This window comes from Sphingobacterium bovisgrunnientis, assembly GCF_009829085.1.
Taxonomy (GTDB): domain Bacteria; phylum Bacteroidota; class Bacteroidia; order Sphingobacteriales; family Sphingobacteriaceae; genus Sphingobacterium; species Sphingobacterium bovisgrunnientis.
In genome coordinates, this window is record NZ_WUQY01000007.1 from 57672 (window position 1) to 115342 (window position 57671).

The following is a 57671-nucleotide window of genomic DNA, read 5'->3' on the forward strand; positions in this document are numbered from 1 at the left end:
ATATTTAAGGTAATTATGTGTTTTAAATCAATAAAATGAATAATTATTAAAGTTTTTAATTAGTTTTTTATTTAAAAATCACAATTATTCTTGTTTTGTATTTAAATATTTCCATTATTTGTCTTATAATTTTATTGAAAACTAAAAATCATAATATAATAAGTGCAAATAATGTAATATTTGAAGTGATTTTTGTTAAATATGGAATTATTTTTATTGAAAATGATTAATTAACCTATTAACACAAATTAAAAACAAGTTTATGAGAAAAAAATCTTTACTATTGTCGTTATTTATGATGGGTGCATTCACTTATGCGCAAGAAAACACTAGTGGAATTGAAATTTCTGGCTCTGCTGATGCTTATTACAAATATGATTTTGCAAAAGGTGAAAATATCGGGACATATTTTGCTAACGATCATAATTCTATTTCTATAGGAATGATTAGTTTAGGCTTAAAGAAATCAACTGGTAAAGCTTCATTCGTAGGCGAATTATCTTTTGGTCCTCGTGGACAATACCAATCACTTCTAAATGGAGATGGAGAGAGCGCTAATGAAAGCAATACATTTCATATTCAAAATCTCTATATGGATTATGCTTTCACAGAAAAATTTTCAATGACAGCAGGTTTTATGGGAACATTCATTGGATATGAAGTAATTTCACCAGCTGCAAATTTTCACTATAGTACTTCGTATTTATTCGGAGCTGGACCATTTCAAAATGCAGGTATTAAAGGTACTTTTGCGTTCTCTGACAAAGTGTCTTTAATGGCTGGATTATTTAATGATTGGAATGAATACAAAGATTTAAACGGTGTCTCGCATTTTGGTGCTCAATTGAGTTTAGCTCCAGTGGATGGATTAAGTGTATATGCTAATTTCTTGACAGGTTCTTCTGCAGGAGGAAAAGATGAATATTCTTCTGGTACTATTTATGATTTAGTGGCTAGTTACGATTTTACAGAAAAATTCTCATTAGGTCTTAATGCTGCTGATTATTCATTCAAGACAGATGGAGGGTATCAAGGAGTTGCATTGTATCCAAAATATAGTATTACAGAGAATGTTCAAATAGGGGCGAGAGGTGAATACTTTAAATTTAAAGATGTGGGGGCGGTTGATGGAGCATCTGTAACCTCATTGACATTGTCAGGAAAATTAACTCATGGAGGATTGTCTTTGATTCCTGAGTTCAGATTTGATTCAAATGATTCAAAACCTTTCTTGAAAAGTGATTTCACTACAGCAACAAAATCAGCTTCACAAGTATCATTAGCATTGGTATATGCTTTCTAAAAAGAGTTCTACAATTAGTCAAATTGGTTTATAAATGGTAAAGGGGATTTTGCTCATCAAAATCCCCTTATTCTTTCGTTATTCAGCTGCTTTTTTCAAATTTTCTAATTCTTTGCGAAGAGCTGTAATCTCGGCTTGTTGTTCTTTGATGGCAGCTACTAAAACAGGAATTAAGTTTTCGTTGTTTACTTCGTCATATTTCATTGCTTTAGTCGCATTTTTACCAGTTTTATAAATTTTGGATTGCGTCTTAACAACTTCTGGTGACGCATTTTCTGCAGTAAATCCAAACTGTTTTGTTTTCGGTAATTCGAGTGTTTTATATTTATCCGTATTGTAATTAAATGTTACGGGCTCTAAACTGTTTAAAACAGCAAATGGTTTAGAAATAGTTTGAACATTTACTTTTAATTCTTTCTCGTTTATTTGTTGAGCACTTGCTGTGTTAGCGATACCCAAAATAGCACTTATAATGACGATAGTTTTGATAGTCATAGTTATATGATTTTAAATGTAAATTAGTATTAATATATAAAAGATATAGTTTTTACGCTATATTATTTGGAGGCGGGTAATGCAAATGGAAATGTCGGAAAGGAAGCATTTTCTTGGGATCAAAAAAATCCAGTTCGCGACTATTTGAACTAAAGAAAAAACCAGTGTGCGACTGAAAAAAGACTTCTATCTCGTATAATTTTTCAACCTCTTTCGTTTCCTTTTCTCCAACAAAATGCTCTAAAAATTCAATTTCGTGGGAAACGGCATGCAGCAAAGTAGAAGATGTCTTGTAAGTCAAACAAGACAATAGAATAACTGAAAGTATATACTTAACAAGTCTTATGCGCATGTATAGCTGTCTAATCTTTTGATATAATGTGAATTATTCCGTAAAAATAAATAAATCTTAGTTTCAACAAAATATTAATTCTGTTACATTTTTGTCATTTAAGAAAAATACTAATCTTTTAATCTTTGAAAAATTAAATCACTCTCGTAGCCTTTCGATTGAATATAGCGAACCAATTTAGCTTTATCTGTGTATGATAATCTTTGGATATCATCACCTGCTTTCATTTTGATAAGATGATCAAGCTTCTCTATATATTCGTCATAATCGATTTCTTTTAGTGCGATTTTAATCAATGGTGGCGTAATTCGCTTTGATTTTAGGTGTTGTATAATTTTAACTTTTCCCCAATCTTTCATTCGAAATTTACCGCGCACATAAGCTCTTGCGAAACGTTCTTCATTTAGGAAATTTTCAGAAATTAAATTTGCAATAATATTTTCTACATCATTCTCATACAACCCCATATCATATAATTTGTCACGAACTTCTTGTTGTGCGCGCTCCTGATATGCACAATAATTTTCCATCTTTAATTTTGCTTGATGCGGAGTATATTTCTTTTTATTTCTTTCGAGATCTTCCATAGTACAAATCTTGAAAAAATAGAAGACATATTAAAAAATTATGGTCAAATTTGTATTAACAACAAAGCTATGTACGTAATATCTGATTTCCTCGAAAGTTTAAAACTATTAAAAAAGACACTTCCAAATCCAGATTTGACATTTGATAAGCTGGCGTACGATACACGTAAAATACATACAGGAGAACAAAGTGTGTTTTTTGCCTTGAAGGGTCATCAAGATGGACATAAGTATATAAAAGATGCTTATCAGAAAGGCATTCGAAATTTTGTTGTATCCGATTTAAATCTGAATATTAATTCTTATACTGCTGCGAATTTTATTTGGGTAGAAAATACGTTGCGCGCTTTGCAAGCCATGGCTACACGGCATCGGAATACACTTAATATACCGATTGTTGGCATTACCGGAAGTAACGGTAAAACTATAGTAAAGGATTGGTTGGTGCAACTTCTCAAGGAGGATAAAAAAGTGTATCAAAGTCCCAAAAGCTATAATTCACAGCTTGGTGTGGCGTTGTCTCTATGGAATTTAGCGAATAATTTTGAATTGGCTTTTATTGAGGCAGGAATAAGTAAGCGCGATGAAATGCACTATTTGCAGAAAATGATTCAGCCAAATTGGGGGATTTTTACCTCATTGGGTACAGCGCATAGGGAAGGTTTTTCTTCGAAAGATGAAAAACTACAAGAGAAATGGAAGTTGTTTACTCACGCTGAAAAAATTATTGCGCCTTCTGCACAACTTTCTGAGGAGTTTTTATCCGACTCCCGCGTAGTTAGTTGGGGGATTTTACCGACAGATAAGCTACTAGTAAAATCAATATTAAATTTAAATTTGTCTTCTCAGCTGTCGCTCGCCTACGAGCATTTGGAATTTCAAATTGAAATTCCATTTACGGACAAAGCTTCAATTGATAATGCGCTTACCTGCGTACTGTTCATGCTGGAGATGGAATATGACGTCAATGTTATCCAGGAGAGAATTCGCACATTAAAGTCTTTGGATATGCGTCTAAAGCTTAAGAAGGGAAAGAACCACAGTAGTATTATTGACGATACGTATTCAAATGATTTAGCTTCACTCAATATTGCTTTGGATTTTTTGAATCAACAAAATCAATTTGAAAGAAAGATCCTGGTTTTAAGTGACTTTGAGGGTGAAGAGTGGACCGAAAAATTTCAGATTAAATTACATAATTTACTTAGTTCAGTCTCTTTGGAAGAAATTGTTTTGATTGGTAGTCGATTTAAATCATTTGTTCCAACTTCGAAAGCAAACATTCACTATTTCGATCGTACCGAAGAATTGTTGGCAAGTTTGTCGCAATTGGATTTTTCGAATGCAGTCGTTTTAATTAAAGGAGCACGAAAATTCAAATTAGAATCACTAAGTCGTCGGTTAACAGAAAAATCGCACGAAACAGTTTTGCAAATTAATTTGAAAGCGTTGGAGCATAATCTTAAACAATACCGTTCTAAAATAGATTCTTCTGTGAAAATGATGGCAATGGTTAAGGCTTTCTCATATGGCAGTGGTTCGTTTGAGGTGGCGAACGTATTGCAATTTAATAATGTGGATTATTTGACTGTAGCATTTGTAGATGAAGGTAGTGAATTGCGACGTGCAGGAGTCAGATTGCCCATTATGGTTCTAAGTCCACATGAAAGCGCATTTGATGATATTATCGAATATAATATTGAACCTGAGATATATTCTTTGCGGATACTTAAAGCATTTGTTGAATATTTGAGAGATCAGAATATACAGAATTATCCGATACATTTGAAATTGGATACAGGCATGCATAGACTTGGATTTATGGAAAGCGAAATCGAAGATTTGCTTGATATTTTAATAAATAATAAAGAGGTGAAAGTTGTTTCTGCTTTCTCTCATTTGGTAGGAGCAGGATCAAAAGATTTGATTGATTTCACAGCACATCAAATTACTGTTTATAATACTATAGTCAATAAAATCAAAAATGCCTTGCGCTATGATTTTATTCGACATATTTGCAATACTTCGGGTATCACTCAGTATCCAGAAGCCCATATGGATATGGTTCGTTTGGGAATAGGTCTTTATGGTTATGACATGAGTTCACAAGATTTAGATTTGGAAGAAGTTGGAATATTGAAAACTACAATAACTCAAATCAAACATATTCCAAAAACAGAGACTGTCGGCTACGATAGAAAAGGTGTTTTGACGCGAGATTCCATTATTGCTACTGTGAAAATTGGCTATGCCGATGGTTATAATAGACGCTTTGGAAATGGAGTTGGAGAAATGCTAGTGAATGGTCAAATGGTTCGGACGGTAGGTAATATTTGTATGGATATGTGTATGCTTGATATGACTGATGTATATGCAAAAGAGGGAGACGAAGTAATTGTATTTCCAGATGTGACTGAGGCATCTCGACGAATTGGTACTATTTCATATGAATTGCTAACGGGCATTTCGGCACGAGTCAAACGGGTTTATTATTACGAATAATCTAGATTAATATGTTTAAGAAGTTGTTTCAAAGGGTTTTATATTATTTAATTAAAGGTGTACTTGTTGTTGTGCCTGTTGCTGGTGCTGTATTTCTTATTATTTGGATTTTCGCATCACTCGATAATGCACTTAATATTTCGCAGCATTTTCTGGAAGATGAAAATGGGCATCCGTTATACATTCCTGGAGGAGGTTTGTTAATGGTAATTTGTATTCTAATATTGGTTGGTTTTATATTTACTACTTTCGTAACAGAGCCTATCCGTAATTGGCTGAGTCGTACAGTAAATAGAATTCCATTATTTAATACACTATATTCTTCGATTAAGGATTTTACCGAGGCTTTTGTTGGTGATGCTAAAAAATTCAACGAACCTGTATTAGTAAAAGTGAATGATATGGGTTTAAAAAAAATTGGTTTTTTAACGCAACGAGACTTAGCAAAAATTGGTTTGGAAGGTGAAGTAATTGTTTACTTTCCATTTTCTTATTCACTAGCAGGACAGGTAGTTGTGGTGGAAAGCAAATATGTGTCAAAATTGAATATGTCTGCTACAGATGCGATGAAATTGGTTGTATCGGGAGGTGTGTCAGGTTTAGAATAACATGAAAAATTTCCTCACAAACTTATTTAATAAAGAGCAAGAAGTTGATATTGAGAAAATGCAATTGGCAGCTGCATTAAGTGTTAATTCAGCTATGTTTGATAAGCATCTAATTAAATTGGCTATCAAACAAAATCAGTTAAATTCTCTCCAAGCATATCTCTCTAAGATGACTGCTGTAAATTTAGAGAAGGATTTAGAATTATCGAAAGAAATTGAAAACATAGAATGTTATATTTCTGCATATCAAACTCTCGCTGAATCTAATTTCTATGTGAAATTGCAGAATAATATTGCAGTTAATTCTTCGTGTGTTATAGCACCATTTATACTTTTCCCATTGATTCAAAATGCACTTATATATGGATATAATTCTTTGGAAAAATACCCTATACGTATAAAATTGAATAGTGTAGGGGATAAGATAAAATTAGAGGTGAGCAATCATGTAAATCATCATTTGAATAATCAAGAGTCGACAAGTATAATTTCCAAATTTAAGGCTCGCTTGTCATTACTTTATCCTGATAAGCATGAACTTATAATCAATAGCAACACTATGTTGTTTAAAGCTACATTGATCATCGGCTAAATCTATTAATTTGCGTATTTCTTTTGTTGCATTCTTTCATTTATTTCTGCATTTATTTATATTTACTTATCTAATAATTAAATGTCGGATTTAAATCTAAATAAACATGATAGGAACAATAATCGAGAAAGAAGATATCTTAAATCATAAATTTATAGCCGCTGAGACAAATAGATCCGAAGAATTGAGAAGTAAATTGGTAGATGCCCAGCGTCTTGGCAACGAATTCAAATCAAAAGCTTCCATTGTTTTTAATACGATAGATGGACCATTGCGTGTGGAAACAACAGTTTGGTCTGTTACGGATAAATATGTGCAAATCAAAAGCGGGGTGTTAATACCTTTAGCAGCCCTTATCGAGGTAGAAATTTAGAAGTTCAAGACTTAATAAATACAAATAAAGCCTTCAAAATTGAAGGCTTTACTTGTAAGAATAATATTCGAAATCCTTTTTACTCAACAGGTTGTACTGATTTTTTAGAATGATTGACATCCAAGACAGGTACTAGACCTTCCGATGGCATGTATATAATTTGTGGCAAATCACCTTTGTCAGCTAATTTCTCTAGGGTGCGAATAAATAGATACTGATTATACGTACTATTCAGTGTGCCAATTTCTAATTTCATAGCCTCAGCCATACCTTTAGCACGCTCAACCTCTGCCTGTGCATTTAGTTTTTCTGCCTCCAACCGCGCACGTGCCTCTTCGATTAATATTTTACGGTTTTGTTCGGCTTTAGCCATTTCAGCCTTTCCAGCCATTTCTTGCTGCCAAACATTATAAGTAGGTAATCCAAACATCAGGATTATTATTATAAAAACTACAGCTACTAAAATTATCCCAATGGGTTTTGTACTATTCATATTTACTTATTATACATTTTAAAATTACTATTCTGCTCCGACAATTTTATTTTTTGGCAAACTCATTTTATACATATCAAATCCTTCAGCCCAATAATCTTTATGTCGCTCGAGCAATTTGAAGCCATTTTTTTCATAGAAGGCATACGCATGTTGTGAAGTACGTACGATGATGGATTTGATATTTTTACGATTTGCAATGATTTCCAAACGATGATTTAATAACAAAGAGCCGATTCCTTGTTTATGAAAGCCAATATCTACAATATCCCAACTTATCTTAGCGATTTGTTTGTCTCTATCGTAATTTATTCCTGCTCCAGCAATTATTTTATCATCCAGTTCAGCAACAAAATAGTCTTGAATTTCTTCTTCTAGATACGTTTTATAATCTTCAATTTCGGTTTCTGCAAAATATTTTGGTGTATTGTTTTTTATGATTTGCAGTAATGCTGTACGATCTTCTGGTTTGTATTTTCTTATCACAATTGCACTATCCATATTTCATTTTACTTTGTCAGAAGATAATAAAATTATTCAACAAAATAAAATTGGAGGAAAATTACCAAAAAAAAGGAGTTCAATACATAATTAAACTCCTTTACTGTTAGACGTTAGGTTTGTCTAATTCTTTCCCGAAATTATAGCTAGCAAAGCGACCAGCATCTTTTGGGTGTACAACATCGATCTCTTCATGTCCCCAAGGCCATCCACCGAATTGTGTTTTGCGATAATCAGCAAATGCCTGATCCAATTCTTCTTTTGTATTCATGACAAATGGTCCATAAGCTGCCACAGGTTCATTTATCGGTTCACCTTCTAAGATTAATAACTTAGCGCGTTCATTGCTGTTTTTTATGAGGATTTCCTCACCGCCATTAAGGTCTGCGATATAATTTTGTTGCAAAGTATTGTTTTCAATATTAATACTTCCTGAACCATCATAAAAGAAAACAAATCTATTCATAGTTTCCGAAACAGCATCTAAAGTGTAGGTTGCATTTGGAGCTAAATCTACTAAAGCTACGCCGACATGATGGCTTGGATCTTTAGCCCATGAGTATGGTAAAGCATCAATAGACTTTATACCGTTGTATTCACCCAAAATAACTTTGACTTTAACATCCTCACCAATTTTAGCTATTGGAATGTTCTCATGCCACAACATTTTATATTGTGGTTCGGTCATCTTACTAGTTCCTGGAAGATTCAACCAAATTTGAAATAGACGCAACGGATTATCTTTATCTTCGTGTATCAGAGGGAACATCTCACCATGCAATACGCCTGACCCTGCGCTCATTAATTGCACATCGCCTTCACCATAACGACCTTTTGATCCTTTGGAATCAAAATGATCAGCAAATCCTTCTTCAGCTATGGTGATTATCTCAAATCCTCGATGTGGATGGAACGGAAATCCTGGTATTTCTTTACCGTGATACATTCGCCAATCCGCATTTCTGTCAAAATCGTTACCTAAATTTTTACCTTCTAAATGAGCTTTAGGCCCGAAATTACCATTGCCTTCTGGATATTTGTCATAATGGTAAGCGCCTAAAATAAAAGGATCGCCTATTGGCATTGGACCTACAACTTTTTGGATATTTTTAATTTTCATTTTGCAACCTTTCTTTTGCATTATTATCATCAAATGGTATGCCGTATTGTGCCAAAACTAGACGGGGTTGGGGGTAAGTGGTAAAAACAATAAGGTTCTTTCAGTAGTTAGAAAGAACCTTATTTTATATTCGGTATTGATGCGTTTTATTTAGCTAACAAAGGATATATTTCACTTTCAGTATGTGCTTCATCTATGAACTTAGCAAGTTGTTTAACTTTTTTAGGATTTGAAGTCGCTAAATTATTTTGTTCGAATGGATCTTTGTCAATATTATAAAGTTCGAAATAAGAATCTTTAGGTGATTTGACATTTTGTTTAATTAATTTCCAACCTTTGGATAGAACTGCTTGTCTTCCTCCATCTTCATGAAATTCCCAATACAAATATGTATGTTTCTTTTGTTTTCCATTTTTTACGAGTGTCGGCAAAAACGATAGTCCATCACTTTGAGTAGATGCTGTTAAATTAGCGATTTCTAACATTGTGTTGTACACATCCCAAAATGCTCCAACATGTTTAATATCTTGGTTGGGAGCAATTTTGTTTTTCCAATTTACGATTAGTGGAGTACGTACACCACCTTCATATAGCGATCTTTTGACACCTTTAAAACCTGCTGTACTGTTGAAAAAATCAGGATCAGCTCCACCTTCACGATGTGCACCATTGTCACTTGTAAATAGGATGATTGTATTTTCGCGCAACCCCAATTCATCAAGTTTATTAATTATTTGACCCACGTAAGCATCCATACGCGTGACCATTGCAGCAAATGTGGCGCGTGGCTTGTCCACAGAAGCATATCCACCTATGGTTGCATTTGCCCCGTAATCTTGACCTTTGTGCGGAGTCTCCACAAAAGCATTTTCATACATTTTGAAATATTCATCATCAGGGCCAGCTAATTCAGCATGAGGCAATACTGTAGGCACAAAAAGGAAGAAAGGCTTTTCTTTATTGTCATCAATAAATTTCAATGTCTGTTCTTGGATAAGAGTAGGCGCATAATGAACTTTGTCTGTTAGATTGTTTCCAGCAAGGATTACGCGGTTGTCATTGTGCCACAAATGCGTAGGGTAGTAGCGGTGTGATTGTCGCTGACAATTATATCCGTAAAAGGTGTCGAATCCTTTAAGGTTTGGATCTCCGCTCGTTCCGACCATTCCAAGTCCCCATTTCCCAAATGCTCCAGTTACATATCCATTTTGTTGTAAATCCATCGCAAAAGTTCGTATAGAGTCAGCTAAGGGTTCTTGACCTTCGGGCTCAATTTCTTTGTTTCCACGTACATAAGTGTGTCCGGTATGCATTCCTGTCATTAGGGATGCGCGTGATGGCGCGCACACAGATGTACCTGCATAGAATTGTGTAAATTTTGCTCCCTGCTGAGCCAATTTATCTAGATTGGGAGTTTTGATTTTAGTCTGGCCATACGCACCAAGATCACCAATACCCAAATCATCAGCCATTATAAATACAATATTTGGCTTTTTTGATTGCGCATTTGCAGATAAGGCTAAAAATAGGATAAAGTATAGTATGTGTTTTATCTTAAGCATATTTAAAGTATTTTGATTAAATAGAAATATAATGTCTAGTAAGTAAATTTACTAGACATTAATTTGTGTACCTATTGCCATCCAGCATTTTGTGTTATATTATTGTTTAATACAATTTCTGCTGAAGGAATCGGGTATAAATAATAATGATCAGAGAATGCCGGAGGTACATCTTCGTAAGCGATATATCCCGCTGATGCACCATTCAAAATAGGTATAATCGAATTTTGCGGTACATCAATTCCTTTTGTAATATATCTTCCAATTTTACGTTTTGCAGCATAATCCATTTTTTTCCAACGTCGAAGATCATCAAATCTAAATCCTTCTCCCATAAGTTCTACCGCACGTTCTCTACGGATTTCCCAAAGTATTGGAGATACATTAGGGTCTCTGGTTGGATCATTTGCAATAGTAGTAATTTGTAGGGAAGAAACTTGACCTCTAGCACGTAACTTATTGATCGTACTATTAGCTATACTTTGATCAAATTCTCCTAATTCATATTTTGCTTCAGCATAATTTAATAGTACTTCGCCCATTCGGAAAATTGGAGCGTCATTGATGTCCTCATTTTGTAACATCTTTATTTTATTACTGAATTTGTAGAATCTATATCCTGTATAAGTTACATTAAATGGCTGTCCAAGATTATAATCAACAAAATGGGGCTCTTGTGCTAATACTAAACCCTGCCAATTCACAGCTGGTAATGTTTTGCGTGTAGGAATGGATAACGTGTTCATCAAATCAATGTATTCACGATCAGCAGGATTCGTAGTATGTGTCCAAGTGTAACTTGGGTGATTCACTACAGTTTTATATGGAGGAGGAACTGTGAAATATAAACGCGTATCTCTATTTCTGAATTCTTTGTAAGGATCAGTATCTCCATCAAACATAGGGCTTGTGTATCTCGTTTGACCATCTTTCAATAAATATAAATCTACTGCCGCCTTTGTCAAATCCCAACGTCCTGAAGAGTTACGTGCTAAAGAAGCCAAGGTGTGTGTGATTTGATTTACCTCATATTGTTTATACAATAACACTTCTTTATTGCTTGCTAAAGATTCACTATTAAAAAGTTCATCATAATCAGAATGTAAATCAGGAATAGTAGTAATTAATTTTTTAGAAGCTTCAGCGCTAGCTCGTAAATATACTTCTGCTTGTTGCAATCCGTGATATTTTCTCCATGTTCCTTCGCGCAAGCCAAATCGAGAGAGTAAAGCGCGCACTACATTCGTGTTAATTGAATTTGCGCCGTCGCCAGTTGGTTTAATATTTTCTTCCGCATAGTTGAGCATTTCTAAAATTTTAGTAGCGATCTCTTCTCTTGATGAGGTATTTCCATAGAGAATATCATCATCGCCATCGGTAAGTGCATTCTCTACCCATATTGCTTTGCCATATTTATTTAACAAATCCATATAATGATAAGCCTTAAAGAAATAGCCGAGACTACGCATATGTTTTTTTTCCGTATCTGTCAATTGATTCGGCTTATCAATATTATCCAGCATAATATTAATAATGCGAATATTATTGTAAGGTGTGTTGTAATCTCCAGAGCTACTTGGTGTTACTACACGATTCCAAAGCCAGTCTGAAGTCGCATTTGCATTTGCTAATGCAAATAAATCGGTATTTACTTCTGAATTAGGTACAGAATTACTATAACCAGGGAATGTCCCATAAAATTGCCATGAATAGGCAACAAAATTTGAATAAGATGTAAATGTCGTATTTTCTGTAAGTGTACCTTCGGGTGATAATTCCAAAAGATTACTACAACTTGTTGTTGATAGTCCTAAAGCGATTACTAGACCTATATGTAAAATTGATTTTTTCATTGTAAGATTCACCGTTTAAAAGTTAACATTCAAACCAAAACTATATTTCTTCAGGAATGGATAAATACCCCCTGAGCCCAAATCAGCACCATCAGCTTCAAAGCCTGTTGGTAGATTGTCAAATGTGAATAGGTTTTCACCTGTCGCGAATAAACGGACTGATTTGATAAATTTGGTGCGTAGAAGCTCTTGTGGCAAATTATAACCCAAAGTGATGTTACGGATACGCAAGTACGATCCATCCTGTAAGAATCTGGTTTGCACTCTTTTATTCGCAGAAGTATTTAAGCCTGCATTTGCATACACGCGACCATAGTGTGATTCTGTGTTTTCTGGCGTCCAATAATCCATGTTATGCTTGAATACAGTATTGAATTCATTGTTAAATGGCCAAAAAATATGATTACTCATCCAGATATCTCTCTTTCCAACACCTTGTAGGAAGATGGAAAGATCTATGTTTTTGTAATTAAAGTTACCATTTATTCCATATTGATATCTTCTCGTATTATTTCCAATGACTTTCATGTCTCCTGGATTAGACAGTGTCCCATTACCTGAGAAAATTACACCATCACCATCTAAATCGGCATACTTGATATCGCCTGGATTCTGTGCAACGCCCGTAAAACCTGCAATTCCTTGTTTTAATGTTCCTCCTGTCAGATTTGCATTTAGTGAGCCTTCTACAAAGTCCTCAACTGTATAAAGGCGTTCTGAAACATAACCCCAAATTTCGCCTATTTGCTTTCCTTCATAATATGAGTTGATTAATCCAGTGCTGTTTTCAAGTTTGGTAATATATCCTTGGTTATCGGACAAATTAAATCCTAATGAATAATTAAATTTATTGATATTATCTTTCCAAGTCAATTCCCATTCCCAACCTTTAGATTCTAAGTTTGTACTGTTTTGGAATGGAGGAGTCGCACCTAATACTGCTGGCAAATCAGCTCCTTGATACAGCATTCCAATTGTTTTTCTTTTGAACCAATCGAAGCTAGTGTTAAGTCGGCCTTGAAGAATGCCTAAATCCACACCTAAATTTAATGTACGCACATTTTCCCAAGTAAATGTTGAAGAAACAAGACTAGGAGGCGCGATTGTTAATTGTCTAATACCTGTTATTGGATTAATCCAGTTGGCATTAGAAGTATTCATATTCGGTGTAACTGGGAAATACACTTGACTTCCTGAACTATTTAATACAACCTGGTTTCCAATTTCTCCAAATGACCCTCTTAACTTCAATAGGTTTACTTGATTTTTTATGTCAGACATAAAGTTTTCTTCTGCGATATTCCAACCAGCGGAAACAGATGGGAAAAATCCAAATTTAGAACCTTCTAAAAAGCGTGAAGAACCATCAAATCGACCGTTTATTTCTAACAAATACTTATTGTTATAATCGTAGTTGATACGCCCAAAATATCCTAAGACTGCGTATTGACCGAAACCATCACCTACACTCTGATTACCAGTACTTGTGCCTAAAGAAGGTGAGCTTGGACTTAATAAATCAGCACGATTAGCCCAAAAGCTTTGGTTATGACTTTTTTCATAGTTAGTACCTATCAAGTACTTGAAATTATGATTTTCTAGTGCATGGTTATAACTAGCATATAAATTCAAAGCGTTGTACTGCGTTGTATAATTCGTGCGTTGATAGTATTCGTTGTTAAAAAGATATTCTTCAGTATAATTATTAGGATTCATGTATTTATGACGCACTTGATAGTAAGTGTCGTTATCGTGGTTTTTATTAAAAGTGTATTCACCAGTTACATTTAATCCTTTAATAGGAGAGTACTCCAATTTTCCGAATAATCGTAAATCATCTCTTTTTAAGACACTTGGTTCTTCATATTTCAAGTAATTATTTGGTGTGCCATAAGGAACTTCAGTTCCATCCATTCCGATATCAAATCCTGTATTGATGAAGGAGCCATGTGAGATTGCTCTATAAAACATTTCACCCATATTCATTGGTGTTCTTCTTGCATCATTCCTATACAAGATATTACCTGAAATATTAAGATTTCGAGCGATCTCCGCACTCACATACGAATTCAAATTGTATTTTTTGTACGAATCTTTATCACTAGCCATGATGCCATCTTCGTTCGTAAACATACCCGATAGACGATAGGCAATTTTTTCACTACCTCCACTTACTGATAGATTATGTAGTTGTTCAAAGCCTTTTTCAAAAACTTCATTGTACATATCGTATTCTTTTAAGGCATAGCGAGTCCCGTTTACAGTAGTAATTCCTTCTGGATATTTAGTTGGATTGCTCTGATATTCTTGTAATAATCCTAACCATGTATCCACATTCTGTCCTGTCCAATATGTTGTATTTCCAAAATCTTTAAGTGCTTGGATAAATTCCAGCGGTGAAGCTTTTTCTGGTAGACTTGTGGCACTCGATGAAGTTAGATTTGTAGAATAATTGAATTGTGTAGGTTGGTTTTTAGCTCCTTTTTTGGTTGTGATCAAGACAACACCGAAGGCTGCTCTTGCACCATATATTGAAGCTGCTGCTGCATCTTTCAATACCGTGACATTTTGAATGTCTTTGGGATTAACATTATCCAAAGACATAGGAACATTATCAACTAAAATTAATGGGGATCCTCCGTTAATTGACGTGATTCCTCTGATATTTAAATCAGTACTTTGGCCTGGTCTTCCGCTACCAAATGTAACCTGCATCCCTGGTACAGCTCCTTGCAAAGCTTGAGAAGCAGAACTTACAGGTCTATCTCCAAGTACTTTCTCCATATCAACAGATGATACAGCTCCTGTTAAGTTAGCCTTTTTCTGAGTACCAAAACCAACAACTACGATTTCATTTAAAGCTGTCAAATCTTCATCTAATACAACTTTTAAATTAGCCGAGGAATATGGAATCGTCTGTGTGATATAACCAACGTAACTAATTATTAATGTCGGCTCTTTGACTGTAGTTTTTATTTCAAACTTACCATCAATATCCGTACTACCTCCTGTATTGTTTTCCTTCACAACAACACTAACACCAGTAACTGGTGAACCTTGTTTGTCTGTAATGATACCCTTGATAATAGCTCCTTCTTGAGTAGGTTTGATAGGAGATAAGACAATGCGATTATCATTAATAGATTGAAGAGATAAACCTACATTTTGTAAAATGGGTCCTAATACTTGATTCCAAGGTTGATTAGAAATGTTTAGCTGTTCTATTTCTTTATTTTCAACCAATTTATCTAAGTAGACAAATTTCAAGTTTGTTTGTTTTTCAATAGCATTCAATACAGTTTTTAGATTACTATTATGCAATCTAAGACTTATTTTTTCTTGCCCTTTTAAATTGTTTGCTGCGACTTGAAGTGTGCTCGTAATAATAAAACAAATGATGAGTTTTACCATCATAAAAGTTTTTAATAGCAGTGATTGTTCACTGCAATAGAGTGAATTAATTTTCATAAATTTGATTGAATTGGTTAAAGTACATTACTTTCTCAGGGCATTGTACTTAAAAATTGATTCATTACATAAGTGGGGGATGGATTCTGTCCCCTTTTTTAATTGATTTCCTTATCTTATTTCATAGTTAGTAAAGTGTTATTTGGTTATTATTATCTTTTTTATAATTAATAGTAAGTCCTGACAATTTTAAGATCTGAATTAATTCTTCAATACTTTGTTCTTGGAACGGTCCAGTAATTTTTACTGTATCTAAGACTGGATTTTGAATCGTTAATTTTGAACCAAACCATCTTTCAAGTTTTGGTAATGCTTCTTTTAAACTTTCGCCTTCCATAATGAGAACATTTTCTTTCCAAGCTGTTTCTTGGAGAGATGTGTTATTTTCTAGAGGTGTGATTTGTGTTTTTGAAATATTTAAAGGTGTATTATTACTTTCTGTTTCTTTATATTTTAGATTAGTCGATAGTAATTGTTGATTCTCGCTAAGTACTTTTATTTTCTCACCAGGACTCATTACAGTTTGTTGAATTATTTTATTATCAGATTTTATTTGAAGTTCAATCTTACCCGATATTAAACTTGCTTCGCTTAAACGTTCATCTTTATAAGCGCGAATATTAAAAGATGTGCCTATTACTTTTATTTCCAATTCTTTAGCCGATATTATCATCGGAAATTCTTTATTATGTGCTACATCAAAAAATCCTTCTCCATCTAATGTAACTGCTCGTGTTTTTTTCGATTCGTCTAATTTATAGTGTATCGAAGAGCCGGCGTTAAGCCATACTTTCGTTCCGTCAGGTAATATAAATTCTTTTCGTTCACCATATTTGGTTGAAATATTATAAGTATTTCTGGAATTTGAGTTTGAAAAAATTGTTTGAAAGGAGAAATAGCCTATGATAAGAATTAAAGCCGCTGCAATATATGTAGATATATTTTTGTAAAGTTTTATTTTAGATGATGAAAGATCGCTGAATTCTTTGCTTTCAACATTATTTAATATTTTTTGAAATTTTATATCAAGGATCTCAGCACTATCTTTTTTTACGGTGCTTTTTGTTAGATAGATAAATACCGATTTGTGATCAGCATTTCGTTCTAATTCCTTAGTTAAAAGTTCCAATTCATCATTCGAAATTGAACCTGCAATATATTTATGTAGTAGATTATAAAATTGATCTTCAGTCATTATGTCTTGGTTATATAAATAAGACAAACTACCTGATCATTATCACCAATACAAAATTGAATATTTTTGTATAACTATGGTTATTAGCTCTTTAAAATGGATAAAGTTGATTTTATTTTTTGAAATGCGATTTGAATATGCCTATCAACCGTGTTTTTACTTATGTTCATAATATCAGCAACCTCTTGATAGGTGAGTAAATTGTCTTTAACAAGTACAAAAGCCATTTTAGTCTTTTCAGGTAGATTATTTATGGCATTATCCAATAGATCTTTTAATTCTTTATCAATTAGTAATTGTTCTGGGCTACTAGCATATTCTGTTATAACTTTTGAATGCACATACTTGAGATGGATCTTATCTCTATTAATGGTATTTAAGCTGCGGTTTTTTGTAGCCTTGAAAAGGTATGTTTTTACATTTTTAATTGACTTATAATCAATTTTGCCATTCCAAATAGCTAGCATGATGTCGGAAACAATATCTTCGGCTAATCCAAGATCTCCTACTATAGCATTAGAAAAGTGTACTAAATCATTATAAAAATGAAGAAATAATTTTTGAAAAGCCTTTTCATCTTTATTTATAAAGATTTTTGCCCAGACCTCATTCCAATTAATTTCCACAGATTTATATATTAGTTATCTGTCGCTAAAATATTATTTATTTATGAATACGCCTTCAATAGATTTAAAAAAAATAATAAGGTTCTTTCCATCGCTGAAAAGAACCTTGTGAAAGGAGAATTATTAAATCTTATCCCTCTGTTTTATTTAAAAATACAAACTTACCATCAAACACATCCAACTGAATAGCTGAATCTGATGTAACTTTGCCAGCTAGTATTTCTTTGGACAATTCGTTCAAAATACGTTTTTGAATCACACGTTTCAATGGACGTGCACCATAAATAGGATCGTATCCCAATTGTGCCAACCAATCTAAAGCTTCTTCTGTCACTGTCAATTGAATATTTTGTTCTGCCAATTGACGTGTCACATGATTGAACTGCATACGTACAATATCACCAATTTCATTTCTGCTCAACGGCGTGAACATAATGATCTCATCTATACGGTTCAAAAACTCTGGACGAATTGATTTTTGCAACAATTCAAATACTTCGTCTTTTGTTTTCGCTATGATTTCATCACGATTCACATCTGTCAACGAAGAGAAGTTCTCTTGGATGATATGTGAGCCTGTATTTGAAGTCATAATGATAATCGTATTTTTAAAGTTCACCACGCGACCTTTGTTATCTGTCAAATGTCCATCATCCAATACTTGCAGCAAAATATTGAATACGTCTGGATGCGCTTTTTCAATCTCATCCAATAAGACAACTGAATACGGACGACGACGTACTGCTTCTGTCAATTGACCACCTTCATCATAACCGACATATCCTGGAGGCGCACCAATTAAACGCGATACGGAATGACGCTCTTGGTATTCAGACATGTCGATACGAACTAAAGCTTGTTCATCATCAAACAAGAATTCAGCTAAAGCTTTTGCTAACTCCGTCTTGCCTACACCCGTGGTTCCTAAGAAGATAAAAGAACCAATTGGACGTTTTGCATCACTTAGTCCAGCGCGTGAACGGCGAATTGCATCCGAAATTGCTTCAATAGCCTCTTCTTGTCCAGCCACACGTTTGTGCAATTCATCCTCAAGGTTTAATAGCTTTTCGCGTTCTGATTGTACCATTTTGCTAACAGGAATACCTGTCCAACGTGATAGCACATCTGCAATATCTTCTGCCGTAACTTCTTCTTTTAGCATGCGCGAACTTTTTTGTTTTTCGTTCAGTTCTGCTTTAAGTTTTTCAACGGTATCTTGTGCTTCCTTTATTTTACCATAACGTAATTCGGCTACTTTTCCATAATCGCCTTGGCGTTCTGCTTGGTCGGCTTCCAATTTGTAGTTCTCAATATTTTGAACTTCTTGGTTCACACGATCGACCAAAGTCTTTTCAGATTGCCATGCTGCTTTCAGTGAATCACGTTCAGAAGATAGATTTGCTATAGTTTCAGATAATTCACCTACTTTTTTCTCATCTTTCTCACGTTTTATCGCTTCACGCTCAATTTCTAATTGCATGATACGACGATCCAATTCATCTACCGCTTCTGGCACAGAATCCATTTCCAGACGTAGTTTGGAAGCTGCTTCATCCACCAAGTCAATCGCTTTATCTGGTAAGAAACGATCTGTGATATATCGTTGAGATAATTCCACAGCCGCAATAATCGATTCGTCGAGAATGCGCACTTTGTGGTGCGTTTCGTAACGCTCTTTCAAACCACGAAGGATAGATATTGCATCTTGTGTATCCGGTTCTTCGACCATCACCTTTTGGAAGCGACGCTCAAGGGCTTTGTCTTTTTCAAAATATTTTTGATACTCATTCAATGTGGTTGCACCTATAGCACGTAATTCACCACGTGCTAAAGCAGGTTTCAAGATATTAGCGGCATCCATTGCGCCTTCGCCACCACCTGCGCCAACTAATGTATGAATCTCATCGATGAATAAAATGATTTCTCCATCAGAATCCGAAACCTCTTTAACCACAGCTTTTAAGCGCTCTTCAAATTCACCTTTATATTTCGCGCCGGCAATCAAAGCTCCCATATCTAGGGAGAATACAGTTTTAGATTTCAAGTTTTCTGGTGCGTCACCTTTGATGATACGGTGCGCAATACCTTCAGCAATCGCAGTTTTACCTACACCTGGCTCACCAACTAATATTGGATTATTCTTCGTTCTACGCGATAGAATCTGCATCACACGACGAATTTCTTCATCACGTCCGATTACAGGATCCAATTTTCCTGATTCCGCGAACTCATTCAAGTTGCGTGCGTATTTGCCCAATGCATTATACGTAGCTTCTGCATTTGGGTCTGTAACTCTATTATTTCCTCTCAATTCTTTTATAGCTAATTTTAAATCTTTTTCATTTATTCCTTGATCTTTTAAGAGACTTCCCACTTTGTCTGAAGAGGAGAGAAGTGCTAATAAAAGATGTTCAATAGACACATACTCATCGTTAAATTCTTTCAAGTAACTAGTTGCCTTCTGCAAAACAGATGCTGCATTATTACTTAAATAAATATTACTACCTGAAACTTTTGGCAAAGAATCAACTAATTTATCAGCTTCCGTACTGATGTAGTTTATATTTGTATTTAGTTTCTTCAATAAGTGAGAAATAATATTCTCATCTACAGTTAGTAATGCTTTGAGTATATGTGCTGGCTCAATTGCCTGTTGCTGATTGCCAGCTGCAATTTCCGATGCTTTTTGAATAGCTTCTTGCGCTTTGATTGTATAGTTATTAAAATTCATGTGTTATGTTCCTTTCACTTACATCAGTATTTTAACAAATGAAATGCCTTTGAGTTTTTTGAGCTTATACTCGGAATTTTTGTCTGATTTGAATAATTTTAGCTGTCAAATTTTCATATTTATATTATTTTACAATGAAATTTTGACAAAAAATAAAGCGCAAGATACTATCTTGCGCTTTCCAAATTTTTATGAGCTAATAAATTAGCCTAAATAAGATTTTAAAATTTTGCTACGAGAAGTGTGACGAAGACGTTGCAAAGCTTTGTCTTTAATTTGGCGTACACGCTCTCTCGTTAAGTTAAATTTTTCACCGATCTCTTCAAGTGATAGTGGGTGGTTTGATCCTAATCCGAAGAATAATACGATAATCTCTCTTTCTCTTTCTGTTAAAGTAGATAGTGAACGTTTGATTTCTTCTGATAATGACTCGTCAATCAATGAACTATCTGTATCTGGGTCAGAATTTTCCAATACATCTAATAGTGTATTTTCTTCACCTTGTACAAATGGTGCATCCATTGATACGTGTCTACCTGAATTACTCAACGTATCTGAAACCTTATCTACTGTAGTTTCTAAGATATCCGCTAATTCTTCTGGAGAAGGCTCGCGTTCGTACTCTTGTTCTAATTTGGAGAAAGCCTTGCTGATTTTACTTAAAGATCCCACTTGGTTTAGGGGAAGACGTACGATACGTGATTGTTCAGCGATAGCTTGCAAAATAGACTGACGAATCCACCACACAGCATAGGAGATAAATTTAAAACCTTTTGTTTCGTCAAAACGTTTTGCTGCTTTAATAAGGCCTAAGTTACCTTCATTAATCAAGTCACCTAATGTAAGGCCTTGATTCTGATATTGTTTAGCAACAGAAACGACGAAACGTAAGTTGGTTTTTGTTAATTTCTCTAATGCCACTTGATCACCCTCGCGAATACGTTGCGCCAAAATTACCTCTTCTTCAGCAGTAATTAAGTCAACTTTACCAATTTCATGTAAATACTTGTCAAGAGATTGAGATTCACGATTCGTGATCGATTGTGTAATTTTGAGCTGTCTCATTAATTTTTATACCTTTTTTCTGGATGTTGCAAAAATACTAAATTTTTACGTCATTTTGTGTAATAATTTTGTAATTTATCGCTTCATTATTAAGGAGTTACAAATACTTTGGAAGTTGTTTCTTAACTTCAAAAATCATTCCAAAATTTATTAAAATATGTTAATAACTCAATCTAATGCAATAAATTATTTTTAGTTTCATAATCTAAAACCTTTTTGTAGCTAAAATGTTTTTCTTTTATAAACTTTATTAAAATGAAAAAGTTAGTAATTCGTTTGGATCAAGTGATGGCAAAAAGACGTATGTCGCTTAATGAATTGAGTGAACATGTCGGTATAACATTATCCAACCTATCGATATTAAAGAACAATAAAGCGAAAGCTATCCGTCTATCTACTTTAGCAGCTATCTGCAAAGCTTTAGACTGTCAGCCAGGGGATATTATAGTTTACGAAGAAGAATAAAGTTAAATGCAAAAACAATTATTTCTCAAACCGATATCCTTTTAAAAATTCGTTAATTTCCATGCGCTTTTTGCCTTCAATTTGAATGGTACTCAAATGAAGATATCCATCTTTTGTTGCAAACTTTAAAAATGTCTTGCCGTCCGATTGAAAAGTACCTGGCTGATTGTTGTGTTCAACAATTTCTTTTTTTGTCTCAAATATCTTAAGCACTTTATCGTTCAGAAATGTAAATGCCGCTGGATATGGACTTAGACCGCGAATTTGATTATAAATTTTCTCCGTTGAATTCTCCCAATCGATTAGGCAATCTTCTTTAAAAATTTTTGGTGCGTGCTTTAAATCTTCTTGATTAAGGTCTTCTTGCGGTATAGGAGTTATGGTCTTATTTCGAAGTCCATTTACCGTTTTGATCAAAGTTTCAGCACCTGCATGCATTAACTTGTCGTGAACAATTCCAGCATTGTCTGTATCGGCAATTTCAACCTTGGTCGCAAGCAATATATTTCCAGTATCTATTTGATGTTGTAGTAGAAATGTAGTTACACCTGTTTCTTTCTCACCGTTAATTACTGCATGATTTATAGGGGCGGCACCACGGTATTGAGGCAATAAAGAGGCGTGAACATTGATAGTACCCAAAGGGGGCATATTCCAAACAATTTCTGGGAGCATTCGGAATGCGACAACAACTTGTAGGTCTGCATTATAAGATCTAAGGTCTTCAATAAATTGCGGATCTCTAAGTTTTTCGGGTTGGAGAACGGGCATATTGTTAGCTTCAGCAAAAACTTTAACAGCAGATTTATTTAATTTTTGTCCTCTTCCGGCTGGTTTGTCTGGAGCGGTTATTACGGCAACTACATTTTCTCCAGCATCAAGCAAGGCTTTCAATGAAGCCACCGCGAAATCTGGAGTTCCCATAAAAACTATACGCATATTTTCTTAATATTTTTATTTTAAAACAGTATGGCAAAATTTGTCAAGTGCCAAAAATTATTAACTTTGCGAAGTTACAAAATAATATTGCAGGTTGAATTTTCCTTTATTTTTAGCGAATAGAATAAATATAAAAGGTCAGCGAACTTTTTCAAAACTTATAGTACGTGTCACTATAGGTGCATTGTCTATAGCTATCATAGCAATATTATTATCTGTTGCAATTCTTCGAGGATTCAAAGAGGAAATTACTACCAAACAACGCGGTTTTTTTGGGGATATCGTTGTGACAAAACAGACATTAGCGGACTATGAGTTAAGACCTGTTTTCCTTAGTGATTCACAAACTACTCAAATTTTAAATATTCCTAATATTGAGTCGGTAAACGGTTTTGCCACCAAAGTTGGAATCATCAATGTGAATTCGGAAGTCGAGGGAGTGATGTTAAAGGGAGTTGAGCCGGATTATGATCAGCGCTTTTTGAAGAAGAGTCTAGTCGTAGGAAATGCCCTGGATTTGTCAGCAGAAAATGCTGATCAACAGCTTTTAATATCGCATTACTTGGCGAATAGATTAAACTTAAAAGTCGGTGATGATTTGATTATGTCTTTCGTTCAAGAAAATAGAACCCGAAAGCGTAAGTTTTTGATACAAGGAATTTATCGTACCAATTCAGATGACTGGGACAAAAATTATGTAGTAGGTTCAATTGAAGTTATTCGAAGATTAAATCAGCTGCTTGTAAATGAAACTGGAGCATATGAGATTCGAGTAAAGGATTTTGCACTATTAGAGCAATCGACAGATGCTGTAAACGAAGTTTTACCCGTGTCATTGAAAGCAACACACGTAATTGATTATTGGGCTGATGTATTTAATTGGCTCGAAATGCTCGATATGAACGATGATATTATCTTCGTGCTGATGGTTATTGTTGCAGTTATAAATATGATTTCATCATTATTAATCACTATTCTCGAAAGAACCAATATGATCGGTATTCTTAAAGCGTTGGGAATGAACAATAGCGCTTTACGTAAGGTTTTTATGATGAATTCCTTATATATAATCGGTTATGGATTATTTATTGGAAATTTAGTTGCCATTTCAGCCTATTTCTTTCAGCGAGCAACACATTTCTTTAAGCTTGATCCAAGTATATATTATTTGGAATACGTACCTATGCACATTGATGTTTTGACGGTCGTAGTGCTCAATATTTCGGTTATTGTATTGGTTTTCATCACTACAATAATACCTTCTATGCTAATTACAAAGATTTCTCCAATAAAAACGATACAGTTTAAGTAACTAATCAAAATTCCTGATTGCTATCTTTTTTTCGTATTTTAACTGCGAATATTTTATTCATTCAGATAAAATTAGAACAGATATAGCAGAATACGATGAATAATAAAGTTATAGATCACATTTTACATGCTTTTCAAGCGCCACTTACGAATCCTGTCTTAATTTTCTCCTTAGTTTTACTTATTATTCTTTTAGCTCCAATACTGTTGCGCTCAATCCGCGTACCTGGGATTATAGGTTTGATTTTAGCGGGGGTTGTTATAGGTCCTCATGGTCTTAATTGGCTGGAGAATAATTCAGCAGTTAATTTATTCTCCACTATAGGTTTGCTTTATATCATGTTTATAGCTGGTCTTGAGTTGGATATGAATGAGTTTAAGAAGACGAGACATAAAAGTGGTCTTTTTGGATTTTTTACGTTTATTATACCAATAGCTATTGGCTTTCCTGTTTGCTTTTATATTCTAGAATACAGTTTTCTGCCAAGTATATTGATTGCAAGTATGTTTGCGACACATACTTTGGTTTCTTATCCTATCGTAAGTAGGTATGGGATATCTAAAAATGAGGCTGTAGCCATTACTATCGGAGGAACTATATTAACTGATACGGCCGTCCTGATTATTTTGGCAGTAATAACAGGTGCTTCGCAAGGAAATATCACGCAAGAATTTTGGGTCACGCTAGGTGTTTCTTTTGCAGTATTTTTACTCATCATGTTTGGAATTATTCCACGCATAGCGAAATGGTTTTTTCAAAAAATTGATGCCGAGAAAACAGGCCATTATATTTTTGTCTTGACGGTCGTATTTTTTGCAGCATTCATGGCAGAGATAGCAGGATTAGAACCTATTATCGGTGCCTTCGTGGCAGGACTGGCATTAAATAAATTGATACCGCATTCTTCTGCGTTAATGAATCGCATAGAGTTTATTGGAAATGCAATATTTATTCCTTTCTTTTTGATATCGGTAGGTATGATTGTAGATTTTAGCGTGCTGACGAAAGGCCCTACTGCATTAATTGTAGCTGGAACATTAACTATAGTTGCTGTATTAGGAAAATTTTTAGCTGCTACAGCCACTCAATTGACATTTAAATATTCAACTAGTCAACGTAATTTAATTTTTGGATTAAGCAATGCGCATGCCGCCGCTACATTGGCTGTCATTATGGTCGGATACAATAATAATATTATTGATGAAAATGTCCTTAATGGTACTATTGTTTTGATTCTAGTGACGTGTATAATTGCTACAATGGTAACTGAAAGTGCTTCGAAAAAAGTAGTGCGTGAAGGACACCAAGATAATGAACATATTGAGCATGTAATTGAATCAGAAGAACAGATTATGATTCCTATTGCAAACATGAATAATATTGAACCTATTTTGGATTTTGCAACGTTAATCAAATCAAAGAAATCACCGTATCCACTAAATATCATAAGTGTTGTACCTGACGACGAGCAAGCGGAAAAGAATATAATAGAAGCAAGGCGTAATCTGGAAAATACTGCAAAATATGCTTCTGGAGCAGAGACGGAAGTAGAATTGTTGACTACTGTTGATATTAATATTCCACTAGGTATTGCTCGCATGTCAGATAAAATTATGGCAGATTTGATTCTGATGGGATGGCCAAGCGTAACATCTATAGTTGATAAAATTGTTGGCGAGAAGTCCGAAAGTATTTTGAATAAAACTGATACTACGCTTTTCATGTGTAGAATTGACAAACCTTTGATTTCTCATCGTTCAATAAATGTTTTTGTGCCGCCCTTAGCCGAATCAGAAATCGGTTTTGAATATTGGTTAGAAAAAATATTAAAATTGGCTCAAGAATTGTCATTACCTATATGTTTTGTTTGTGATACACGTACAGAAGAAAAATTGAACGAAGTACGCAAGAAGTTGAAATCTAGCGTAGAAGTCAGCTTCGGTAATTACGAAGATTGGGACAATATTTACGGATTAGCTACTTTCAGTAATTCTGATTCTTTACTTGTTTTTGTTTCGGCAAGGAGCGGAGAGGTGTCTTACCGAGATTCTTTGGATGGACTAGCAAAACGCGTGGGACGCTATTATAAAAATCAAAATTTGGTTATTATTTTCCCAAGTCGTCAAGAAAATCAGCATATAGATGAGTATGAATCTGTGCAAACTTCTCCAATATTCAGAAAAATATCACGCGAAATTGGGAATATATTTAATAAGGATAAGACCAACTAAAACTATTTATCATGGGCGAAAAAATCACAATGGGAGCAAATGGGAAGTTAAACGTTCCTAACAAAACAATTATACCATTCATTATTGGCGATGGAATTGGACCTGATATTTGGAATGCTTCGGTACGAGTGTTTGACGCTGCTGTCAATAAAGCGTATGCAGGTAATCGTTCGATTATTTGGAAAGAAGTTTTAGCAGGAGAGAAAGCTTTTAATGAAACTGGAAGCTGGTTGCCTGAAGAGACATTAAAAACATTCAAAGAATATCTTGTTGGCATCAAAGGTCCTTTAACTACACCAATTGGTGGTGGTATTCGCTCGCTGAATGTTGCTTTGCGTAAAGAGTTGGATTTATATGTATGTCTTCGTCCTACGAAATGGTATGAGGGCGTGCCATCGCCAGTGAAGCGTCCACAGGACGTAGATATGGTTGTCTTTCGTGAAAATACTGAAGATATCTACGCTGGAATAGAATTTACAGCTGGTCAAGCTGATACGCAAAAATTGCAAAATTTCTTGTTAAATGACTTGAATGTTGATTATTCATTTAATACCAATACAGGAATTGGAATTAAAATCGTTTCTGAAGAAGGTTCAAAAAGATTGGTTCGTTCTGCTATAAAACATGCAATAGCACATAATTTACCTTCGGTAACTATTGTCCACAAAGGTAATATCATGAAATATACGGAAGGTGCTTTTAAGCAATGGGGATTCGATGTAGCCGAATATGAATTCTCGGGTTTAACGTATACTTGGGGTCAATGGGAAAAAACTAAAGCAGATAAGGGTCAAGAATTCGCGAATGCAGAACAGAAAGAAGCTGAGCTGTCAGGGAAAATAATTATTAAAGACATGATTGCTGATAACTTTTTACAGCAAATATTGTTAGCTCCAAAAGATTTTTCTGTTATAGCAACATTAAATCTTAACGGAGATTATATTTCAGATGCATTGGCAGCTATGGTAGGTGGAATAGGTATTGCTCCTGGCGCTAATATTAATTACAATACAGGTCATGCTATTTTTGAAGCCACACACGGTACGGCACCTCGTTTTGCGAATACAAATACAATGAATCCTTCTTCTGTGATATTAAGTGGTGTAATGATGTTGGAATATTTGGGCTGGCAAGAAGCAGCTGATAGTATCGTTGAGGCATTGTCCCAAACTATAAAAGATAAAACAGTTACTGTTGATTTTTATAATCTAATGGAGAATGCAACATTGTTGAAAACAAGCGAGTTTGCAGATAAAATTATTGAGAAGATAAAATAATGTCATATACTAATTTACCTGCATTTGTAAGAAATTCTTCGGTATTTACTTTGGAGGAAAAGGAGAAATTAGCAAGTTTGGATGTTCTTCCGTCAGAAATCGAAGTAGATAATTTTCGTATGGAGCCAATTATTCAAGAGTTGACAAATGCTTTTATTGGTGATGAATCAACTCGAGATATCCACCTTCAAGAAAAAGCGAAAGAATATATTGCAGCTAATGATATTATATCAGCTTGGAAAGTGATTTTACTATAACGTTGTATAGTAAAATCACTATAAAAATTAGCTAAACATATTATCCGTGTCTCTAAAGAAGAAATAATAAATTATAGCCAGTATAATAATCGCAATAAGAATTACAAGTATTATATTTTTACCCGCAGGCTTGTCGTCCTTTTCTTCATTAACTACTTCTGGGACTTTTCCTTCCCATTCTTCTTTTTCATTTCTTTCTTCTTGCATAATGATGAGTAATTAGTCTATATAAAGAACAACTATCTGGCTAAGAAGTTTGATTGCTTGCTGTATTACTAAAAAAGTCCAATCGTAAGGTGATTGGACTTTTAAAATCATAATAAATTCTTATTAATTCTCCTTGAAATAATGTCTTATCTCATTGCGTAAATTATAGTTGGAAGCCATTACTTCACCATAAGCACCAGCAGTACGAATAGCTATCAAATCGCCTCGCTTGCTTACAGGAAGTTCTACTTCTTTACCAAAGCAATCCGAACTTTCGCAAATTGGACCAACGACATCATAGTTTTGAATTTTGTCTGTCGCTGATGCTTCAGCGATTTTCTCAATCTTATGGTATGCTTGATACAATGCTGGACGCATTAATTCAGTCATGCCCGCATCCAAGATTAGAAAATTTTTCTTAACACCACTTTTAGTATAGAGAACTTTACTAACTAAAGTTCCACATTGTGCTACCAAAGCTCTTCCTAATTCGAAATGCACTTCGTGTTGAGCTGTACGTTCCAAAAATTTATCGAATACATCAAAGTAAGCTTCAAAATCAGGAATTGGATTTTCGTCAGGATTTTTATAATCCACACCTAAACCACCACCAACATTGATCACTTTGATGTATGTTCCGCGCTCTTCAAAGAAGTTTTTCCACTCATTTACTTTCACACACAAACTTTTGAAAACCGTCATATCCGTTATCTGCGAACCTATATGAAAATGTAAACCTATAAGGTTAATATTTGCACAGTTCTTAATCACTGAAGCAGCTTTTTCTAGTTCTGAATTAGGAACACCAAATTTGTTTTCGTCCAAACCTGTTGTAATGTAATGATGCGTATGTGCATCAACATTGGGGTTGATACGCAATGAAACATTTGCTTTTTCACCAATTTGTTCCGCAAGTTCATTGATAACTTCCAATTCTTGAATGGATTCCACATTGAAAGCGAAAATCTTATGTTTTAGTGCAGCAATAATTTCTTTGTCTGACTTTCCAACACCAGCGAAAGTTATTTTTTCGGCAGGAAATCCAACTTCAATAGACTTTTCAACTTCGTTCCCACTTACACAGTCCGCCCCAAAACCTTTTGATTGTATGACAGACAAAATTCGATCATTGAAATTTGCTTTTAGAGCGTAATGAATATGAAAATTGCGTTTATCAGCAGCTTTCTTTGCAGCATCCAATGTGCGATTTAGTAATTCTAAATCGTAAAAATAAAATGGCGTCTCTTGCTTACTTAAACTCTCTTGAATGTGTTTATTTTGAAACATGGTAGATTTCTAGCAGTTAAAATAATCTATTGTGTAATGAACGTAATGCTTCGGTTTTATGTTTTGTGTCCAATAAAATGGAAACATTATAATCTGATCCGCCATATGAAATCATTCTGATTGGTAAATGTTTTACTGCGTCTAATACACGTGCTGCATAACCATGCGTGTTAGCTCCAAAATCCCCAACTACACATATTATAGTCTGACCTTCATCAACACCAACTTTACCAAACAATTCTACTTCTTTAATGATTTCCAACAAATTGCTCGTGTCATCAATGGATAGAGAAACGGCAACTTCTGAAGTTGTGATCATATCGATTGGTGTTTTATAACGTTCGAAAATTTCGAATACTTTACGCAAGAAACCATAAGCTAACAACATGCGCGAAGAGTGGATATGAATAGCTGTGATGCCATCTTTGGCCGCAATCGCACGAATAGAACCTTTTTCCGCTCCATTTTTAGAAATTAAAGTTCCTTGTGCGGTTGGATCCATTGTGTTTAACAAACGAACCGGAACATTGTATTTTTGTGCAGGAAATACAGATTGTGGATGTAAAATTTTTGCTCCGAAATAAGCCAACTCAGCAGCTTCATCAAAACTCAAATTTGCAATTGGTTTTGTGCCTGTCACGATGCGTGGGTCGTTGTTATGCATACCATCGATATCTGTCCAAATTTGAACTTCATCTGCTTTGATAGCTGCGCCAATCAACGATGCTGTGTAATCCGAGCCACCGCGACGCAAATTATCAATCTCACCGAATGAATTTCTACAAATAAACCCTTGCGTAATGAATAATTTGTTTTCAGAATTTTGCTCCAAAAATGGCGTTAATTTTTCGGTGATATATTCTACAATTGGCTCATTGTCATCATCGATTTTCATGAAATCTAACGCTGGCAATAACACAGAAGGAATATTTATTTCAGACAAGTACAAATGCCATAAAGTAGTTGATAGTAATTCGCCTTGAGCCAAAATATTCTTTTCTTCCGTAGGAGTGAAGACATCATGGTTACCGAAATCAGCTATTAAATTGAAGTGATAATCGATGAGCTCTTTACCTTTTTGTAAACCTTCTGCTGAAGCAAAAAGTTCTTTTATTAAATCTTCGTATTTATCTTTATGTGCTTTAATTAAATCTAAAGCCTTTGATTTATCTCTATCTGAGAATGCTTGAGAAATCTCTACTAAGGCATTTGTAGTGCCTGAAACCGCAGATAATACTACGATTTGACGCTCATTTGGGTTTACGATATCCAGCAACCCTTTGATGCGTGCTGCACTTCCTACTGAAGTACCACCAAATTTTAAAACTTTCATGTTATAATTAGTAAATATTTTTAGCTACGTTAAAATAAATTTCACAAATATACATATACAAAAATGCGGCACAAAATGCTTAAAAAAGCGCTTGTGCCGCATATGTTTTATGCGGAAGAATTACTTCTTCAGGTTTTCAATAAGCAATTGTGCTAACTCTTCGCCGATACGCTCTTGCGCTTCGTTCGTTGCAGCACCGATATGCGGTGTCAAAGATACTTTCGGGTGTTTTAATAAATCGATACGTGGATTTGGCTCATCATCAAATACATCTAAACCTGCGAAAGCAACTTTACCTGAGTTCAAAGCATTGATTAATTCCAACTCGTCAATCACACCACCACGAGAAGCATTAACAAGACCTACGCCATCTTTTAATAATTCGAATTCTTCTTTACCAATAACTGGTTTTTCTAAGAAAGGAACGTGAACAGATATAAAATCAGAAGCAGCGAATAAATCTTTTAATTCCACTTGTTTTACGGGAATATCAACAGAAACATTTCCTGAAAAATCAAGTGTCAACGCTTTAGGACCTTCGAATAAATCGTAATAAACGACATCCATACCTACACCTAAAGCAATTTTAGCAGTCTCGCGACCGATACGACCAAAACCTACAACACCTAATGTTTTACCTTTCAGCTCAACACCAGCAGCGTAAAGTTTTTTCAAACCTGCAAAATTCACATTGCCATCTACAGGCATTTTACGGTTTGAATCATGCAAGAAACGCACCCCAGTTAATAAGTGAGCAAACACCAATTCTGCAACAGAATGTGATGAAGCAGCTGGTGTATTTACAACAGCAATACCTTTGGAGCGTGCGTAATCTACGTCAATATTGTCCATACCTACACCACCACGTCCGATAGCTTTAATATTTGGACAAGCGTCGATTAATTCTTTGCGAACTTTCGTTGCACTACGTACCGTGATAGCATCGTATTCGTTTAATCTTTCTGCTAACTCTGCTTGTGGAATGTGTTCTGTATCCACAGTGAAACCAGCATTTTGTAATATAATTTTACCGATAGGATCAATCCCATCATTGGCTAATATTTTCATTTATAGTATTTTTTTTATTTATGACTTTCCTCAAACTCACGCATAGCGTCTACCAAAGCATTGATAGATGTAATTGTCAAAGCATTGTACACAGAAGCTCTGAAACCACCTACTGAGCGGTGGCCTTTGATACCGATTAAATTACGTTCTTTTGCCAAAGCTAAGAATTCCGCTTCTAATTCTGGTGTGTCCATTACAAAAGTAATGTTCATTCTAGAGCGATCTTCTACTGCCGCTGTACCCTTGAAGAAAGGATTTCTTTCTATTTCATCGTACAATGTACGTGCTTTGATGATATTCTCTTGCTCAATAGTTTTGATACCACCTTTAGCTTTCAACCAACGTAAATTCAACATAGAAACAAAGATTGAATAAACAGGAGGGGTGTTATACATTGAACCTGCTTTGATATGTTCGTTGTAATTGAAAATACTAGGGACTGTACGACCTGATTTTCCTAATAAATCATTTTTAACAATTACAAGAGTAACACCAGCAGGACCCATATTTTTTTGAGCACCTGCATAGATCAAATCAAAATCTGCGACATTGATTTCTCTACTCAATATATCCGATGACATATCTACCACAGTAGGGATAGAGGTTTTTGGCTTTTCAAAAATTTCTGTACCGTAGATTGTGTTATTTGAAGTGTAATGGAAGTATGTTGCATCCGCAGGAATTTCGAAATCCTTAGGGATGTATGTATAGTTGCTATCTTTTGAAGACGCAACGATTTCGATTTGCCCAAAGTTTTTTGCTTCTTTAGCCGCTTTGCTCGCCCAAACACCAGTATCCAAATAAGCCGCTTTACCACCTTCAGGTAAAAGGTTCATTGGTATCATCGCAAATTGTTGGCTAGCTCCACCTTGCAAAAATAGCACGGAGTAATTTTCTGGAACATTTAATAATTCACGAACTAAACTCTCCGTCTCTGCTACAACCTCTTCAAACTCCTTAGAACGGTGAGAGATTTCTAATATCGATAACCCTGTATTATTGAATTCAAGAACTGCTTTTGCAGCCTCTTGAAATACCTCTTGAGGTAATATACATGGCCCTGCTCCAAAATTATGTTTCATTGTTGTTTGTGTTTGCTTTAATTTTTCAGGCAAATATAACAGCTTTTTTGATTTATTAGCAAAATAAAATAGTATTCCTTGTAAAATATTCATCATTTATTACTTTTTTGTAAAATTTAAATATCAAAATGATCTTTAAGCTTAATAGAATGATACTTCATAATCTTTTAAATTCCATAGATTTATGCCTGTAAATTTGAACTACAAACCATGTAATAAATGCTAAGTTTAATTCGCTCAAATCACCTTTTTGTCGATAAAAAATTGTACCTTCGCAAGGTATCGTATTGTAATAATTCGTAGCATAAAATTAGTTTACAGATTCCTATTTAAAATATGGCTGAAGAAACAGAAAATGAAAATAATTTAGTTCCTGCTAACGACAGGATCGTGAAAATCAATATTGAAGACCAGATGAAATCTGCGTACATCGATTATTCGATGTCCGTAATTGTTTCTCGTGCATTACCAGACGCGAGAGACGGTCTGAAGCCCGTACATAGACGGATTTTGTACGGTATGGAAGAGTTAGGCGTAACTTCAGGAAAGCCTTTTAAAAAATCGGCACGTATCGTGGGTGACGTTATGGGTAAATATCACCCACATGGAGACTCTTCTGTATACGATGCTATGGTGCGTATGGCTCAGGATTGGTCTATGCGCTATCCGATGGTAGATGGTCAAGGTAACTACGGCTCATTGGATGGGGATCCTCCAGCAGCTATGCGTTATACAGAGGCACGCCTTCGCAAAATTGCTGAAGAAATGTTAGCTGATATTAATAAAGATACAGTTGACTTTCAATTTAACTTTGACGACTCATTGAAAGAGCCTACTGTTCTACCAACACGTATTCCTAATTTACTAGTGAATGGTGCATCAGGTATTGCTGTAGGTATGGCCACTAATATGGCACCGCATAATTTAACTGAGGTATTAAATGGTACGATTGCATATATAGATAACAGAGATATTGAAATCTCTGAATTGATGCAACATATTAAGGCTCCTGATTTCCCAACAGGTGGTTTAATCTACGGTCACCATGGTGTCCGTGAAGCATTCGAAACTGGTCGTGGACGTATTGTAATGCGTGCAAAGGCAGAAATCGAAACGACTAAAGCTGGTCGCGAAATAATCGTTGTGACGGAAATTCCTTATTTGGTGAATAAGGCAGATATGATTAAACGTACAGCTGAATTAGTAAATGAGAAAAAACTGGAAGGTATCTCAGAAATTCGTGACGAATCAGCTAAAGATGTACGTATCATTTACGAAGTAAAACGCGACGCAAATGCGAATGTCGTTTTAAATAATCTTTTCAAATATACTTCGCTTCAAACCTCGTTTTCGGTAAATAATATTGCTCTTGTTAAAGGCAGACCTATGATGATGAACTTGAAGGACATGATCGAGGTTTTTGTTGAGCATCGCCATGATGTTATCGTTCGCCGTACAAAGTATGAATTATCCGAAGCAGAGAAGCGCGCACATATCTTAGAAGGATATTTAATCGCGTTAGATCATTTGGATGAAGTGATCAAATTGATTCGTAATTCGGAAACACCAGAAGAAGCTCGCGTCGGCTTAATGGAAAAATTCGGTCTTACAGACATTCAGGCTCGTGCGATCTTAGATATGACATTACGTCGTCTAACAGGACTAGAACGTGATAAAATCAAAGACGAATACGCTGAATTGATGAAAACAATTGAATACTTGAAGCAGATACTAGCTGATGAAAGTTTACGTTACAAAATCATCAAAGATGAATTAATCGAGATTAAAGATAAATACGGTGATGAGCGTCGTTCTACTGTAGTGCATTCAGCTGAAGATATGACAATGGAAGATTTCATCGATGATGAGGAAATCGTTATCACTATCTCACACAATAGTTACGTAAAACGTACACCATTATCTGAATACAAACGTCAAGGTCGCGGTGGTAAGGGGTCGATCGGATCTAATACACGTGACGAAGACTTTACAGAGCATATTATTACGGCTACAGCACATAACTACATGTTGTTGTTCACCGAATCGGGACGCTGTTTCTGGTTACGTGCATTTGAAATTCCGGAAGGAAGTCGTACTTCAAGAGGTCGTGCATTGCAGAACATTATCAATATTCCGAAAGAAGAAAAAATTAAAGCCTACATTTTGGTGAAAAACTTGAAAGACCAAGAATACTTGGAAAACAACTTTATCATCATGTGTACTAAGCAAGGTACTATTAAGAAAACTTCATTGGAGGCTTACTCACGTCCACGTGCAAATGGTATTAACGCGATAAACATCAATGAAGGTGACCAATTGATTGAAGCATGTTTGACTAGCGGAACAAGTGAAATTGTAATGGCATTGCGCTCTGGTCGAGCAATCCGATTCAATGAATCAACGGTAAGACCAATGGGACGTACAGCAACTGGTGTGCGTGGTATTACACTTGCGAATGAAAAAGACGAAGTAGTTGGCATGATTAGTGTTGATAGTTCGGAAGTATCTGTATTAGTTGTTTCAGAGAAAGGTTACGGTAAACGTACTGATATCGACGATTACCGCATTACAAACCGTGGTGGTAAAGGAGTAAAAACAATTAGTGTTACGGAGAAAACAGGTGAATTAGTTGCAATAAAAGGAGTGACTGATAATGATGATTTAATGATTATCAATAAGTCTGGTATTGTAATTAGAATTGGTGTAGACACATTACGTGTGATGGGACGTGCAACACAAGGTGTTCGTTTGATTACATTAAAAGAGAATGATGAAATCGCATCAATTACTAAAGTAGCGCGTGAAGAGGAAGAAGAAATAGAGGAAATAGAAGGCACTGAAGATTCAACTGTAGATCAAGAAAATAATACTGACTCAGAAGAATAAATAAAAATATGAGAGCACTTACCGCTTCATTATTATTTGTATGCTTAGGCACAACTGTTGTTGCGCAATCTAATTATAAAGAGAGCTCCAACAGTTTTGCACGGTATACTATCAAAGGTGATATAAAGGAATTGGAAAATGCCAAAAAATTTATTGATGCCGCTTATAAAACTAAGAGAGATTCTTCGTCCAGAAAGAATAATATTTTGCGTGCAATGGTTTATAGCTCTTTGGCATATGCAGACTCAACCCGTAAAATCAAAGGAGATAAAGATCATATAGACGTAACAAAAGATGCACTTACGCGTATTCGTCAGAAAGATTACCACAACTACGAAAACGAGTTGAATTACGTCAATCAAAACTTACTTGCTGCCTATATTTATAAGGCAAATAAGGAAGTGGAGAAAAAAGAATATGAAAATGCGTACAAGAGCTTTTTGGAAGTCGAACGATTAGGTTCACAGTCTGAAGATGTGTTGCGTAATTTAGCTTTTTTATCTGCTGAGGCTGGCAAGACAGAAGAAGCAATCAATTATTATAAAAAGCTAGTAGTTGGAGAAGAGGTTGAGCCATTAACCTACATCTCGCTTGCAAAACTGTATAAATCGAATAACGATAATCAGAACTATCTGAGTACTTTGCAAAAGGCACGCGAGATTTATCCAGACGACAAAACAATTCTATTTTTATTAATTGATGCATTTGCAGAGAATAAAACGTATCAGGCCATTACGCCAATAATTGCGGAAGCTATTAAATACGAACCAGATAATCTGGATTTGTATTACTTGGCAGGTTTTGCAAATGACAACGTAGGTAATACTGCAGAAGCTAAAAAATATTATGAAAAAGTTTTAGATTTGGATGATAGCAACTATGATGCAAATTTAGCATTGGGATTAATACATTTAAATGAATTTTTAGCGAACAGAGATAATTTAGAGGCACAGTATTCTGCACAAAATTATTTATTAAAAGCAAATGGTATTCGCCCTTATGCTGAGAATGCATTGAAAGGACTTTCTTTGTTTTACGAAACATCTGATGATCAAGAACAATTAGATCGCGTTAAAACGCTTTTAAATCAAATTTCGAATAATTAAATACTAAACATATGAACATTAAAAAAGGACTTATTTTTTCAGCCATATTCGTTTCGGCAGGTTCATTATTTGCTCAAACAGGAAATGTAAAAAAGGCTCAAACAAACTTTCAAAAATATTTTGAAGTTAAGCAAGCTGGTACTCCACAGTTAGGAACTTCTTATATCAACACTGCAAAGGAAGCAATTGATGCTGCTGTTTTACATGATAAAACAAAGGAGTCAGCAGAAGCTTGGACAATATATTCGTTAGTATATGGAAATATTGGTGCTGATAATAATAATGAAGAGCAGATTAATTTAGCCAAACAGGCTATTGTTACGGCAAGAAGTTTAGATAAAGACAAAAAGCAAGAGGAAAACATTAAAAACAGTGAGCATAATTTATATGCTTTCAGTTTTAACAAAGGTGTTGCAGCTTGGGAAAAACAAGATTTCACAGGAGCATATGCTTCTTTCAATGACGCATTAAATTATATGCCAGGTGATACAACTTTGACTTATTATGCTGGTATCGCTGCTGTTCAGAGTCAAGATTTCCAAAAGGGATTAGAAAAGTATTTAGCATTAATTGACAGAAAAGACTATTCTGAACATAAAAAAATTGTAAAAGATATTCCTAATTTGTATTTGTCATTGAACGACACTACCAATGCAATCAAATATGCTGGTATGGCAGCAAAAATGTATCCAGAAGATAATGAGATAGCAAATCAAAATATAAATTACAATATTGCATTGGGTAACACTACAGGTATTTTAGATGAATTAAATTCACAAATTGCTAAAGAGCCTACAAATAAAACATTGTATTTTTATTTAGGCATAGCAGAATCATCTTTAAAGAATTCAGAGAAAGCATTGGAAGCTTACAAAAAAGCTATAGAAATTGACCCTTCTTATGTTGATGCGAATATAAATGCAGGAGTGACTTTAGTAAATATTATAAAAGATGAACTTAGTGAGATTAATGCAGATAAAGCTTTGACAAATAATCAATATAATACGAAAGTGAATGCGTTGAAGGAGAAAATTAAACCTGCTGAAGCGTACTTTAGTAAAGTTGTTGAATTAGAATCAAATAATGAAAGTGCATTGCGTGGATTGAAAAGTGTATATGATTTCTTGCAAGTAGAAGATAAAGCAAAAGCTGTTCAGGATAAATTGGATGCTTTAAAGCAATAAGCTTAGAATTTTTGAATACGAGACGCCCAACATATAATATTTGTTGGGCGTCTCGTATTATATATGAATTTGAAAACTAATTTAAAATTATAATTTCTACACGTCTATTTTTTTGGCGGCCGTCTGCTGTTTTATTATCAGCGATTGGTTTATTTGGACCTAATCCTTTAGTCGTAATTCGACTACCCGTTACTCCACCATCTTCCAAATATTTTTTAACTGAAGCAGCTCTCTTTTCTGACAACCAAACATTATAATTTACCTCACCTGTTGCATCAGTATGACCATCTACACGAATATTCTTACTTCTATCTTGGTTCAATATTTTAACTAGTTTATTAAGCTCAGTTTTAGCTTTCTCTGTCAAGTATGATGAGTTAGTTGGAAACAATACGTCTGAGGATAACGAAAACTTAATGCCTTCATCTGTTCTAGATGCATCATTAAATTCAGTTTTCACGTTTTTTAATCCATCGTCTGTTCCATCTTTACTTACTACTGCACCAGGGAGAATAGTTAACTGTTGTTGCTTACATGCATTGAGCGTAAATACGCCAGCTAAAAAAGAGAGTACTAGTAATTTTTTCATGTATAAAATATAACTGTTATGTATTTTACTAAGATAATTATTTTTCCTTCATTATTTACCCTTACTGAATAAAGCTTCACGAGCGGATTTTAGTTCTGGAATTTTTTCATATAAATTCCATATCAGACCCGTGTTGGCATTTTCAATCATGACGGCAATTGCAACTTGGTTGGCCGAGATATATTCATCCGAAACATCATCATTTTGTAAATCAAGCCATGAACGAAATCCATATTCGGTAAATAAAATGTTTCCATATTGCTTGTAAAGATTTATTAGAGCTTTAGTACCAATGGACTTATCAATACTGATAGAGGAGGGGCCAATAGCGGGATTTATCTTATATTCAGAGACACTGTCTTTGTTTTTGTAAAAACCCCATATATCACTATTACTTGCACCTAAACCTATCTCGTTATCTCTGCGTTTTACATAATGCAAATAATTATGGAGTGTCTCATTCCAATTAATTAATGAATCATTGATAATCGATGGTCGTATAGTTAGAAAAGGCTTATATAAGTCTAATAGACTGTGATTAAGTTTACCAAAAGGTAAATACACGCCATAAAGTGTAGTAGGATTTAATACAGAAATTTGTACTGTAGTATCTATTCTTTGTTTTGTTTGTAAAGCATGAAATTCGTCTTGAATAATGGATTCATTATAGAAGTATGGATTTATTGACTGTGTAGTATCTTGCTTTATTTTTTCGAATCTATTATATACAGCATCAAAATAACTTGAGGATGGAATAGCGTATTTCGAATGGCCAATAGCTAACAAATAGGTATTAATTGCATTCTCAATGCCGGATAGTGGTTTGTCCTTATCATTTTTTTCATCTACTAATGAAAGCTTGGATTTCAAGAATACTTCGTCATGTTTAATCGCGGTCCAATTTACTTGTTGGTATAGCTGTGTTATACGTTTACGTAAATCACTCTCTGCTTCATTGTTTTCATTAAAGTATTCTCTGGCTATTAGTAATGCCTCAATGATGGATCCTGTCGCCTCTACATCATAGATTGCTTTATCATTTCTATATTCTGGAATACCTTTTCGAGCATCATAGTAAGAAGCAAAAAAACCATTTTTAGTTTGGGACTTTAATAAAAAGAATGCAACTTTAGAAATTCTATTTAACGCAGTTTGACGTTTTACAAATTCATTTTCAACACCTACGATTAAAGAAAGAATAGCCCCAGCAGATTCTTTTGTGGAAACTACTACTTTATTTTTTGACCTGAAAGGCATATACATACCACTGTTGATATCAAAATTTTCAACAAGATAATTTGCGTTTGCCAATTGAACAAGTTTAAGTATTTCTTTGTCATCCAAGGCTGTTGTCTCAACTTCTTTTACTGCTGAGGTAGGAGACTCTTTGTAATTGTAATCAACCCAAGCAATTTTGTAAAAGTATTTTTGTCCAACTAATGGCACAATATCCAAACACGATTGCATGTGGATTGGTCTAATACTTACTGGATTGAATGTTTTTCCGTCTTGTGAACGATATATTTTTATATAGCGGATACTCGGCGTTAATGGAAGTTGCCAGCTTAAATGAACAGATTTATCATACCCTTTGACAGAACTTAGAATAGCACCAGATTGTAAGGGGATTTCAGAATACTTATTTGGCAAAAATTCGATTTGATCAACAAAAATATGATGATAATTATTAGAAGCAGCATGTTGGGTCAAGCCAATTCCCAAAATAGGGGTTTGGTAATTTGAAATTTTAAAATTCTTAACTGGAATACGTATATGAATCCATTGATTATGCTCGATTTTAGCTATAAATGGTTCCAACGAAAGTGTATCCGTGGATGCATGATGCTGTCTAATAAATATTTTAGGTAAATCTTTTACAGTAGTTTTATTGGATTGTATATTTATTCTCAGATTTAATACATCTGAATCATCAACCGTATAATTATACTTTTGTCTGCTATAATTAATATAAGTTTCCCAATCACCGTTAGCATTCGAAAGATACTTTAAAGATAGAGAATTTCCTGGTGTAAAAAACAATGAATCTGATACCAATAAATGCTTATTGACATTCTCGACCCAACTTTGCCCTGAGTAGGAAACCTGACTTTTAGCATAGGAACCTTTTACGATACTATTATCAAAAATAACTTCAGGATACGTGTCCGCAAGTAAAAATGACGGCAATAATGCAATGACAAATATGAGTGTTTTTATATAATGCATATTCAATTGGATAATACTTAATTGCAAAAATAGTCAAATCAAAAGTATTAGATTGTAAATACCTTGTTAGGTTTAAAGTTTGTATTGAGAAACGATAATTATTTTGGGAAAAATTTGTAAATACCTCTGTGCGGCTACTATTATCAATGACTCTTAGTATTTGCTACACCACCAGTATTGCGAAGAGCAATAGGATGCTGCGTATGTATTAATATTTTTTTCAAATTTTATAATTGATCAGTTTTTTAGTTTTAAAGAAACTGATCAATTATATATTAAATTTACATTTTGTCAAATCAGCAGTTTAATATTTTATTTATCTCTTCTAATTCGCTTTCGTTAAAATCAAAGTTATTTAATGCTTTAAGTGAGTCTGTTATTTGCTCCGGCTTACTTGATCCAACAAGTATAGATGTAATTCGTGGATCTCTATATAGCCATGCTAATGCCATGTGTGCAAGCTTTTGTCCTCGACCTAAGGCTAATTCATTTAAAAGTCTTATTTTTTTTAATTTATCCTCCGTGATACTTTGCTCATTTAAAAAAATACCACTCGTAGCCACTCTAGAGTCTGAAGGAATACCATTTAGATATTTATCAGTAAGTAATCCTTGAGCAAGCGGTGAAAAAGGAATGCATCCAATACCTTCACTATCTAATACATTTATCAAGTCTTTCTCTGGTTCACGTTCAAACATAGAGTATTTGGGTTGATTTATAATACAAGGTGTTCCTAACTTTTTCAAAATCTCATTAGCTCGTATTGTCTGTTCTCCTGAGTAATTAGAAATACCTATATATAAAGCTTTTCCCTGTCTCACTATTAAATCAAGAGCCGCCATGGTTTCTTCCAACGGTGTTTCAGGATCAAAACGATGGTGATAAAATATATCAACATAATCAAGCTGTAATCTTTTTAAACTTTGATCGAGACTAGATATTAAATATTTTTTTGACCCCCAATCTCCATAAGGACCTTCCCACATAGTATAGCCAGCTTTTGTTGATATGATTAATTCATCTCTTAAAGATGAAAATTCATGTTTAAGAATTCGTCCAAAATTTTCTTCTGCTGATCCTGGTGGAGGACCATAATTGTTTGCTAAATCAAAATGTGTAATTCCATAATCAAATGCAGTAAAAATTAGATTTTTACTGGTCTGAAAATTATTAACATGACCGAAATTATGCCATAAACCAAGTGAGAGTGCGGGTAATTTAAGTCCACTATTACCACATTTCCTATACTGCATATTTTTGTAGCGTGTCACTGAGGGGATATAATTCATATATGTATATATATTATTTTATTATGATTGTCTAATGGGCATTATACTAAATTGGAAAATATAGGGATCTCCCAGATGTTCTTTTTAATAATTAATAAGATCTTTTAGATTATTTTAGGTTGAACTATTCAATTTAAATCTGGCTAGCAGGATAAATATAATTCAAATTATATAGGTATAAAAGCTATTAAATGTAATTTTTTTTAAACATTAATTTTTTATTAGTTTGGTTAGCGCTTGCAAAAGTTGTGAATTTGGGTAATCTAATGATTTATATGACAACGTATTATTTATATATACAGTCATAAATACGAACAAATTTTATTTAATATATATGTTTGACTTTAGATGTTGTTTCAACTTATATGCGTTAGTAATAGAAATTATTTATTAAATTTTTTTGATTAATTTAGATAGTAATGCCATACATACCATTTGAACAAATAACACTTAAATTTTACCAGGATTTATTTGCGCGCGGTTATAGTGATTTTGTGTTGCAGAAGTTTGAATGGCCAGGTGTAAATCAAGGTAAAGGTTTTTTGATATCCGCCTATGAAAATAAAAATCATGCATTGGTACATGCCCTTGAATTGGATGTAAAAGAAGGAAAGGCCTTACATATTCCAGATGATTTTGAAAAAATAGAAAAACTTCTTAAAGCGAATTCTGGTTACCGTATTTTCCTTAATAAAATAAAGAATTTAGATTGGGAAAAACGTATGTTAAAACATTATAATTCTAAAATCGTTAATTATTTACGTTGTAATACTAGGTTTAAAAGAACAGACAAAATTGATATCTTATTTACTTTAGAATATGGGCGTGTAAAAGCTATTATTGAAAGTGCTGGAGTTCGAAAAAAAGTGAATGCTTACGATTTAATAAAATAATTACCTAAAATCTGATTTATGTGTTGGGATATTTCATTACATACGGACATTGAGCTTGTAAACAATTCTTATCCTAAAATAAGGGATGAGCGTAAAAAGAAAGAGTATAACTACGACTATTTCGAAAATGTTCAAGCAATAACTTTTCCTGAATATCCAATTATTATGAAGGATAAGGGAGGGGAAGGAATAGCACTGCTAGAAATGGAATGGGGTGTATTACCAACCTATATTCAGGATCAAAAACTGCAGGATGACAGAAGACGCAGTATGGTTAATGCACGCAGTGAACGTATTTTGGATGATAAGAAATCATTTTGGTATAGACTTCGTAATCAACGTTGCTTAATTCCTGTATCGGGAACCTATGAACACCGTAAGATTAGTGGCTGGAAGAAGAAAGTACCTTACTACATTGCAGAGAAAGACCGTGATATTTTTTATCTGCCTGGTCTTTATCAATAGCATGAAACCCTTGATAACGATGGTGTAATAGAGAAAGTCGGCAGCTTTGGTATGTTGACACGAGTTGCAAATGATGTGATGTCAAAAATACATAACGATGGTCCTAATAAACACCGTATGCCCTTGTTTTTGCCGGAAGATTTAGAAAAGCTATGGCTATCGGATAATTTATCGGAAGATGATATGCATGCCATATTTCATTATGAAATAAATCCAAATGATTTAATTTATCATCCCGTATATACATTAAGAGGGTATCCTAATAGACCTGATAATAAGCATCGTTACGATCCATTTAAATGGGATGGTTTACCCCCATTAGGTAAGGATATGCCCGTAGAGAACACCTTGTTTTAACTATCCAATATCGCGGTTAATTTATTCATAATTATCAATTTCATTTTTTGACATTCATTTTGCTAATATATTTAGTAAAATTGCAGAATGAAAATTGAGTTATATACAGTAGACATTCCTAAATCTTTATTTCTTCCTTACATAGAAAGTGGAATTAGTGCAGGCTTCCCAAGTCCTGCCTTAGATTTTGAGGATACTAAAATAGATCTCAACAAAGAAATTGTTAAACATCCACTATCTACTTACTATGGTCGTGTGCGTGGAGTATCCATGAAAAATGCAGGTATTGATGATGGAGATATCATGGTAATTGATAAAAGTATTAAGCCTACCGATGGCTGTATTGCTATATGTTTTATTGATGGTGAGTTTACAGCTAAACGCCTTTTAATTCGAAAAGATGAAATTATCTTGATGCCTGAAAATGAGGATTACTCGCCTATAAGGGTTACCAAGGATAATGATTTTATTGTCTGGGGTGTGGTGACTCATGTTATTAAAGCATTTTAGCAATGTATGCACTAATTGACTGTAATAATTTCTACGCTTCTTGTGAGCGTGTATTTCGGCCCGACCTGATTGGCTTACCCATTGTGGTTTTATCCAATAATGATGGTTGTGTGATAGCGCGTAGTAATGAAGCTAAGGATTGCGGTATCCCCATGGGAGCTCCAGCTTTTCAGTATACTGAATTATTTAAAAAGCATAATGTTCAAGTATTTTCCGCAAATTTTGCCTTGTATGGTGACATGAGCAATAGGGTCATGCAAACTCTTTCTAATTACTGTATTGATCAGGAGATATTCAGTATTGATGAGTGCTTTATGAAGCTTGATGGCTATGATTTTTTGGAATTGAAGGAGTATGGTATTAAAATGCGTCAGGAAGTATTCGATAATACCGGTATTCAGGTAAGTGTGGGGATAGCACCCACAAAATCACTATCAAAAGTAGCCAATAGAATTGCAAAGAAATATCCAGAACTGTCCAAAGGATGTCATGTTATGCGTACAACTAATCAAATTGAAAAAGCACTTAAATGGTTAGATATTGAAGATGTGTGGGGAATTGGCAGGCAACATGCAAAGCGCTTGTTCAAGCTTGGAGTTGATAACGCGTATGACTTTACCAAGCTCAGTGATCAGTGGGTACAAAAGAATCTCTCTATTGTTGGATTACGGTTAAAACGTGACTTGTCAGGTATACCGACCCTGGATTTAGAAGAGGTGGAGAACAAAAAGAATATTGCCAGCACGCGTAGCTTTGATTTGAATTACACAAAGTTTGAGGATGTGCAAGAACGTGTATCTACGTTTGCAACATCATGCAGCGAGAAGTTAAGAAGGCAGAAGTCCTTTTGTAGTTCCATCACTGTATTTGTGATGACCAATAGATTTAGAACAGAGCAAGATCAGTATCAGAACTCAATAACATTAGACTTACCCTTTGCAACAAATTCTGCTATTGAGTTATCTAAATACGCTACCGTTGCGTTGAAGCGAATATTTAGGGAAGGCTATGCCTATAAAAAGGCGGGTGTAATAGTTTCAAATTTTAGTCCTGATGACATCGAGCAGATCACTCTATTTGATAATCGGGATAAAAGGCATGATGCATTAATGAAAGTTTTGGATGTCATGAATAGGCAGTACGGCCAGCATACCATACGGTTAGGTTGTCAGGGTAAAAAGAAATGGACAATGCGGCAAGAGATGCTTTCCCCTTGTTATACTACAAAGCTTAAGGATATTATCACCATTAAAGTATAAACAAAGCTAACTTTAATTTGTTATTAAGTAAAACTTAATCATGTACTTTGTAAAGCTAAATCATCCCATTTTAATAAAACTGAAAATGCAGGGTTATACTATTCTGCGTTCTAATAATTCCTTAATAGATGAGAATCCAACATGGATTCCTGAAAAGGTCAACATGGAGGAATTCTTTAATTTAGATAGTAATTGGGTAGCTAAAGCCTCAATACCACTACAAGAAAATCATTTACTTGTAATTGATGATGCTTTAAACAATATTCGTAATACGGATCTATTTGGTGAGGTGTTGATTGATTAATTTTTTTGGATTTTTTAAATGAGTAAAATATTTAATACTGATCACTTAAATTTTAATTTAGGGCGTATATCTAAATAGTAGGCAGCTTTTGTTGGAATATTTTTTTTAAACAGGATTATCAAATCAATTTTACTCGGTGGGGGCTTTATGATTTAGTTTAAATAATGGTATTCCTACGTAATTTGTCCATGTAAGAAAATATTCAGATATAAAAAGCTGCGTCTACATAAGTAGAAACAGCTTTTTTATATTAGTTTATTTTTACCAACTCAACCCTTCTGTTTTTAGCTTTGTTTTCATCGGAATTGTTTGCTACTAAAGGTATTTCACTACCATAGCCTTTCGCAGTCAATCGCGTCTTATCTATCTCATTAGATACGAGAGCATATAATACAGCATAAGCCCGGTCGGTTGATAGCTTTTTATTGTGGGATTTATCCCAAATTTGATAAAAACTTGAAGAAACTATAGTGACAAAATTTTTAAAATAGTGTCATATAATATAATAGTTAGTTAATAGGGTGATACTTCATTAATTAAAGCTATAATGTATTGTTATTTTATAGCAATTATCTACGGTTTACTGCTATATATAGTGATTCACTCTTACAGAAGATTTTCCTTTTTATATCTTGAGCCATTCCGTATGTTGCATGGGAGACATTAATGAGGTCCGTGCTGGTATGTCTAGGTATGGATAAGTCACTTTTGATAAATAAAGGCCAATAGGGTAGGCGGGGATTAAAATTTTTGGTATTTCTTTTGTAATAAGATGATTTTCAAATTCCGAGACCGACAATTGCCCTCTTCCAATTAGTATTAGTTTCCCTACAAGGATACGAATCATTTTACCTAAAAAACGATTACTCAATATATTAAACCGTATCCTGTCACCAGCAGAGTTAACGTACAGATTAGCCTGGGAAACGTTGCATAGTGTATGTTCATTTTTATCAGGATGTACACAAAATGCACGGTAGTCTTGATACTTGGGAAGCAGATTTACTGCTTCATTCATCTTCGATAAATTTAAATTAGGATGAAGATACAATGAACTCTGCATATTTAAGAAAGGATCCTTGTATGTATGTAAAAAATAATCGTATTGTCGTTGTGTCGCGTCAAACCTCGCATGAGGTGTACCTTCCATTGGCAGGATTTCATAAATTGATATTGCACTAGGAAGTGCTTTATTAAGCCTGAATAATAAATCATATTCAAAATGTTCCGCGATATCAGCATGAAAAAAATATTGACTTGCATTCACTTGGCTATCCGTTCTGCCGCAGCCATATATTGTAGTTGGCGTTTTCAATATTTTGTGCAACGCATTTTCGATCAGCTCCTGAATACTCAACACATCCGGCTGTCTTTGCCATCCACCAAATTGTTGACCGTGATAGGCAATATGAAAAAAATATCTCAATATTAATAGATAATTTGTTATTGCAATGGTACGTAAAAATGATGGTATAATGAGATTTTATACAACATAAATAGTTAGGTTATAAATATTCCATTTGAATTTAAAGCTTGCAAGTAACTTTAAAAAATAATTAAAATACTTTTCTTAATCTTATTTTAGATAGTCAAAAAATTTTATTTTTTTAACACCTGAAGTACCATTTGTATAATGAATTTTTAAACTTTGTTCACTCAAAATACCTAAAGTTCTACACTGCATGAGTCAAAAACAATTTTAAGCATTTATTGGATAATGTCTCTAAATATTCTACTCTTATGTAGAATTATAAAGTTGATCGCTATCTTTAATTTCTAGGTGCTTCAATAATATCTTAAGAGTTGAACTCTAATATGGTTTGATTGAAAAAAAGTCAAAAATTGTTGTCTACATTTAAATTTGGAGTGTATTAATACGAATTCTATTCTTTATATAAGCTCATAATAAGGAAAATAGGGTTGGAACTTATCGAGTATGGTTAACTATTAGCTTTAATATAATACTCAAATTAATATCTGGATATAAAAAAATAAGACGTTATTATAACTTCTAATGTAATCAAAATGTTGATATATCACCAAAATCTATCCAAAATAATGCAGTACGCTTTTATAAACAGATCTTTAACTTTTATAGTTATAATGCGAATATTCTTTAAATTTGAAAATGCAAATAATTGCTATATCTGATACGCACGGTAAACATCGAGACCTTATTATTCCTGATGGGGATGTTCTTGTTCATGCTGGGGATATTAGTAGCCGAGGAACAAAGCAACAGGTGATAGATTTTTTAGAATGGTTTGTTGAGCAAAATCACGCGCATAAAATATTTATTGCAGGAAATCATGATTTCCTTTTTGAACAGGCAGAGTTTGATGAAATATCTCGAATAATTCCTGATGGGATAATGTATTTGAATGATTCAAGTGTAGTGATTAATGGTTTCAAATTTTGGGGATCACCTATTACTCCGTGGTTCAACAACTGGGCTTTTAATCGTGATCGTGGGGCAGATATTAAAAAACATTGGGATTTAATTCCCAATGATACAGATGTTTTGATTACTCATGGCCCACCAGTAGGCATTTTGGATCAAACTTTTTATGGAAAACGTACAGGGTGTGAGGATTTGCTTTCACGGGTACACCAAGTAAAACCTAAATACCACATTTTTGGACATATTCACGAACAATACGGAAACGTTACGAAAGCAGAAACTACGTTTGTTAACGCTAGCGTATTGGACGATTGGTATGAAATGAAGAATAATCCAATAATATTAAATTTATAATGAAAGAACCTATTTCTATGATAGAAGTTCAGTTAAAGAACTTCGTAGAGGCAAAAAGACCGAAAAACGAAGAAGTTCGTAAAGAATTAGATTTTGGTTATTCTTGGGATGGACAAACTGCCTTACTATTTGAAATCAGACCGCAATGGAATGATCCAACAAATATTTTAGAGTTGCCATATGCGAAACTAAGATTTGCGAAATCTTCTAAATTATGGAAACTTTACTGGATGCGTGGAACGGGGAAGTGGGGGACATATGAGCCAAAACCTAACTCCAATAATTTACATGAAATTTTAACAGCAATAGATCAGGATAGTTATGGTTGTTTTTTAGGTTGATGTAATTTAGGAGATGTATTTCCTCAAATCATTTTTAGTTGCACGATGATTTTATTGGTTTCCATCTTTGCTCCATCCCAAACGCTAGTCACATCTTAGATTTTAACTGGTGCTTATTATTCGAATACCTATTTTTGAGCAGTATTTTTAAAGTCTCTTCATAGAACATAAAAATTGAAATTAATACTTTACTCAAACTTAGATTAAGAATTCACTTTACATATATTTATACTATAACAAATGTAATAGTGTTGCGAGTTGATACAAAGAGATGTTTTTTTTCGAAAATACACCGCGCAGGGTAGTAATAGCTTTTGAACGAGCGAAGTATACTGTACTAGCTGTTGTTTGCAACTCTTCACATACTTCATGAGTAGTTTTACCTTCAATGATAGTGAGACGAAAGATTTCAGCTTGTTGTTTAGGGAGTTTTTCCAGTTCTTCGCCAAGAAGGGTGATGAGTTCAGTATGGATTATTTTTGTTAAAATATCATTTTCACTGTTTGGGATTCGAAAGGCTTCCTCCATTTGTCCATGAATGTAGCGCTCTCGAACCTTCTTTGCTTGATCTAAACAGCTATTACGTACTACGACGTATAAATAACTTTTTAGCTCTTCTATGCAGAAAAACTGTGTGCGATTTTGCCAGAGCTTAACAAAAGATTCAGAAATTATTTCAGGGATAATATCTTTGTCCCGAACAAGTTTATAAGCGAAAAAATGAAGATTATGACTGTATAAATCCATAAAATACGATAGTGCAGACTCACTACCCAATCTAAGATTAGTTAAATGTTCTTCTTTCATTTCCAATGGTAGGATTTATATTGGTTATGATAAATATACTATTTTTCAAAACTTTATGCAAGAATTTTAAGCGATTTATTTTCTGATTTTGTGATTCATCTACCTCTGGACTATGAGATTTACGCATCATAAAATAGGGGTACAATAACCTATGTTTATGTACCCCTGTTTTGCAATAGATAAAATGTTTTTATTGTACTTTAAAAGCCCAAAAATAAGCAGCTCCCCATGCCCCTGTACCTGGTGGTGCGTAGGAAAGCATCATCTCGCTTCCGTTTAACACCAATATATCATATTCGTATACAGGTATTCCACCCTCGTCTGGAGATTTACCACAGAGTACTGTAACTCCTTTTGTAGTAAGTTTACCTTTTGCCCAAACTGTTCCGTCCTCAAGAAGTACCTGCTTGTCCATTTCGAATTTATAGGAACCCTTTTCAATAGTACCGTTTGATTTCACTTTGTGTAGTTCAGCATTGTTTAGATAAAATGTCATTTTAGCACCTACACCCTCATTAGCTGCTTGCCCATTAATATCCGATTCTTGCAATGTCCACCAAGCGGGCCCAAAATTACCCTTGTATCCACCATTACCCCATACTGCAGGTTTATCTGTATCCCAAACCCAAGTCTTTTCGGAGCCCCCTGTAAGAAAGCCCCATTCTAAAGGCACTTCAAAGGTAAGTTCATCGATATCGACGGTTAATGATTTGGTAATTGTAGTACCATCAGCGTTTCGTCCTGTAAATAATATTTGACTTTGCCCAGTGGCCACCATCAACACGGTGTCAGTCATTTTTTGTGTAACACCTACCCCAAAATTCCAAGATGATAGTACTGGGCTATTATTTACCAATATGACTTTATTACTTTTTTTTCCATTTACGATTATCGGCGTTGCGCTGATTTTTAGTTCCTCGGCAGTAATAGCAGAACCTATATTCATACGGTCTTCTAGGGGATCACATGCAAGAACAAATAATGCGAGTAAACTATATAGAAAATATATTGTACGATTTTTCATGTTTTTAGATTTTAAATTACCATCCAGTATATTCGTGAGCGGCTTCGCCCCAACCTTTATTTTGTAAAAGCACACCATCAGATAGTGCGATTTGTGATGTAGGGATAGCCCAGAATCCTCCTGTAGCCTCATACCTAGCTCTGTATCCACCCCCAAAACCTCTCATCTGTGTGTCGACATTCTTATTTTTAATAGCTACCCCTTCTTGACTTGCTAAAGCATCAGCTGCATCGTGCCAGCGCATTAGGTCAAAATAACGTAATCCTTCAAATGACAACTCCCAACGGCGTTCGCGTTTCAGCGCAGCTAAGGAATAAGTAATAGCAGGTAATTTAGCTCGATCGCGTACCCGGTTAAGGTTTGTGGCTGTTTCTGTTAGCTCAGAGTGCATCAATAATACATCAGCAAAACGAATCAACACCATGTCTTGAGTATGTGCGAGCTGATAATCAGCTTGTGCTCCATCGGCAAGAATGGCATAAGAGGGTATTAAAGCTTTATTGTCATATGCGGTTATGGCTATATATTTTTTCTGCCAAAATCCGGTTTCTTCCATTTGGCTGTCTGCCCCATAAATATAATCTGATAAATCAGTCTCAACATTTATAATTGAACCTTCACGGCGTATATCATTTGGTTCTGCAGCACGCCAGTCATCCCATAACTTAGTATTCACCGGACCAGCACCCCAGCCTTGTCCAAATGGAAAGGTGTTAGCTTGACCATTATTGGAACGTAAGCTTGAGTGTAAATTCAATTGATTGGTATAGCCCAAGATATAGGTATCACCCCAATCCGCTAGAGTTCCAAATTTTACAGCGAAAACTGTTTCTTTATGCCCTTCACCAGCATATTCTAAGTTATTATCTTTTGCATAAGCATAATCTGGCTTGGTTATTCTATTAGAATACGGCCAAAGGTTACGGAAGTCATCAATAAGTCCATGCCCACTATTAGAGATACAATCTTCCAACCATCCTATGACTTGAGCTTTACCTACGCTTCCACCATCGGAAAGAGGTAGCTCTGATTTAGCGTAATAGCCTGTATAAAATAGAAATACACGAGCCATTAAAGCTTGTGCAGCCCATCGTGTCGCGTGACCGGAAGTCACTGTATTGTATGGCGTGTTAGGCATGATCTCTATTGCCGTCTTAAGGTCTTGCGCGATAACGGCATACGTCTCCTCAGCAGGCGATTTCGGTACATTTGAAACTATTGATGAAGTCACCAAAGGCACCTCCCCAAACATTTGCGATAATTCAAAATAATAAAGTGCACGTAAGAAATGTACCTCACCTAATGTTTGATTATATTCAGCTTCAGTAGACCATCCAGTAACTTGGCTTAATGTCTCTAATGCAGTGTTTGCACGAAAAATACCTTGATAACGCGCGGTCCAAAATGTTAAAAATCGATCAGGTTGCGTATTCATCAAGTGATCTAATCCTTGCATGTCACGGTCATTCTCTCCGCCACCTCCAAATCTATCATCAGAAGCAAGTTCAGCCATATAAAAATGTGAATTTTGTACATTTGTAACTGCTGCATTCAAGCTGTTATATATGCCCGTGAGCATGACTTGTGCATCAGCTACTGTTACGGGAAAATTACCTGTATTCTTTTTGTCAAAACTTTCTGTATCTAAGAAGTTATCGCACGAGCTTAGGCTTGCTGCCAATAACATAAGTATAAATGCTTTTTTCATCTCTCTTTAAAATTTAAGGTTAAGACCAAACATCACTGTACGTGGTTGTGGGTAAAAACCCAAGTCAATTCCAGATACCCAAGATCTGTCATTACCATACCCAATTTCTGGATCCATTCCGCTGTAGTTCGTAAAAGTTACTAAGTTCTGTACCGTAGCATAAAATCTTGCTTGTGTAAAAGGTGCTCTGTTCCATAAACGTTTGAAATCATACCCTAATGTGATATTTTGTATTTTTACAAAATCACCGTCTTCGATGTAGATATCAGAAATATTTAAAGTATTGGGGTGTGCACCATTGGTCAATCGTGGGTAACGATTACTTGTACCTTCTCCATGCCAGCGTTGAAAGATTTCTGTCGTATAATTTTGTAATGGACTATCTGCAAAAGATCTATATGATTTCGCGATTTGATGACCAAAAGAACCAATAGCAGTCAGATTTAGATCAAATCCCTTATAGCCAAAATTAAAATTCATACCTCCACTAAAGTCAGGATGTGGATTTCCAATAATTGTTTTATCTAAATCTGTAATTTGTCCATCACCATTATAATCTACAAAGATTACGTCTCCAGGTTGTGATGTTGGCAACACGCCATGACCTTGCGCACGAAGCTCATCAATTTGTTGTTGGTTTTGGAAAATACCAGCTGTTTGAAAGCCGTAAAAATAGCCAATGGGGTAATTTACTTGTGCACGATACATTTCTTTAGTAGACTGACTCAGTACGTCTGAAGCTCCATGAATAATACCCTCTGAGTTTGCAATCCTTAACACCTTATTTTTATTGAAGGCACCATTAATTCCTACACCGTAAGAAAATTCACCTGCATTATCATTCCAGTTTAAGCCAAACTCGACACCTTTGTTTTCTACATCTCCACCATTAATATATGGCGCACTCGTACCATAGATAGCTAGAACAGGAGCCTGAACCAACCAGTCTTTGGTCGTCTTTTTGTACCAATCAAATACTAGATTTAATTTATTTTTTACAAATCGTGCATCAAAACCGATATTAATTTGTTCGGAGGTTTCCCATTTAATATCAGGATTAGGCAAAATATCTGGATAAGCACCACGTATAAGTGAGGTTTTATTATCACCGAAATAATAGCCATTTTTTTGATTTATAGCTATTGTCGCTAAATATTGAAAAGGATCTATGCTGGCGTTACCATTCTGACCCCAAGAGGCTCTTACCTTGAAGAAATCTATTGTGCTATTATCTTGTAGAAACGATTCGTTGGATAGAATCCACCCTGCAGATGCTGAAGGGAAGTATCCCCAACGGTTGCCACGTGCAAAATTAGAAGATCCATCCGCACGTAAGGTAAACGATGCCATATATGTTTCTTTTATATCGTAATTTGCGCGTCCAAAGAAAGAAGATAATCTGCCAGCAGGCCATTGCATTCCGCCTACTGCTGGAATAAAGTTTTCGTAACCTTGGCCATTGCCTACGAAAGCTTTGTCCCATTGTCCAGGGAACGAAGAATTTGCTGTAGTCACGCTTAAGCCTTCTCCTAAGCCTCCTTTTTCAATTGATTGTCCGATGACAACATCTAACTGATGTTCATTTACAGGTTGGAAACCATAGCTCAGCGTGTTTTCTAAAACCCAATTGTAACCTAAGCTCTGATTTTGTGAAATGTCATCAATAGGATTAGTAATTGTAGTTGAAAGTTGATATGTAGGGGTGTACTGACGGTAAGAAGACGCACTCATGCGGTAACCAAAATTTGTACGCCACTTTAACCCTTCAATTGGTTGTATCTCCAAATAAGCATTTGCTGAAAGGCTGTGACTTTTTGAAAGATTTTGTCCACGTCTGTAATACATTTCGGCCGCCGGATTTGCCGTCGCACCATCAAATATCCATCCGTCATTAACTTTATCCAGATGATCATAAAAATTGCCCTCACTATCGTAAATAGGTAGGAGAGGGTTGCCAACCAACATATTGTGTACATCATTCCAATAGATATTTCCAATACCTATTCCAGAGCGATTACTATAGGCGTAGTTTACATTTTCACCAAATTTTATGACATCGAAACTGTCATTTTTATACAATACATGTTCCGAATTAATACGAGCGGTGTGGCGTTGAAAATCCGGTTCTACAGGTGCCCCCATAATTCCCTCTCTATTGGATAAAGAATAGCCAATCGAAAATTTAGATTGCTCGTTGCCGCCCATCATATTAAGCGATAAATTTTGTAAAAGAGCATTATCCTTACTAATTTCTTTTAACCAGTTGGTTCCATTCCATGTACCATCTTCAATCTGTTGGTATTGCTTTGGAATAAGAGAAGCCCAATCGTATGGTGCAGCACCTTCATTGAATCGACGCTCATCTTGTATGGTCATATATTCTTTTGCTGTTAAAAGCGAAGGAAGTTTGTATGGATTTTGAAAGCCTACATAATTATCTAAATGAACCTGCGTACGACCAGATTTACCTTGTTTGGTCGTGATAAGTACAACACCATTCGCTGCCCGTGAGCCATAGATAGCTGCAGAAGCAGCATCTTTTAGGATATCAATACTTTCAATGTCCGAAGGATTAAGCATGTCAATACTTCCTCCTGGAATCCCATCAATAACATAAAGAGGTGAGGAGTTTCCTATAGTTCCTAATCCACGAATAGTAACTTTAAAGCTCTCGCCGGGCATTCCCGAATTTTGCGTAATTTGCACGCCGGGAGCCTGACTTTGCAAACTTTCTAGAATATTTGGCGTACTGAGTTTTGTAAGGTCATCGCCTTTTACCTGAATAGTAGATCCCGTAGTCAATTTCTTTTTTAAGGTACCATAGCCCACCACGACTACTTCCTCCATACTATCATTGGCTTGTGTTAACGTGATTTGTACTGACGTCTGATTCGTTATAGTCATTTCAGTATTTTCATAGCCTATATAGCGCACTTGTAGTCGCGCTGGTGTACTAGTCACTTCTATACTAAAATTCCCCTGACTATCCGAAGTTACGCCTGTTGTAGTACCTACGATTACGATGATAGCGCCAGCGATAGGATTACCTTGTTGGTCTACCACGCGTCCTTGCAGGATGCGGGATTGTCGTGCTGTATTGGTATTTTTAACGTTAGTAGCTGTATTTTTAGTTGCAGCTCTCTTTAGTATTAAAGTGCCGTCAACCATTTCCCAATCGATAGACTTCGGGCTTAGCAGTTTATCTAATGCTTTATCTAGCGGTGTATTTACAATCTCAGCACTTAGTATTGTCTGTGAAATATCTTTCCCATTGAGTAAAAATGGAATACCATGTTGTGCTTGGATGGATTGCATTACTTTGATGAGCGGTGTATTCTTGGCTCTTATTGTGATATTCTGTGCATATCCATGGAAAGCTGATACCTGAAAGTAGCATAGTAAGGTGAACATTATGGTCATCTTAACTGGCAGCATCCAAGTCGATAAAGATTCGTAAAAACCTTTATACTTAAATTTCTGAGTAATAGGTGTCATCATGTTGAGTTCTCAAATTTTGGTTTATTTTGTTTAGTGTTCCTGCAGAACTTTCTCTGCCATTTGTTGCTGACGGTCTAGGCTCCATACCTTTTCCGACAATAGGTTGTTTTCATTGTTTATCTCATAATTAGATTATTTAATTACATATAGGTGATGCTGTGTAGCTTGCTTTTTAATTTGGAATTTTACCCCACTTTTTTCTAACAAATTCAAAACTTCACTTAGCTTTTTATTCCGTGCTATTTCTCCATAAAAATGCATATCCTCACGATTGCTTTGATCGTGAATTTCTACTTCATACCAACGGCTAATGTTGCCTAGCACTTCAGCGAGTTCAGTCTCATGGAAGAGAAATTTATCTTTGGTCCAAGCGATATAGGCTGAGGCATCAACAACTTGCTTTTGTATATTACCCCAGGATGTACTAGCTTGCTCATTAGGTTGTAAATGAACTTTATTTTTTCCGTTGCTTACTGTAATTCCTCCTTCGACAAGTGTACTTATCGTTGATTTTTCGTCTGCATACGCACGAATATTAAATTGTGTACCCGTAACGGATACTTGCTGCTGCGCGGTATGTACGATGAAAGGAACTCTTTTTCCCGCTTGCATCTTTTTTACTATATCAAAATATCCTTCACCAGAAAGTGTTACTTCTCGCGAATCTGGAGCGAATGCTAGTGGGTAGGTCAGCGTTGACATGGCATTAAGGATGACACGGCTTCCATCAGCTAATACTACGCGGTACATGCTGCCTTTAGGAACATGAATCGTAGCGTTGAGGTTGCTGAGCTCACCAGCATCAAGACTGGTAACTGCTGTTCCATCGGTGTAGTTCAGGCCTTCTGCTAGCATAATACCCTGCTGGTCATTGCGCAACTCGATTTTTTCACCGTTAGATAAAGTTAATGTGGTCTTATTTATTGCAGGAGAAAGATCCACTTGACTGCTTGTAAGGTTGCTTTCCGTGCTTGATTGCTGATAAACGAACCAAAGCCCCGCAAATAGGCATATTGCTGCGGCAGTACTTGCGGCAATTTGTAGCAAGCGAATAGAGTTACGTTTCGATGAAGGAGATTCTTCTACATCAGGTACATGTAAGTCTTGCTGTATACGCTTGAACGTTTGGCTTTTGATGCTTTGCAGTATGTCATCATCCATCAATTTTCGTGCAGCCAGCCAATCCTCATATTCGCGAATAAGCGTATCACCCTGCAACAGTTCTTCAACATATTCTCGTAGTATAGGATCATGAGCAAGTTTATCTTCAAGCAGTTGCTGTTCAGCTGGAAGAATTGATCCCTCAATATATTTTTTTAGCAATACTGCTAATTCGGAAGATGTCGACATGTCGTTTATAATGGTTATACTGTATAAACGAATATTTTAAAATAACCTTAGCAGAAAAATGATTTTTTTCAATTCAAAATAAATGAGCTTAAAAGATTGTCGTCTAATCAAGTGTCTGGGACTTTGCTGAAGCTAATAAGGCTTCTTCGAATTAATTTCTACTGCCTTTAAAATTTCCTAACTTTGTGGCTATGTCATTTAGCACATCAAATACACAAGATACCATAGTAGCATTG

Annotated in this window: 49 protein-coding genes and 1 pseudogene (1 of these 50 only partly in view); 21 read left to right on the forward strand and 29 right to left on the reverse strand. The window is 34.9% G+C overall.

From position 1 onward, the window contains the following. Positions 1-262 precede the first annotated feature (262 nt). Entirely contained in the window at positions 263-1303 is a 1041-nt protein-coding gene (locus tag GOQ16_RS05390) for an outer membrane beta-barrel protein (protein WP_160068362.1), read from the forward strand. 78 nt (positions 1304-1381) lie between these two features. Here the strand turns inward: GOQ16_RS05390 and GOQ16_RS05395 are convergent, their stop codons facing one another. The 3 genes from GOQ16_RS05395 to GOQ16_RS05405 all read right to left on the reverse strand — a co-directional run bounded on the left by GOQ16_RS05395 (position 1382) and on the right by GOQ16_RS05405 (position 2737). Then, positions 1382-1798: a tail fiber domain-containing protein gene (locus tag GOQ16_RS05395; RefSeq protein ID WP_160068363.1), complete on the reverse strand. Its 417-nt coding sequence runs from the start codon at positions 1796-1798 to the stop codon at positions 1382-1384. A gap of 52 nt (positions 1799-1850) precedes the next feature. Then, the gene (locus tag GOQ16_RS05400) at positions 1851-2150 is read right to left on the reverse strand and encodes a hypothetical protein (RefSeq protein WP_160068364.1); all 300 of its coding nucleotides are present in this window, start codon (positions 2148-2150) and stop codon (positions 1851-1853) included. Between the two features lie 110 nt (positions 2151-2260). Beyond that, positions 2261-2737 carry a regulatory protein RecX gene (locus GOQ16_RS05405; protein ID WP_160068365.1) on the reverse strand — a complete coding sequence of 159 codons (477 nt, stop codon included), beginning with the start codon at positions 2735-2737 and terminating at the stop codon, positions 2261-2263. A gap of 69 nt (positions 2738-2806) precedes the next feature. Here GOQ16_RS05405 and GOQ16_RS05410 point away from each other — a divergent pair, with 69 nt between their 5' ends. From GOQ16_RS05410 to GOQ16_RS05425, 4 genes are all read left to right on the forward strand, one after another. Next, complete coding sequence (locus GOQ16_RS05410) at positions 2807-5239, forward strand: bifunctional UDP-N-acetylmuramoyl-tripeptide:D-alanyl-D-alanine ligase/alanine racemase (RefSeq protein ID WP_160068366.1); 2433 nt, start codon at positions 2807-2809, stop codon at positions 5237-5239. Positions 5240-5250: 11 nt separating this feature from the next. Further along, positions 5251-5847, forward strand: a complete 597-nt coding sequence (locus GOQ16_RS05415) for a DUF502 domain-containing protein (protein ID WP_160068367.1) — start codon at positions 5251-5253, stop codon at positions 5845-5847. Position 5848: 1 nt separating this feature from the next. After that, positions 5849-6439: a sensor histidine kinase gene (locus GOQ16_RS05420; RefSeq protein ID WP_160068368.1), complete on the forward strand. Its 591-nt coding sequence runs from the start codon at positions 5849-5851 to the stop codon at positions 6437-6439. Positions 6440-6545: 106 nt separating this feature from the next. Further along, positions 6546-6812: a hypothetical protein gene (locus GOQ16_RS05425; RefSeq protein WP_160068369.1), complete on the forward strand. Its 267-nt coding sequence runs from the start codon at positions 6546-6548 to the stop codon at positions 6810-6812. A 79-nt stretch (positions 6813-6891) separates the two neighbouring features. Here GOQ16_RS05425 and GOQ16_RS05430 read toward each other — a convergent pair whose 3' ends face one another. The 10 genes from GOQ16_RS05430 to GOQ16_RS05475 all read right to left on the reverse strand — a co-directional run bounded on the left by GOQ16_RS05430 (position 6892) and on the right by GOQ16_RS05475 (position 21426). Next, positions 6892-7305, reverse strand: a complete 414-nt coding sequence (locus tag GOQ16_RS05430; RefSeq protein ID WP_160068370.1) for an SPFH domain-containing protein — start codon at positions 7303-7305, stop codon at positions 6892-6894. A 27-nt stretch (positions 7306-7332) separates the two neighbouring features. Continuing rightward, positions 7333-7806 (reverse strand): GNAT family N-acetyltransferase, encoded by a 474-nt coding sequence (locus GOQ16_RS05435; protein WP_160068371.1) that lies wholly within the window; start codon positions 7804-7806, stop codon positions 7333-7335. Positions 7807-7912: 106 nt separating this feature from the next. Continuing rightward, positions 7913-8926: a pirin family protein gene (locus tag GOQ16_RS05440; protein WP_160068372.1), complete on the reverse strand. Its 1014-nt coding sequence runs from the start codon at positions 8924-8926 to the stop codon at positions 7913-7915. Positions 8927-9072: 146 nt separating this feature from the next. Next, on the reverse strand, positions 9073-10488 hold the full coding sequence (locus tag GOQ16_RS05445) for an arylsulfatase (protein WP_149913680.1): 1416 nt from the start codon (positions 10486-10488) through the stop codon (positions 9073-9075). A gap of 71 nt (positions 10489-10559) precedes the next feature. Then, positions 10560-12341 carry a RagB/SusD family nutrient uptake outer membrane protein gene (locus GOQ16_RS05450; protein WP_160068373.1) on the reverse strand — a complete coding sequence of 594 codons (1782 nt, stop codon included), beginning with the start codon at positions 12339-12341 and terminating at the stop codon, positions 10560-10562. A gap of 15 nt (positions 12342-12356) precedes the next feature. Beyond that, positions 12357-15809, reverse strand: a complete 3453-nt coding sequence (locus GOQ16_RS05455; RefSeq protein WP_160068374.1) for a SusC/RagA family TonB-linked outer membrane protein — start codon at positions 15807-15809, stop codon at positions 12357-12359. Between the two features lie 127 nt (positions 15810-15936). After that, complete coding sequence (locus tag GOQ16_RS05460) at positions 15937-17004, reverse strand: FecR family protein (protein WP_160068375.1); 1068 nt, start codon at positions 17002-17004, stop codon at positions 15937-15939. A gap of 83 nt (positions 17005-17087) precedes the next feature. After that, entirely contained in the window at positions 17088-17630 is a 543-nt protein-coding gene (locus GOQ16_RS05465; protein WP_160068376.1) for an RNA polymerase sigma-70 factor, read from the reverse strand. 130 nt (positions 17631-17760) lie between these two features. Beyond that, positions 17761-20361 carry an ATP-dependent chaperone ClpB gene (clpB, locus tag GOQ16_RS05470; RefSeq protein WP_160068377.1) on the reverse strand — a complete coding sequence of 867 codons (2601 nt, stop codon included), beginning with the start codon at positions 20359-20361 and terminating at the stop codon, positions 17761-17763. Between the two features lie 204 nt (positions 20362-20565). Continuing rightward, complete coding sequence (locus GOQ16_RS05475; protein WP_079642450.1) at positions 20566-21426, reverse strand: sigma-70 family RNA polymerase sigma factor; 861 nt, start codon at positions 21424-21426, stop codon at positions 20566-20568. Between the two features lie 255 nt (positions 21427-21681). On the opposite strand from GOQ16_RS05475, the gene GOQ16_RS05480 reads away from it, so the two are divergent. Further along, positions 21682-21891 carry a helix-turn-helix domain-containing protein gene (locus tag GOQ16_RS05480; RefSeq protein ID WP_149913686.1) on the forward strand — a complete coding sequence of 70 codons (210 nt, stop codon included), beginning with the start codon at positions 21682-21684 and terminating at the stop codon, positions 21889-21891. 18 nt (positions 21892-21909) lie between these two features. On the opposite strand, the gene fmt is transcribed toward GOQ16_RS05480, so the two are convergent. Continuing rightward, positions 21910-22830, reverse strand: a complete 921-nt coding sequence (gene fmt / locus GOQ16_RS05485) for a methionyl-tRNA formyltransferase (RefSeq protein WP_160068378.1) — start codon at positions 22828-22830, stop codon at positions 21910-21912. A 94-nt stretch (positions 22831-22924) separates the two neighbouring features. On the opposite strand from fmt, the gene GOQ16_RS05490 reads away from it, so the two are divergent. The 4 genes from GOQ16_RS05490 to GOQ16_RS05505 all read left to right on the forward strand — a co-directional run bounded on the left by GOQ16_RS05490 (position 22925) and on the right by GOQ16_RS05505 (position 27907). Next, a complete protein-coding gene (locus GOQ16_RS05490) occupies positions 22925-24142 on the forward strand; it encodes an ABC transporter permease (RefSeq protein ID WP_160068379.1) in 1218 nt (405 codons plus the stop codon). A gap of 95 nt (positions 24143-24237) precedes the next feature. Continuing rightward, the gene (locus tag GOQ16_RS05495; protein ID WP_160068380.1) at positions 24238-26373 is read left to right on the forward strand and encodes a cation:proton antiporter; all 2136 of its coding nucleotides are present in this window, start codon (positions 24238-24240) and stop codon (positions 26371-26373) included. 11 nt (positions 26374-26384) lie between these two features. Then, positions 26385-27650 carry an NADP-dependent isocitrate dehydrogenase gene (gene icd / locus GOQ16_RS05500; RefSeq protein WP_160068381.1) on the forward strand — a complete coding sequence of 422 codons (1266 nt, stop codon included), beginning with the start codon at positions 26385-26387 and terminating at the stop codon, positions 27648-27650. Continuing rightward, positions 27650-27907 (forward strand): hypothetical protein, encoded by a 258-nt coding sequence (locus tag GOQ16_RS05505; RefSeq protein ID WP_160068382.1) that lies wholly within the window; start codon positions 27650-27652, stop codon positions 27905-27907. The genes icd and GOQ16_RS05505 overlap by 1 nt, the downstream gene beginning before the upstream one ends. 27 nt (positions 27908-27934) lie before the next feature. On the opposite strand, the gene GOQ16_RS05510 is transcribed toward GOQ16_RS05505, so the two are convergent. From GOQ16_RS05510 to serC, 5 genes are all read right to left on the reverse strand, one after another. Further along, complete coding sequence (locus GOQ16_RS05510) at positions 27935-28114, reverse strand: hypothetical protein (protein WP_160068383.1); 180 nt, start codon at positions 28112-28114, stop codon at positions 27935-27937. Positions 28115-28237: 123 nt separating this feature from the next. Next, complete coding sequence (gene lysA, locus GOQ16_RS05515) at positions 28238-29401, reverse strand: diaminopimelate decarboxylase (RefSeq protein ID WP_160068384.1); 1164 nt, start codon at positions 29399-29401, stop codon at positions 28238-28240. Positions 29402-29417: 16 nt separating this feature from the next. Beyond that, the gene (locus GOQ16_RS05520; RefSeq protein ID WP_160068385.1) at positions 29418-30734 is read right to left on the reverse strand and encodes an aspartate kinase; all 1317 of its coding nucleotides are present in this window, start codon (positions 30732-30734) and stop codon (positions 29418-29420) included. A 120-nt stretch (positions 30735-30854) separates the two neighbouring features. Further along, complete coding sequence (locus GOQ16_RS05525; RefSeq protein ID WP_160068386.1) at positions 30855-31802, reverse strand: D-2-hydroxyacid dehydrogenase; 948 nt, start codon at positions 31800-31802, stop codon at positions 30855-30857. A gap of 14 nt (positions 31803-31816) precedes the next feature. Further along, complete coding sequence (gene serC / locus GOQ16_RS05530) at positions 31817-32884, reverse strand: 3-phosphoserine/phosphohydroxythreonine transaminase (RefSeq protein WP_149913696.1); 1068 nt, start codon at positions 32882-32884, stop codon at positions 31817-31819. A 336-nt stretch (positions 32885-33220) separates the two neighbouring features. Here serC and gyrA point away from each other — a divergent pair, with 336 nt between their 5' ends. Genes gyrA through GOQ16_RS05545 form a run of 3 tightly spaced genes read left to right on the forward strand, consistent with a single transcriptional unit; the run spans position 33221 to position 38060 of the window. Continuing rightward, positions 33221-35770 (forward strand): DNA gyrase subunit A, encoded by a 2550-nt coding sequence (gene gyrA / locus GOQ16_RS05535; RefSeq protein WP_160068387.1) that lies wholly within the window; start codon positions 33221-33223, stop codon positions 35768-35770. A gap of 8 nt (positions 35771-35778) precedes the next feature. Then, the gene (locus GOQ16_RS05540; RefSeq protein WP_160068388.1) at positions 35779-36876 is read left to right on the forward strand and encodes a tetratricopeptide repeat protein; all 1098 of its coding nucleotides are present in this window, start codon (positions 35779-35781) and stop codon (positions 36874-36876) included. 11 nt (positions 36877-36887) lie between these two features. Continuing rightward, complete coding sequence (locus GOQ16_RS05545) at positions 36888-38060, forward strand: tetratricopeptide repeat protein (protein ID WP_160068389.1); 1173 nt, start codon at positions 36888-36890, stop codon at positions 38058-38060. Between the two features lie 76 nt (positions 38061-38136). On the opposite strand, the gene GOQ16_RS05550 is transcribed toward GOQ16_RS05545, so the two are convergent. The 3 genes from GOQ16_RS05550 to mgrA form a co-directional block, all read right to left on the reverse strand. Further along, a complete protein-coding gene (locus tag GOQ16_RS05550) occupies positions 38137-38649 on the reverse strand; it encodes an OmpA family protein (RefSeq protein ID WP_160068390.1) in 513 nt (170 codons plus the stop codon). Between the two features lie 51 nt (positions 38650-38700). Further along, on the reverse strand, positions 38701-40875 hold the full coding sequence (locus GOQ16_RS05555) for a glucoamylase family protein (RefSeq protein WP_160068391.1): 2175 nt from the start codon (positions 40873-40875) through the stop codon (positions 38701-38703). Between the two features lie 296 nt (positions 40876-41171). Continuing rightward, on the reverse strand, positions 41172-42164 hold the full coding sequence (mgrA, locus tag GOQ16_RS05560) for an L-glyceraldehyde 3-phosphate reductase (protein ID WP_160068392.1): 993 nt from the start codon (positions 42162-42164) through the stop codon (positions 41172-41174). Between the two features lie 419 nt (positions 42165-42583). Between mgrA and GOQ16_RS05565 the strand changes: the two genes are divergently transcribed. From GOQ16_RS05565 to GOQ16_RS05590, 5 genes and pseudogenes are all read left to right on the forward strand, one after another. Then, complete coding sequence (locus GOQ16_RS05565) at positions 42584-43057, forward strand: hypothetical protein (protein WP_160068393.1); 474 nt, start codon at positions 42584-42586, stop codon at positions 43055-43057. An 18-nt stretch (positions 43058-43075) separates the two neighbouring features. After that, a pseudogene (locus GOQ16_RS18110) lies at positions 43076-43879 on the forward strand (SOS response-associated peptidase). Positions 43880-43966: 87 nt separating this feature from the next. Then, positions 43967-44389 (forward strand): LexA family protein, encoded by a 423-nt coding sequence (locus GOQ16_RS05580; RefSeq protein WP_160068396.1) that lies wholly within the window; start codon positions 43967-43969, stop codon positions 44387-44389. Between the two features lie 2 nt (positions 44390-44391). Further along, the gene (locus tag GOQ16_RS05585) at positions 44392-45648 is read left to right on the forward strand and encodes a Y-family DNA polymerase (protein ID WP_160068397.1); all 1257 of its coding nucleotides are present in this window, start codon (positions 44392-44394) and stop codon (positions 45646-45648) included. An 85-nt stretch (positions 45649-45733) separates the two neighbouring features. After that, positions 45734-45952, forward strand: coding sequence for a hypothetical protein (locus GOQ16_RS05590; RefSeq protein WP_160068398.1), 219 nt, complete (start codon positions 45734-45736; stop codon positions 45950-45952). A 250-nt stretch (positions 45953-46202) separates the two neighbouring features. Here the strand turns inward: GOQ16_RS05590 and GOQ16_RS18115 are convergent, their stop codons facing one another. After that, positions 46203-46421 carry an OmpA family protein gene (locus GOQ16_RS18115; protein ID WP_160068410.1) on the reverse strand — a complete coding sequence of 73 codons (219 nt, stop codon included), beginning with the start codon at positions 46419-46421 and terminating at the stop codon, positions 46203-46205. Between the two features lie 156 nt (positions 46422-46577). After that, positions 46578-47378 (reverse strand): tRNA pseudouridine synthase A, encoded by an 801-nt coding sequence (locus tag GOQ16_RS05600; protein ID WP_160068399.1) that lies wholly within the window; start codon positions 47376-47378, stop codon positions 46578-46580. A gap of 702 nt (positions 47379-48080) precedes the next feature. Between GOQ16_RS05600 and GOQ16_RS05605 the strand changes: the two genes are divergently transcribed. Both GOQ16_RS05605 and GOQ16_RS05610 read left to right on the forward strand, forming a co-directional pair. Then, positions 48081-48707: a metallophosphatase domain-containing protein gene (locus GOQ16_RS05605; RefSeq protein ID WP_160068400.1), complete on the forward strand. Its 627-nt coding sequence runs from the start codon at positions 48081-48083 to the stop codon at positions 48705-48707. 17 nt (positions 48708-48724) lie between these two features. Continuing rightward, positions 48725-49048 (forward strand): DUF3024 domain-containing protein, encoded by a 324-nt coding sequence (locus tag GOQ16_RS05610; RefSeq protein ID WP_204987427.1) that lies wholly within the window; start codon positions 48725-48727, stop codon positions 49046-49048. Positions 49049-49279: 231 nt separating this feature from the next. Here the strand turns inward: GOQ16_RS05610 and GOQ16_RS05615 are convergent, their stop codons facing one another. The 5 genes from GOQ16_RS05615 to GOQ16_RS05635 form a co-directional block, all read right to left on the reverse strand. Then, positions 49280-49855, reverse strand: coding sequence for an RNA polymerase sigma factor (locus GOQ16_RS05615; protein ID WP_160068402.1), 576 nt, complete (start codon positions 49853-49855; stop codon positions 49280-49282). Positions 49856-50045: 190 nt separating this feature from the next. Continuing rightward, positions 50046-50879 carry a hypothetical protein gene (locus GOQ16_RS05620; protein WP_160068403.1) on the reverse strand — a complete coding sequence of 278 codons (834 nt, stop codon included), beginning with the start codon at positions 50877-50879 and terminating at the stop codon, positions 50046-50048. A gap of 16 nt (positions 50880-50895) precedes the next feature. Next, entirely contained in the window at positions 50896-52587 is a 1692-nt protein-coding gene (locus GOQ16_RS05625) for a RagB/SusD family nutrient uptake outer membrane protein (protein ID WP_160068404.1), read from the reverse strand. 6 nt (positions 52588-52593) lie between these two features. Then, a complete protein-coding gene (locus tag GOQ16_RS05630; RefSeq protein ID WP_240140963.1) occupies positions 52594-56085 on the reverse strand; it encodes a SusC/RagA family TonB-linked outer membrane protein in 3492 nt (1163 codons plus the stop codon). A gap of 132 nt (positions 56086-56217) precedes the next feature. Then, positions 56218-57435, reverse strand: coding sequence for a FecR family protein (locus GOQ16_RS05635; protein ID WP_160068405.1), 1218 nt, complete (start codon positions 57433-57435; stop codon positions 56218-56220). Between the two features lie 191 nt (positions 57436-57626). Here GOQ16_RS05635 and mnmE point away from each other — a divergent pair, with 191 nt between their 5' ends. Next, positions 57627-57671, forward strand: the start of a protein-coding gene (gene mnmE, locus GOQ16_RS05640; protein WP_160068406.1) for a tRNA uridine-5-carboxymethylaminomethyl(34) synthesis GTPase MnmE. Its footprint extends 1335 nt past the window's final position; 45 of the gene's 1380 nt are visible here — the first part of the coding sequence; the start codon lies at positions 57627-57629; the stop codon falls past the right edge of the window.

Coding starts and splice junctions, on each gene's coding strand:
- GOQ16_RS05450 (WP_160068373.1), bottom strand. CDS start 12,341: ATGAAAAAATCAATTTTACATATAGGTCTAGTAATCGCTTTAGGACTA.
- mgrA (WP_160068392.1), bottom strand. CDS start 42,164: ATGAATTATATCCCCTCAGTGACACGCTACAAAAATATGCAGTATAGG.
- GOQ16_RS05460 (WP_160068375.1), bottom strand. CDS start 17,004: ATGACTGAAGATCAATTTTATAATCTACTACATAAATATATTGCAGGT.
- GOQ16_RS05495 (WP_160068380.1), top strand. CDS start 24,238: ATGAATAATAAAGTTATAGATCACATTTTACATGCTTTTCAAGCGCCA.
- GOQ16_RS05540 (WP_160068388.1), top strand. CDS start 35,779: ATGAGAGCACTTACCGCTTCATTATTATTTGTATGCTTAGGCACAACT.
- GOQ16_RS05430 (WP_160068370.1), bottom strand. CDS start 7,305: ATGAATAGTACAAAACCCATTGGGATAATTTTAGTAGCTGTAGTTTTT.
- GOQ16_RS05550 (WP_160068390.1), bottom strand. CDS start 38,649: ATGAAAAAATTACTAGTACTCTCTTTTTTAGCTGGCGTATTTACGCTC.
- GOQ16_RS05405 (WP_160068365.1), bottom strand. CDS start 2,737: ATGGAAGATCTCGAAAGAAATAAAAAGAAATATACTCCGCATCAAGCA.
- GOQ16_RS05510 (WP_160068383.1), bottom strand. CDS start 28,114: ATGCAAGAAGAAAGAAATGAAAAAGAAGAATGGGAAGGAAAAGTCCCA.
- GOQ16_RS05625 (WP_160068404.1), bottom strand. CDS start 52,587: ATGAAAAAAGCATTTATACTTATGTTATTGGCAGCAAGCCTAAGCTCG.
- GOQ16_RS05525 (WP_160068386.1), bottom strand. CDS start 31,802: ATGAAAATATTAGCCAATGATGGGATTGATCCTATCGGTAAAATTATA.
- GOQ16_RS05605 (WP_160068400.1), top strand. CDS start 48,081: ATGCAAATAATTGCTATATCTGATACGCACGGTAAACATCGAGACCTT.
- GOQ16_RS05565 (WP_160068393.1), top strand. CDS start 42,584: ATGCCATACATACCATTTGAACAAATAACACTTAAATTTTACCAGGAT.
- GOQ16_RS05610 (WP_204987427.1), top strand. CDS start 48,725: ATGATAGAAGTTCAGTTAAAGAACTTCGTAGAGGCAAAAAGACCGAAA.
- GOQ16_RS05635 (WP_160068405.1), bottom strand. CDS start 57,435: ATGTCGACATCTTCCGAATTAGCAGTATTGCTAAAAAAATATATTGAG.
- GOQ16_RS05620 (WP_160068403.1), bottom strand. CDS start 50,879: ATGAAAAATCGTACAATATATTTTCTATATAGTTTACTCGCATTATTT.
- GOQ16_RS05445 (WP_149913680.1), bottom strand. CDS start 10,488: ATGCTTAAGATAAAACACATACTATACTTTATCCTATTTTTAGCCTTA.
- GOQ16_RS05440 (WP_160068372.1), bottom strand. CDS start 8,926: ATGAAAATTAAAAATATCCAAAAAGTTGTAGGTCCAATGCCAATAGGC.
- GOQ16_RS05630 (WP_240140963.1), bottom strand. CDS start 56,085: ATGATGACACCTATTACTCAGAAATTTAAGTATAAAGGTTTTTACGAA.
- icd (WP_160068381.1), top strand. CDS start 26,385: ATGGGCGAAAAAATCACAATGGGAGCAAATGGGAAGTTAAACGTTCCT.
- GOQ16_RS05505 (WP_160068382.1), top strand. CDS start 27,650: ATGTCATATACTAATTTACCTGCATTTGTAAGAAATTCTTCGGTATTT.
- GOQ16_RS05395 (WP_160068363.1), bottom strand. CDS start 1,798: ATGACTATCAAAACTATCGTCATTATAAGTGCTATTTTGGGTATCGCT.
- clpB (WP_160068377.1), bottom strand. CDS start 20,361: ATGAATTTTAATAACTATACAATCAAAGCGCAAGAAGCTATTCAAAAA.
- GOQ16_RS05415 (WP_160068367.1), top strand. CDS start 5,251: ATGTTTAAGAAGTTGTTTCAAAGGGTTTTATATTATTTAATTAAAGGT.
- serC (WP_149913696.1), bottom strand. CDS start 32,884: ATGAAACATAATTTTGGAGCAGGGCCATGTATATTACCTCAAGAGGTA.
- GOQ16_RS05455 (WP_160068374.1), bottom strand. CDS start 15,809: ATGAAAATTAATTCACTCTATTGCAGTGAACAATCACTGCTATTAAAA.
- GOQ16_RS05580 (WP_160068396.1), top strand. CDS start 43,967: ATGAAAATTGAGTTATATACAGTAGACATTCCTAAATCTTTATTTCTT.
- gyrA (WP_160068387.1), top strand. CDS start 33,221: ATGGCTGAAGAAACAGAAAATGAAAATAATTTAGTTCCTGCTAACGAC.
- GOQ16_RS05585 (WP_160068397.1), top strand. CDS start 44,392: ATGTATGCACTAATTGACTGTAATAATTTCTACGCTTCTTGTGAGCGT.
- GOQ16_RS05615 (WP_160068402.1), bottom strand. CDS start 49,855: ATGAAAGAAGAACATTTAACTAATCTTAGATTGGGTAGTGAGTCTGCA.
- GOQ16_RS05435 (WP_160068371.1), bottom strand. CDS start 7,806: ATGGATAGTGCAATTGTGATAAGAAAATACAAACCAGAAGATCGTACA.
- GOQ16_RS05545 (WP_160068389.1), top strand. CDS start 36,888: ATGAACATTAAAAAAGGACTTATTTTTTCAGCCATATTCGTTTCGGCA.
- GOQ16_RS05390 (WP_160068362.1), top strand. CDS start 263: ATGAGAAAAAAATCTTTACTATTGTCGTTATTTATGATGGGTGCATTC.
- GOQ16_RS05420 (WP_160068368.1), top strand. CDS start 5,849: ATGAAAAATTTCCTCACAAACTTATTTAATAAAGAGCAAGAAGTTGAT.
- GOQ16_RS05590 (WP_160068398.1), top strand. CDS start 45,734: ATGCAGGGTTATACTATTCTGCGTTCTAATAATTCCTTAATAGATGAG.
- GOQ16_RS05400 (WP_160068364.1), bottom strand. CDS start 2,150: ATGCGCATAAGACTTGTTAAGTATATACTTTCAGTTATTCTATTGTCT.
- GOQ16_RS05475 (WP_079642450.1), bottom strand. CDS start 21,426: ATGAGACAGCTCAAAATTACACAATCGATCACGAATCGTGAATCTCAA.
- GOQ16_RS05425 (WP_160068369.1), top strand. CDS start 6,546: ATGATAGGAACAATAATCGAGAAAGAAGATATCTTAAATCATAAATTT.
- GOQ16_RS05520 (WP_160068385.1), bottom strand. CDS start 30,734: ATGAAAGTTTTAAAATTTGGTGGTACTTCAGTAGGAAGTGCAGCACGC.
- fmt (WP_160068378.1), bottom strand. CDS start 22,830: ATGCGTATAGTTTTTATGGGAACTCCAGATTTCGCGGTGGCTTCATTG.
- GOQ16_RS05410 (WP_160068366.1), top strand. CDS start 2,807: ATGTACGTAATATCTGATTTCCTCGAAAGTTTAAAACTATTAAAAAAG.
- GOQ16_RS05480 (WP_149913686.1), top strand. CDS start 21,682: ATGAAAAAGTTAGTAATTCGTTTGGATCAAGTGATGGCAAAAAGACGT.
- lysA (WP_160068384.1), bottom strand. CDS start 29,401: ATGTTTCAAAATAAACACATTCAAGAGAGTTTAAGTAAGCAAGAGACG.
- GOQ16_RS05555 (WP_160068391.1), bottom strand. CDS start 40,875: ATGCATTATATAAAAACACTCATATTTGTCATTGCATTATTGCCGTCA.